The organism is Pseudonocardia sp. (genome assembly GCF_029263155.1).
In the GTDB taxonomy this organism is placed as follows: domain Bacteria; phylum Actinomycetota; class Actinomycetes; order Mycobacteriales; family Pseudonocardiaceae; genus Pseudonocardia.
In genome coordinates this window covers 1-55,931 of record NZ_JAJCYB010000040.1, presented here as the reverse complement: position 1 = coordinate 55,931, position 55,931 = coordinate 1, and the positions used below count along the sequence as shown (strand labels likewise).

The 55,931-nt window shown below is 74.1% G+C and carries 46 protein-coding genes and 1 pseudogene; 20 read left to right on the top strand and 27 right to left on the bottom strand.

The features are described 5' to 3' along the window. The first annotated feature begins 180 nt into the window (after positions 1-180). Together Q1K26_RS07110 and Q1K26_RS07105 are read left to right on the top strand one after the other, a co-directional pair. On the top strand, positions 181-1,725 hold the full coding sequence (locus Q1K26_RS07110) for an ATP-binding protein (protein WP_300008676.1): 1,545 nt from the start codon (positions 181-183) through the stop codon (positions 1,723-1,725). After that, positions 1,722-2,387: a response regulator transcription factor gene (locus tag Q1K26_RS07105; protein WP_300008675.1), complete on the top strand. Its 666-nt coding sequence runs from the start codon at positions 1,722-1,724 to the stop codon at positions 2,385-2,387. The genes Q1K26_RS07110 and Q1K26_RS07105 overlap by 4 nt, the downstream gene beginning before the upstream one ends. Before the next feature lie 14 nt (positions 2,388-2,401). Here the strand turns inward: Q1K26_RS07105 and Q1K26_RS07100 are convergent, their stop codons facing one another. Continuing rightward, positions 2,402-3,070, bottom strand: a complete 669-nt coding sequence (locus Q1K26_RS07100) for a hypothetical protein (RefSeq protein ID WP_300008673.1) — start codon at positions 3,068-3,070, stop codon at positions 2,402-2,404. Positions 3,071-3,181: 111 nt separating this feature from the next. Between Q1K26_RS07100 and Q1K26_RS07095 the strand changes: the two genes are divergently transcribed. The 8 genes from Q1K26_RS07095 to Q1K26_RS07060 all read left to right on the top strand — a co-directional run bounded on the left by Q1K26_RS07095 (position 3,182) and on the right by Q1K26_RS07060 (position 9,774). Next, positions 3,182-3,493, top strand: coding sequence for a transposase (locus tag Q1K26_RS07095; RefSeq protein ID WP_300008672.1), 312 nt, complete (start codon positions 3,182-3,184; stop codon positions 3,491-3,493). Further along, positions 3,490-4,458 carry an IS3 family transposase gene (locus tag Q1K26_RS07090; RefSeq protein WP_300008670.1) on the top strand — a complete coding sequence of 323 codons (969 nt, stop codon included), beginning with the start codon at positions 3,490-3,492 and terminating at the stop codon, positions 4,456-4,458. The genes Q1K26_RS07095 and Q1K26_RS07090 overlap by 4 nt, the downstream gene beginning before the upstream one ends. Further along, positions 4,401-5,435 (top strand): tyrosine-type recombinase/integrase, encoded by a 1,035-nt coding sequence (locus tag Q1K26_RS07085; protein ID WP_300008668.1) that lies wholly within the window; start codon positions 4,401-4,403, stop codon positions 5,433-5,435. The genes Q1K26_RS07090 and Q1K26_RS07085 overlap by 58 nt, the downstream gene beginning before the upstream one ends. Next, positions 5,435-7,261, top strand: a complete 1,827-nt coding sequence (locus Q1K26_RS07080; protein WP_300008667.1) for a tyrosine-type recombinase/integrase — start codon at positions 5,435-5,437, stop codon at positions 7,259-7,261. Before Q1K26_RS07085 ends, Q1K26_RS07080 begins: the two co-directional genes overlap by 1 nt. 181 nt (positions 7,262-7,442) lie before the next feature. Beyond that, a complete protein-coding gene (locus tag Q1K26_RS07075; RefSeq protein WP_300008665.1) occupies positions 7,443-8,090 on the top strand; it encodes a hypothetical protein in 648 nt (215 codons plus the stop codon). Further along, positions 8,087-8,914 carry a hypothetical protein gene (locus Q1K26_RS07070; RefSeq protein ID WP_300008663.1) on the top strand — a complete coding sequence of 276 codons (828 nt, stop codon included), beginning with the start codon at positions 8,087-8,089 and terminating at the stop codon, positions 8,912-8,914. The genes Q1K26_RS07075 and Q1K26_RS07070 overlap by 4 nt, the downstream gene beginning before the upstream one ends. Positions 8,915-9,133: 219 nt before the next feature. Then, positions 9,134-9,430, top strand: a complete 297-nt coding sequence (locus Q1K26_RS07065) for a hypothetical protein (protein ID WP_300008660.1) — start codon at positions 9,134-9,136, stop codon at positions 9,428-9,430. Continuing rightward, the gene (locus tag Q1K26_RS07060; protein ID WP_300008659.1) at positions 9,427-9,774 is read left to right on the top strand and encodes a hypothetical protein; all 348 of its coding nucleotides are present in this window, start codon (positions 9,427-9,429) and stop codon (positions 9,772-9,774) included. The genes Q1K26_RS07065 and Q1K26_RS07060 overlap by 4 nt, the downstream gene beginning before the upstream one ends. Positions 9,775-10,599: 825 nt before the next feature. On the opposite strand, the gene Q1K26_RS07055 is transcribed toward Q1K26_RS07060, so the two are convergent. The 7 genes from Q1K26_RS07055 to Q1K26_RS07025 all read right to left on the bottom strand — a co-directional run bounded on the left by Q1K26_RS07055 (position 10,600) and on the right by Q1K26_RS07025 (position 19,114). Then, a complete protein-coding gene (locus Q1K26_RS07055; protein ID WP_300008657.1) occupies positions 10,600-11,805 on the bottom strand; it encodes an MFS transporter in 1,206 nt (401 codons plus the stop codon). Further along, the gene (locus Q1K26_RS07050; protein ID WP_300008656.1) at positions 11,805-12,950 is read right to left on the bottom strand and encodes a VWA domain-containing protein; all 1,146 of its coding nucleotides are present in this window, start codon (positions 12,948-12,950) and stop codon (positions 11,805-11,807) included. The genes Q1K26_RS07055 and Q1K26_RS07050 overlap by 1 nt, the downstream gene beginning before the upstream one ends. Next, on the bottom strand, positions 12,947-13,810 hold the full coding sequence (locus Q1K26_RS07045; RefSeq protein ID WP_300008654.1) for a MoxR family ATPase: 864 nt from the start codon (positions 13,808-13,810) through the stop codon (positions 12,947-12,949). Before Q1K26_RS07045 ends, Q1K26_RS07050 begins: the two co-directional genes overlap by 4 nt. An 88-nt stretch (positions 13,811-13,898) precedes the next feature. Then, on the bottom strand, positions 13,899-16,331 hold the full coding sequence (locus tag Q1K26_RS07040) for a xanthine dehydrogenase family protein molybdopterin-binding subunit (protein WP_300008652.1): 2,433 nt from the start codon (positions 16,329-16,331) through the stop codon (positions 13,899-13,901). 2 nt (positions 16,332-16,333) lie between these two features. Continuing rightward, a complete protein-coding gene (locus Q1K26_RS07035) occupies positions 16,334-16,873 on the bottom strand; it encodes a (2Fe-2S)-binding protein (RefSeq protein WP_300008650.1) in 540 nt (179 codons plus the stop codon). After that, positions 16,870-17,757, bottom strand: a complete 888-nt coding sequence (locus Q1K26_RS07030; RefSeq protein ID WP_300008648.1) for an FAD binding domain-containing protein — start codon at positions 17,755-17,757, stop codon at positions 16,870-16,872. The genes Q1K26_RS07035 and Q1K26_RS07030 overlap by 4 nt, the downstream gene beginning before the upstream one ends. Positions 17,758-17,920: 163 nt before the next feature. Next, positions 17,921-19,114 (bottom strand): FAD binding domain-containing protein, encoded by a 1,194-nt coding sequence (locus tag Q1K26_RS07025; RefSeq protein WP_300008646.1) that lies wholly within the window; start codon positions 19,112-19,114, stop codon positions 17,921-17,923. 120 nt (positions 19,115-19,234) lie between these two features. On the opposite strand from Q1K26_RS07025, the gene Q1K26_RS07020 reads away from it, so the two are divergent. The 3 genes from Q1K26_RS07020 to Q1K26_RS07010 all read left to right on the top strand — a co-directional run bounded on the left by Q1K26_RS07020 (position 19,235) and on the right by Q1K26_RS07010 (position 22,407). After that, on the top strand, positions 19,235-21,172 hold the full coding sequence (locus Q1K26_RS07020; RefSeq protein ID WP_300008645.1) for a GAF domain-containing protein: 1,938 nt from the start codon (positions 19,235-19,237) through the stop codon (positions 21,170-21,172). A gap of 282 nt (positions 21,173-21,454) precedes the next feature. Continuing rightward, entirely contained in the window at positions 21,455-21,781 is a 327-nt protein-coding gene (locus tag Q1K26_RS07015; RefSeq protein WP_300008643.1) for a hypothetical protein, read from the top strand. Next, the gene (locus Q1K26_RS07010; protein WP_300008641.1) at positions 21,778-22,407 is read left to right on the top strand and encodes a hypothetical protein; all 630 of its coding nucleotides are present in this window, start codon (positions 21,778-21,780) and stop codon (positions 22,405-22,407) included. Before Q1K26_RS07015 ends, Q1K26_RS07010 begins: the two co-directional genes overlap by 4 nt. A 7-nt stretch (positions 22,408-22,414) precedes the next feature. On the opposite strand, the gene Q1K26_RS07005 is transcribed toward Q1K26_RS07010, so the two are convergent. The 5 genes from Q1K26_RS07005 to Q1K26_RS06985 form a co-directional block, all read right to left on the bottom strand. Continuing rightward, positions 22,415-22,672: a zf-HC2 domain-containing protein gene (locus Q1K26_RS07005; protein WP_300008639.1), complete on the bottom strand. Its 258-nt coding sequence runs from the start codon at positions 22,670-22,672 to the stop codon at positions 22,415-22,417. Between the two features lie 5 nt (positions 22,673-22,677). Continuing rightward, positions 22,678-23,250, bottom strand: coding sequence for a sigma-70 family RNA polymerase sigma factor (locus Q1K26_RS07000; protein ID WP_300008637.1), 573 nt, complete (start codon positions 23,248-23,250; stop codon positions 22,678-22,680). Further along, positions 23,247-23,759, bottom strand: a complete 513-nt coding sequence (locus tag Q1K26_RS06995) for a cyclic nucleotide-binding domain-containing protein (protein WP_300008635.1) — start codon at positions 23,757-23,759, stop codon at positions 23,247-23,249. Before Q1K26_RS06995 ends, Q1K26_RS07000 begins: the two co-directional genes overlap by 4 nt. 96 nt (positions 23,760-23,855) lie before the next feature. Further along, positions 23,856-25,643, bottom strand: coding sequence for a hypothetical protein (locus tag Q1K26_RS06990; RefSeq protein ID WP_300008633.1), 1,788 nt, complete (start codon positions 25,641-25,643; stop codon positions 23,856-23,858). Between the two features lie 200 nt (positions 25,644-25,843). Then, positions 25,844-26,317, bottom strand: a complete 474-nt coding sequence (locus Q1K26_RS06985; protein WP_300008632.1) for a hypothetical protein — start codon at positions 26,315-26,317, stop codon at positions 25,844-25,846. Between the two features lie 149 nt (positions 26,318-26,466). Between Q1K26_RS06985 and Q1K26_RS06980 the strand changes: the two genes are divergently transcribed. Together Q1K26_RS06980 and Q1K26_RS06975 are read left to right on the top strand one after the other, a co-directional pair. Next, positions 26,467-28,842 carry a phosphoketolase family protein gene (locus Q1K26_RS06980; protein WP_300008630.1) on the top strand — a complete coding sequence of 792 codons (2,376 nt, stop codon included), beginning with the start codon at positions 26,467-26,469 and terminating at the stop codon, positions 28,840-28,842. Further along, positions 28,839-29,933 (top strand): acetate/propionate family kinase, encoded by a 1,095-nt coding sequence (locus Q1K26_RS06975; RefSeq protein ID WP_300008629.1) that lies wholly within the window; start codon positions 28,839-28,841, stop codon positions 29,931-29,933. Before Q1K26_RS06980 ends, Q1K26_RS06975 begins: the two co-directional genes overlap by 4 nt. A gap of 46 nt (positions 29,934-29,979) precedes the next feature. Here the strand turns inward: Q1K26_RS06975 and Q1K26_RS06970 are convergent, their stop codons facing one another. Beyond that, the gene (locus Q1K26_RS06970; protein ID WP_300008627.1) at positions 29,980-31,044 is read right to left on the bottom strand and encodes an FUSC family protein; all 1,065 of its coding nucleotides are present in this window, start codon (positions 31,042-31,044) and stop codon (positions 29,980-29,982) included. Positions 31,045-31,271: 227 nt separating this feature from the next. On the opposite strand from Q1K26_RS06970, the gene Q1K26_RS06965 reads away from it, so the two are divergent. From Q1K26_RS06965 to Q1K26_RS06945, 5 genes are read left to right on the top strand one after another with little or no spacing between them, the layout of a single operon-like run. Beyond that, entirely contained in the window at positions 31,272-32,126 is an 855-nt protein-coding gene (locus Q1K26_RS06965) for an SDR family oxidoreductase (protein WP_300008625.1), read from the top strand. Between the two features lie 58 nt (positions 32,127-32,184). Continuing rightward, a complete protein-coding gene (locus Q1K26_RS06960; protein ID WP_300008623.1) occupies positions 32,185-32,655 on the top strand; it encodes a phage holin family protein in 471 nt (156 codons plus the stop codon). After that, on the top strand, positions 32,652-33,011 hold the full coding sequence (locus tag Q1K26_RS06955) for a DUF3618 domain-containing protein (protein ID WP_300008621.1): 360 nt from the start codon (positions 32,652-32,654) through the stop codon (positions 33,009-33,011). Before Q1K26_RS06960 ends, Q1K26_RS06955 begins: the two co-directional genes overlap by 4 nt. 2 nt (positions 33,012-33,013) lie before the next feature. Then, the gene (locus Q1K26_RS06950) at positions 33,014-33,223 is read left to right on the top strand and encodes a hypothetical protein (RefSeq protein WP_300008619.1); all 210 of its coding nucleotides are present in this window, start codon (positions 33,014-33,016) and stop codon (positions 33,221-33,223) included. Beyond that, entirely contained in the window at positions 33,220-33,417 is a 198-nt protein-coding gene (locus Q1K26_RS06945) for a hypothetical protein (protein WP_300008617.1), read from the top strand. Before Q1K26_RS06950 ends, Q1K26_RS06945 begins: the two co-directional genes overlap by 4 nt. An 18-nt stretch (positions 33,418-33,435) precedes the next feature. Here the strand turns inward: Q1K26_RS06945 and Q1K26_RS06940 are convergent, their stop codons facing one another. The 13 genes and pseudogenes from Q1K26_RS06940 to ctaD all read right to left on the bottom strand — a co-directional run bounded on the left by Q1K26_RS06940 (position 33,436) and on the right by ctaD (position 55,399). Continuing rightward, positions 33,436-33,828, bottom strand: coding sequence for an ATP-binding protein (locus Q1K26_RS06940; RefSeq protein ID WP_300008615.1), 393 nt, complete (start codon positions 33,826-33,828; stop codon positions 33,436-33,438). Then, positions 33,828-34,178, bottom strand: coding sequence for an STAS domain-containing protein (locus tag Q1K26_RS06935; RefSeq protein ID WP_300008613.1), 351 nt, complete (start codon positions 34,176-34,178; stop codon positions 33,828-33,830). Before Q1K26_RS06935 ends, Q1K26_RS06940 begins: the two co-directional genes overlap by 1 nt. Further along, the gene (locus Q1K26_RS06930; protein WP_300008611.1) at positions 34,175-36,010 is read right to left on the bottom strand and encodes a SpoIIE family protein phosphatase; all 1,836 of its coding nucleotides are present in this window, start codon (positions 36,008-36,010) and stop codon (positions 34,175-34,177) included. The genes Q1K26_RS06935 and Q1K26_RS06930 overlap by 4 nt, the downstream gene beginning before the upstream one ends. A gap of 9 nt (positions 36,011-36,019) precedes the next feature. Beyond that, positions 36,020-40,777 (bottom strand): SpoIIE family protein phosphatase, encoded by a 4,758-nt coding sequence (locus Q1K26_RS06925; protein WP_300008609.1) that lies wholly within the window; start codon positions 40,775-40,777, stop codon positions 36,020-36,022. Between the two features lie 120 nt (positions 40,778-40,897). Beyond that, positions 40,898-41,419, bottom strand: a complete 522-nt coding sequence (locus Q1K26_RS06920; RefSeq protein WP_300008607.1) for a DUF1990 family protein — start codon at positions 41,417-41,419, stop codon at positions 40,898-40,900. A 296-nt stretch (positions 41,420-41,715) separates the two neighbouring features. Then, on the bottom strand, positions 41,716-43,764 hold the full coding sequence (locus tag Q1K26_RS06915) for a thiamine pyrophosphate-requiring protein (RefSeq protein WP_300008606.1): 2,049 nt from the start codon (positions 43,762-43,764) through the stop codon (positions 41,716-41,718). A gap of 97 nt (positions 43,765-43,861) precedes the next feature. Next, positions 43,862-44,149: a hypothetical protein gene (locus Q1K26_RS06910; protein WP_300008604.1), complete on the bottom strand. Its 288-nt coding sequence runs from the start codon at positions 44,147-44,149 to the stop codon at positions 43,862-43,864. A gap of 99 nt (positions 44,150-44,248) precedes the next feature. Beyond that, positions 44,249-44,629, bottom strand: a complete 381-nt coding sequence (locus Q1K26_RS06905; protein WP_300008602.1) for an STAS domain-containing protein — start codon at positions 44,627-44,629, stop codon at positions 44,249-44,251. Between the two features lie 135 nt (positions 44,630-44,764). Continuing rightward, positions 44,765-45,514, bottom strand: a complete 750-nt coding sequence (locus Q1K26_RS06900; protein WP_300008678.1) for an ATP-binding protein — start codon at positions 45,512-45,514, stop codon at positions 44,765-44,767. Positions 45,515-45,621: 107 nt separating this feature from the next. Further along, positions 45,622-51,171 (bottom strand): annotated as a pseudogene (locus Q1K26_RS06895) (PAS domain S-box protein); the annotation flags it as partial. A 548-nt stretch (positions 51,172-51,719) separates the two neighbouring features. Next, the gene (locus Q1K26_RS06890) at positions 51,720-53,021 is read right to left on the bottom strand and encodes an NAD(P)/FAD-dependent oxidoreductase (protein ID WP_300008600.1); all 1,302 of its coding nucleotides are present in this window, start codon (positions 53,019-53,021) and stop codon (positions 51,720-51,722) included. 50 nt (positions 53,022-53,071) lie between these two features. After that, positions 53,072-53,572 (bottom strand): SRPBCC family protein, encoded by a 501-nt coding sequence (locus tag Q1K26_RS06885; protein WP_300008598.1) that lies wholly within the window; start codon positions 53,570-53,572, stop codon positions 53,072-53,074. Positions 53,573-53,641: 69 nt separating this feature from the next. Beyond that, complete coding sequence (ctaD, locus tag Q1K26_RS06880) at positions 53,642-55,399, bottom strand: cytochrome c oxidase subunit I (protein WP_300008596.1); 1,758 nt, start codon at positions 55,397-55,399, stop codon at positions 53,642-53,644. Positions 55,400-55,931: the final 532 nt, after the last annotated feature.

Genomic DNA, 55,931 nt, shown 5'->3' with positions numbered 1-55,931 from the left:
GAGCGCCCGCAGCGCAGCGAGGACGAACGACGTTGACACCGACCAGCGGCGGAAGACGATCTACCCGGGAGGGAGGCAGAACACCCGTCGCTCAACAGGAACGACCTTCATCCGCAGCTTGACATCCATAGGAGCATCCCGACCGCCGTCCCCACCGCCGGATCCCGGATGAGGTCACCCATGATCACCGCACAGGCGGAGCCGGCGGCGCGCGCCGCACCGTCCGGCCGGACCGCGGGCGGCCCGGACACGGCCGAGCTGCCGGTCGTCCCGCGGCGGCGTCGCCGGCACCTCCCGTCGACGGCGCGCACCCGCATCATCGGGTGGGTGCTGCTGCTCGTGCTGGCTGCACTGGGCGTGGTCACGTTCGTCACGTGGCGGCTGCTGCTCCAGAACACCGACGACCGGATGGAGCGCGCGCTGCGCAGCGAGATCGTCGACTTCGGCGAGATCACCCAGGACGGCATCAGCCCCCGCACGGGCGTCGGGTTCGCGTCCATGGCCGAGCTGATCGGCGAGGCCATCGCCTACAACCCGGCGCGACCCAACGAGAAGTTCCTCGGCTACGTCGACGGGACGTTCTCCAGCCAGAGCCGCCAGGTCGGCGGCGGATCGACGGTGTTGGAGGACGATCCCGCGTTCACCGCACTCGTCGCCACCGTGACCGAGCCCGTCAGCGACTCCTACGCCAGCGCCGAGGGCGAGGTGCTCTACCTCGCCGTGCCCGTGACGCTGGCCGGCCGTCCCGACCAGGGCGTCATCGTCGCGGCCTACCTCGCCGACGCCGAGCGCGAGGCCGCCCACGACACGGCGCGGGTCATGCTCGCCATCGGCGCCCTCACGTCCCTGGCCGCGGCGGGCGGCGCCTGGCTGGTGGCCGGGCGGATCCTGCGCCCGCTGCGCGACGTCGCCGCGACCGCCCGCTCCATCACCGAGACCGACCTGTCCCGCCGCATCCCGCTGGAGCCCGGCCCGGCCGATGAGCGCGACGAGCTGCGCGACCTCGTCCGCACCGTCAACGCCATGCTCGACCGCGTCGAGAACGGGGTGGCCGCGCAGCGTCGGTTCGTCGACGACGCGGGCCACGAGCTCCGCACGCCCATCACGATCGTCCGCGGGCACCTGGAGGTGCTCGACGCCACCGACCCGGCCGACGTGCGCACCACCGTCGAGCTGGTCGACGACGAGCTGGGGCGGATGAACCGGATGGTGGCGGACTTGCTGTTGCTGGCCCGCTCGGAGCAGCCCACGTTCCTGCACCCCGAGCTCACCGACGTCGGCGAGCTCACCGAGGACGTGTTCGGCAAGGTCGTCCGCCTCGGGGAGCGGGAGTGGGTGCTCGAGACCGCCGCGCGCGTCGACGCGGAGGTCGATCCGCAGCGCATCACGCAGGCGATCATCGCGCTGGCCGACAACGCGGTGCGCCACACCCGGCCCGGCGACCGGATCGCGATCGGCTCGCAGTTCGCCGGCGGCACGCTGCGGTTCTGGGTGTCCGACACCGGGCCGGGCATCGGCGAGGCCGACCGCACCCGCATCTTCGAACGCTTCGCCCGCGGCACGTCCACCGGCCCTCGCTCCGAGGGCGCGGGGCTCGGGCTCGCGATCATCCGGGCCATCGCGGTCGCGCACGGCGGCCAGGTCCTGCTCGACAGCGTGCCCGGGCGCGGCGCCACGTTCACCGTCGTCGTCCCGGCGGTCCTTCCCGAGGAGAACCTCTCATGAGCCGAGTGCTGATCGCCGAGGACGAGCCGCGGATCTCCGCCTTCGTCGAGAAGGGGCTGACGGCCAACGGGTTCACCGTCACGGTGGTCACCGACGGGCTGTCGGCGTTCGACTACGCGGTCACCGGCGGCTTCGACCTGCTCGTGCTCGACATCGGACTGCCCGGCATGGACGGCTTCGAGGTGCTGCGCAAGCTGCGGGCCGACAGGTGCCCGATCCCGGTGATCGTGCTGACGGCCCGCGACAGCGTGCAGGACACCGTCGCCGGGCTGGAGGGCGGCGCCGACGACTACATGCCCAAGCCCTTCCGGTTCGAGGAACTCCTCGCGCGGGTCCGGCTCCGCCTGGCCACCGACCGCTCCGCCGAGCTGACGGTGCTCGCCCACGGCGGCCTGCAGCTGGATCTGCGCACCCGGCGCGCGCACGTGCAGGGCCGCACGGTCGACCTGTCGGCGCGCGAGTTCGCGCTGGCCGAGACGTTCCTGCGGCACCCGGGCCAGGTCCTGTCCCGCGAGCAGCTGCTCTCGCACGTGTGGGGCTACGACTTCGACCCGGGCTCGAACGTCGTCGACGTCTACGTGCGCTACCTGCGGCGCAAGCTGGGTGCCGAGCGGATCGTCACCGTGCGCGGCATGGGGTACCGCCTCGACGAGCTGGACTGAGGCGCCGGGACGGCTCAGCCGCAGACCGTCCGGAGCAGGCCGCCGCAGGACACGCCCAGCGGCTCGGTCAGGCCCCCGAGCAGCGAGGGACGGTCGCGCGGGTCGCCGTCGGAGGCGTCGCGGCTGCTCGCGGGACCGTCCGCGACCTCTCGTTCGTCGGTGCCGCGCCGGACGGGCGGGTCGTCGGCCAGGGTCGGGGCGGGTGCGACGGACGGCGGGCCGGCGGCAGCGGGTTCGGCCGCCGAGGGTTCCCGCACCGTGGGCTCCTCCACCTCGGGTCGCTCGGCTGCCGGTCGCTCGGCTGCCGGTTGCCGGGCCGCCGGTTGCTCGACCGTCGGTTGCCGGGCCGATCGCTGGGCCGCCGGTAGTTCGGCGGGAGCCGGGGCGGATCGCTCCGCGGGCGCGGACCGGCGCACCCGCTCGACCGGATCGACGGCCGGGGGCGCGATCTGCGGGGCGGTCACCGGTTCGGGGACGGTCCGGGGCGCCGGGGGCGTGCGGGGCGTGGCCGGCGCGTCCGCGGCCGCGACGTCCGGCACGAGCCCGGGCCGCGGCTCGATCCGTGCCGCCGCGAGGTCCTCGCCGGCGAACGCGGGCTCGGACAGCCGCACCACGGTGGTACCGCTCGCGACGAGCGCCGCACCCGCCGCGGCCGCGAGCATCGTCCGGACGATCGATCGCACGAGCAGACCCCCAACTCTCGCCACACCCCGTGAGGCCGTCCTGAGGTTCCCCCGGTTCTCCGGAGTCTTTGAAGACTGGTCTGATCTTGAGGACCAGGAAGGAAGGCTCTGTTGCCAGCACCGAAGAAGTACCCCGATGAGCTGCGCGAGCGCGCGGTGCGGCTGTATCGGGAGTCGTCCCCGCGGCCGACGTTCCGGCGGTTGGGCGAGCAGCTCAACGTGCATCCCGAGGCCCTGCGGAACTGGGTCCGCCAGGCCGAGGCCGACGCCGGTGAGCGCGACGATCGCCCTACCACTGACATGCTCGCCGAGAACCGGCGGCTGGCGCGGGAGAACGCCGAGCTGCGGCGGGTCAACGAGGTCCTGCGCGCGGCGAGCGCGTATTTCGCCAGCGAGATCGGCCCGACCCGGAGGTGGTCATGAGCTTCATCGAGACGATGCAGGCCCGTGGCTTCCCGGCCGGTCTCGTACTGCGGGTCCTGAACATCGCCGAGTCGACCTACTACGACTGGCGGGCCCGCCAGGCCGCGCCGAGCCGCCGCGAGCTCGACGACGCCGCGCTGCTCGAGCAGATCTGCAAGGTGCGCAGCGTCAACGAGTACGCCGCCAGCTACGGCTCGCCGCGGGTCTGGCTGGAGCTGCGCCGCCAGGGCGTGCGCGTCGGGCGCAAGCGGGTGGAGCGGATCATGCGTGAGCACGGACTGCAGGGCGCGCACCTGCGGCGCGGCTGGCGCCACGGCTCGACCCGGCAGAACCCGAACCACACCGCCGCGCCGGACCTGGTCGACCGCGACTTCCGGGCCGCCACCCCGAACCGGTTGTGGGTGGCCGACCTGACGCGGCTGGTCACCGGCGAGGGCGTGCTGTGGTTGGCATCCGTGCGCGACGCGTTCGCCAACCGGATCGTCGGCTGGGCCACCGACCCGCGCGCGACGACCGCGCTGGTGCTCACCGCGCTCAACCACGCGCTGCGCTCGCGCGACGTGCGGCCCGGGCAGCTGATCTTCCACAGCGACAAGGGTGCGCAGGGCAGTACACCGCGCTGCGGTTCACCGGGCGCCTCGTCGACGCCGGGGTCGCGCCGTCGACGGGCAGCACCGGGGACAGCTTCGACAACGCCCTGGCTGAGAACCTGTGGTCCACGATCAAGACCGAGCTCGTGTACTGGCCGGGGACCACGTTCGCCACCCGCGCCGAGGCCGAGCACGCCCTGGTCCGCTACATCGACGGCTGGTCACGATATGCAGGTGATCTTCAGGCCTGCCGCGGAGTCGGGTGAGAGAGGCAGGCCCTCGCCGATGGGAGGCCTGCAGTGTCGTTCGTTCCTTGCTTGCTGGATGGACGTCCGGACCCGGGACGTGGTCCGGTCCGGCTCGGGCATCCGCTGATCGATGCCTATCTCGAGCTGGTCGCGGCGCGGGCCCGGCCGAACACGCTGATCGCGACCGCTTATGACCTGAAGGTGTTCTTCACCGTGGTGCGCCGCGAGCCGGCAGCGGTGACCACGGCCGACGTGCTGGCCTTCATCAAGGCCCAGCGCGCCCCGCGGCGCGGGCCGCGGGTCGTGCGGCTGGAGGACGGCGAGGCCGGGCTGTCCGCGCGGACGATCAAGCGGCGGCTGGCCAGCGTGTCCGGGTTGTTCGACTACCTGGTGGTCCGCGGGGACACCGCGATGACCGCCAACCCGGTGCCCCGCGGTCTCGCGGCGCGCCGGCCGGGACAGCGCCGGGTGCGCGCAGTGCCGCTGATCCGCACGGCGCGAACGCTGCCGCGGGTGCTCGAGCCGACCGAGGTGGACGCCTTCCTGGCCGCGCTGCGGACCCGCCGCGACCGGGCGATGGTCGAGGCGATGCTGCTGGGCGGGCTGCGCCGCTGCGAAGTCCTCGGGCTGCGCCTGGCCGACGTGCGGCCCGGCGAGCGGCGACTGTTCATCGCCGAGGGCAAGGGCGGCCACCAGCGGATCGTGCCGGTCTCAGCGCGATTCTTCACCACCCTGGCCGACTACCTGCACCAGGAACGCCCGACCGATGCGGTCGACGACCACCTGTTCGTGGCGCTCAAAGGCCCGCGGCGGGGACAACCGCTGTCCGCGGCCGGGCTGGACGAGATCGTGCGCGGCGCACGGCGGCGGGCCGGGATCGCCCAGCTGACCTGCCACCAACTGCGGCACACCTGCCTGACCCGGCTGCGCGAGGCCGGGATGGCGCTGGAGGCGCTGCAGGCTCAGGCCGGGCACCGCTCCATCGAGTCGACCCGGATCTATCTGCACCTGGCCAACGACTGGCTCGCCGACGAGTACCGCCGAGCCGCCGAGGCGATCGACGCTCAGACCGTCGCTGCGCCCACCGCCGCGGAGGTGGACTGATGCCGGCCGCCGCCCCGCTGACCGCGGCCGACGAGGACCTCGTCGCGAGGTTCCGCACCGAGCTGATCGCCGGCGGCGGTCGGGCGTGGCGCTCCACCTGCCAGGCCGCGGCGACGTTCTGCCGGCGCATCGCCCGCAGCGGCGGCTGGCAGCGGATGGACCTGGCCGACCAGCTGGCCGCGGCGAAGGCGGCGCACGCCGCGCCGTTCGTGTCCTGGCTGATCGTCACCGGCCGGCTGCCCGTCAGCGCGGCGTTCGTGACCGGCTGCGGGCTGCAGCTCGGGCACGCCGCGGCCCGCTACCAGCCGGCGGCCCGGCTGCGGTTCGAGCAGGCCGCCGAACGGCTCGACACCACGCACGCCGACACGCTCCTGCAGTGGCACGCGCTGGTCATGCTCACCGCCGCGGTCGGGCGCATCGTCACCGAGGTCAACACCGAGACCTTCCAGACCGGCCGGGACCTGCTCCTGGGCGGCTACCGAACTCGGGACCGACCCGCCTCTGGACGCGCGCTGGCCGCGGTACTGCACCGACTGCAGGCCACCCTGTTCCACGACAAGCAGGTCGACACCATCGCCCGCCCCGCGCCGACACCGATCCGGGTCGCCGGCTGGGCCGGCGTCGCGACGTCCTACCAAGACGCGGCGCAGCGCTACGTCGAGCAGGTGGCGCTGAGCCTGCGCCCGTCCACGGTCACCGCGATCGAACGCGACCTGCGGTTCTTCGGCCGCTGGCTGGCCGACCACCACCCCGACATCGTGACCCTGGCCCAGCTGACCCGCTGTCACCTCGAGGACTACAAGTCTCACCTGGCCACCGCTCCCAGCCACAGCGGGGCACCGCTCAAGCGGGTCAGCATCAAGAACATTCTGATCAACCTGCGCTGCTTCTTCACCCGCATCACCGAGTGGGGCTACCCCGACATCCCCGTCCGGCCGCTGCTGTTCGACGCCGACCTGCCGATCATCGACAAACCCCTGCCCCGGTTCCTCGACGACGCCGCCGCGACCAAGCTGCTACGCGCCGCTCGCACCGAGCCCGACCCGTTCACCCGGCTGGTCGTCGAGCTGCTGGCCCGCACCGGGATGCGCAAGGGCGAGCTGCTCGCCCTCACCGTCGACGCCGTCGTGCAGATCGGCTCGGCGTTCTGGCTACGCATCCCGATCGGCAAGCTGCACAACGACCGCTACATCCCGCTGCACCCCGAGCTCAAGACCCTGCTCGACGACTGGATCACCCACCACCGGCCCGCGGACCTGCGCTCGAACCTGCTGCTGGTCCACCGCGGCCGTCCCGTCCGCGCCGGCCGCGTCGACCGCGCCCTGGCCCGCCTCGCCAACACCGCCGGCATCGGCCACGTCACTGCTCACCAGCTACGGCACACCCTGGCCACCCAGGCGATCAACCGCGGCATGAGCCTGGACGCCATCGCCGCCCTACTCGGCCACAAGACCCTGGCCATGACCATGATCTACGCCCGGATCGCCGACCGCACCGTGGCCGAGGAGTACTTCGCCGTCACCGAGAAGGTCGAGGCCCTCTACGACCAACCCACCCAGCTCCCCGCCGACGACGAGGGACACGAGATGCGCCGCCTACGCGCCGAGATGCACCGCCGCATGCTCGGCAACGGCTACTGCGCCCGACCCGTCGACATGGACTGCCACTTCGAGTCGATCTGCGAATCCTGCACCTTCTTCGTCACCACCATCGAGTTCCGCCCGACGCTGCAGGCACAGCGCGACGACGCCCACGGCAAGGGCCAGATCGGGCGCCAGAAGGTCTTCGACGGCCTACTCCAACGACTGGACCAGACCGGGGCTTGACACGATCACCTGCATAAGTTCAACACGAGCCGGCTGCACTCCATGATCGGCAACCTCCCGCCGGTCGAGTACGAACAGAACTACTACGCTCACCAACCAGCCCGAGACAACGCGATCTCGGGAGAACCCAGCCTCCACTGAAGCCGGGGCGCTTCACAGTGCCTGGAGGTCCACGACGCAGTTGCTGGCCAAGAATACGTTGGTTGCTGAGCTGGACGACGTCGACAAGTCAGCCCTCGCGCTCGACGAACTGCGCCGCAGTGGAGATCCGGATGCTGTTCTGCTCGCTGGCCAGCAGATGTGGGAGGCGGGCCCGCTGGAGGCGCTGCAACGCGCCCTCGGGAGCGTCGGCGAGAACTCGTGGACCCGTACACCGGCGCGGGCGAACCTGTCCCTCATCCAGAGGGGCGGTGATCTCCTGGACGAGCGCGACGCCGATAGGCTCGCCCTCCGCATACTGGACATGGTCGCCAATCCCGAACCGTTTACTCGCCGCGTAAACCCCACGTTCGCCGTCCGGCACTACGCTGGCCGGGCACTCGTCGCGCTGCTGCCGGCCGCGAGTGGCCCGGTGCTGGACGCGGTCGCCGACCTGATCTCCTCCCAAGCACCAGTGGAGGAGACCGAGCCCGTGACCTGGGTCCGGCTGGCCGCCGGTCTCCCGCACGATCGTCTGTCCTCGCCCGCGGCCGAGAGACTCGCCGCTGCAGGTACGGCGTGCGGTCCTGGGGATCTGGCGGTCGTTCTGTTGGAGACCGCGCGTTCATCCCCGCTTGCTATGGACGAGATGAATCGGCGGGCGGCGACCGCGTCGCGGCCCGGACCATGAACGACCCGGTCCGGCTGCCTGCTGAGGTCGTCCGCTCGTGGGTGGAGGAGGATGCACAACTCATCCGCACCGAGATGGCCGAGGCCGAGCAGGGGTCCTACACCGACCGGCCGAACGCGGTCGAGTCCCTGGTGTGGTTGGGCGCGGCCCTTCCTGATCTCGTCGACTGGGAGCCGCTCCTGGATCTCCTGGCTCACCCACTGGTCCGTAGCCGCACCAAGCGGCGGCTGTGCTTCCGGCTCGCTCGCGCGGCTTCCGGCCTACCGAGCGCGGTGACCGAGCGACTTCGGGAACTCGTACCCTCGATCGTAGGATCTCCCGCGGACAGGCATCTGGTGGACACGATGGGTGGTGCCATTGCCCACCTTGCCATCACCCTCAATGTTGACGGGCTCTTTGACACCCAGAGCGAGTTGCTTGTTCTACTCGGGGCCGAAACGCAGTCACGCGTCGACGCCGCGATCATGATCGGTCTGCACCCGGCCGCCGCGCCGCTCGTACCTGTGCTGCTAGCGCTAGTTCATGATGATCGGCAGGAGATTCGCGCAGCTTCCGCAACAGGACTGGCGCATCACCTGATCCGTACGCCGGACAGCCCGCACCCGGCCGCGTTTCCCGCCCTGACTGCCGCAGTCGCGTCCGGTGGTGGACAACCCGCACTCGACGTGGTCAGTACCTTCGCAGGGTCGGCGCATGTGCCAGCGAGCTGCGGCGACCTCTTGGGCAGCCTCTCGGAGCATCCGTCAGCCCGCGTCCGCAACATTGTTGTGGGTCTGGTTGATGGAGAGGACGTAGCGAACCCACCTGACAGCAGCGCGCGATAGGCAACGGCGTGGAGTCCACCGGATTGTGTGCAGCCAGTCCGGGGCCCGCCTGCCTACCGGGGTGGGTCGCAGTCCAGTCCGGGAACCGCCGGGGGACCAGCGGTCGTCCGCAAGCTGGGTCCCGCACGGACCGGCGAGTACCGCGTGGGAGTCAAGCCCGAGCGAGCCCGGCACAGATTCTGAACCAGATCTGTGTGGCGTTGTGCGACGATGTCGGGCGTGCTGGACGGCCTGTGGTGGCGCGATGAGGATGCGGAGTACATCGGCCGCCGCAGTGATCGCTACCCCGGCGCGACGAACATCGAACCGGACTGGACGGTGGAGGCTGCCGTGGACCCGCGGGGAATCGTGCACGATCCCGACCCGAAGAGCAGGACGGGTGCGGTCCGGATCATCGGCTTCTCGCCGAGCGCGGGTTTCGTGATCACGGTCATCGCGACGGGCGGGACGCATGCCGGAGTGACGGCGTGGAAGAGCAGCGGCGCGGATCTACGGGACTACGAGGGGCAGGGATGACGGTGGGTGATCGCGACGAGACATTGAGGCGGCCGGCGCGGCACGATGACGCTGACGTCGCTGCCGAGGTGCGTGCCATCCGTGAGGAGTACGCGGACGAGGAGGCAGAGGCTGCCGAGGTGGAAGCGGCGGAGAACGCGGCGGCGCTGGAGGTGGCGTTGTCGTTGCGCATCGATCGGGGGCTCGATGGGGCGCTGAAGCGGCGGGCGGCCCAGGAGCAGATCTCCCCGTCGGCGCTGGTCCGTCGTCTGCTGCGGGATGCGCTGCGTGGTGGGAACGAGCCCGTCCTCACGGCGCGGCAGGTCGAGGAGATCGCCCGACGGGTGATGCGCGAGTCGGCCTGAGTTCTGTCGGACGAGCCTGCCCAGGCACGCGGCGCCACGGTCGCGCTTGGGACCCATCTGGGACCACACGCACCGACCATCCACTCGCCGACCTGCACGTCTTGGTCACCGATGCCCGTCCTGTACCGCGTCTGACGTGCAGGAACGTGCGCAGCGGTGTGCTGGGGGTCAAGGGGTCGCAGGTTCAAATCCTGTCGTCCCGACGGTCGAAACGGGCGGTTCCTCTCGACGGGAACCGCCCGTTTCGTGTTCCTGACCTGCATGAACGTGTCGTGGTGACGGTGCGGGTCGCGGACCGGCCGCCGGCTGTCCGATCAGCGGTCAGCTCCCGCGTCCGGGGGGGGTGAGTGACCAGCTGGGTGGCTATCTCCTGTGGAGTGCCCCGCATGCTCCGGGAAGATGTGGTCCATGGCTCGGGCGCCCTCGTCGAGTACGGCGTGGAGCTGGTGTCGGTAGACCGTCTCGGTGACGGCTGTGCCGCTGTGTCCGACCAGGCGTGAGATGTCCTCGATGCGGACGTCCGAGGCCGACAGCAGCGACACGAAGCTGTGGCGCAGCTCCAGTGGCGGATCCGAGGGGTACCGGTTCACCCCGACGGTGCCGCTGTCAATGCGCTCGGCGACGGCGGTTCGGGAGGTGGTTGTAGTGATCACTGTCGAAGGCCTTGCGCCAGAGGCCTCCCCCCGGTTCGTCGATCCGATGGTGGTGATCTGCGAGCACGACGTCGTCGGCAGCCGCGGTCCCGTGCTGTTCGGGCGACAGTGTCGCCAGCCAGGCCTCCGCCGCCGCGGCCATGCGCGCGGCCGCAGCACCACCACCGACCGATCAGGGCCGGGCGTGCCGCACCGGGCGCCCGGCCGCCACGGCGAGCAGCGCGGCCAGCCCCGCGTAGACCGTGAGGACCACCGGCGGTGACGCGTACTGAGTGGCCACGCCCAGCCCCAGCACCGGCAGGGTGAGCCCGAGGTAGGCGGTCAGGAACAGCCCGGCCACGGCCTCGGCCCGCTTCTCCGGCGCGGCGCCGGTGGCGACGACGCGCACCGCGCCGGAGAACATCAGCCCGACCCCGGCCCCGACGGCGACCTCACCGGCCAGGAACAGCGGCAACGACGGCCACCACGCGGCGGCCACCACGACCGCCAGCCCGACGGGGACGGCCGCGGTACCGAGCAGGCCCGCCCACCGTCCCGACGGGTCCCGCACCAGCGCCTGGACGATCGCGGCGGTGCCGAACGTGGCCGTCGTCGAGAGACCGCCGAGGGTGTGCGAGGTGGAGCCGAGCGTCGCCCCGACGAAGGCGGAACCGAGGGCGGCGAACAGCCCGAAGAGGGCGAAGGCCACGAACGCCGCCACCGCGGCCGCGGCGAACTGCCGCCGCAGCCCGGGGGGTACGGCGGCGCGCTGGGGCCGGTACGGGGGCCGCGGGTCGGGTCGGCGGACCGTCTCGGGCACCAGCGCCAGCAGCGCCGCCGCGACCAGCAGCGCCACCAGGTGCACCACGTAGGGCAGGTGCAGCGGCCACGGCGCGAGGTCGGCCAGCACCCCCGCGACGAGCGGCCCGAGGCCGAGCCCGCCCAGATTGGCGGCGGTGCCGACCACCGCGGCCCGCCGCCCGCCGCGGCCCGGCCGGGCCGCGGCGTCCAGCTCGGCGAGGGCGGCCACCCCGGTGGAGGTGATCATCCCGACCGCGACGCCGGAGAGCAGTCGCGCCAGAATCAGCCCCGGCAACTCCGGCCAGACGGTGAACACCGCGGCCGACGCCGCCGCGGTGACCAGCGCGGCGAGCAGCAGCCGGCGCCGGCCCAGCTGGTCGGACAGGTGCCCGACCATGAACAGGCTGCCGAGGACTCCCACCGCGTAGGCGGCGAACACGATCGTGACGGTGACGGAGGAGAACCCGTAGGCCTGCTGGTAGAGCGGGTAGAGCGGGGACGGCGCGGTGCCCAGCGACATCACCGCGGTGAAGGCGGCGGCGACGATCCAGAATCCCGCGGCGCTGCGCCGCAGGTCGAGTACCGGTCGCTCGAGCACTAGGCCACCCTGCGACGGGTCAGCGCCGTGCACATCGCCTCGAAGCTCACGAGGTTGTGCCCGGCGAGGAAGACGTCGACGTGCGGCAGCGCGGCCGCCATCCCCCGCTGCAGCGGCCGGTAGCGCGGATCGCCCTTGAGCGGGTTGAGCCAGACCACCCGGTGCGCGCGGCGGGAGAGGTCCCGCATCGCCGAGCCGAGCGTCTCGGGGTCGTCGCGGTCGAGCCCGTCGGAGCACATGACGACCATCGCGCCGCGGACCGCGGCGTGCCCGCCGAAGCGGTCGACGAGGTCGCGCACCGCGGTGCCGAGCAGCGTGCCGCCGTCCCAGTCGTCGACCTCCCGGCCGATGCGGCGCAGCGCGGCGTCGACCGAGGTGCGCCGCAGCGACCCGGTGATCCGCGTGAGCTGGACGCCGATGGTGAAGACCTCGACGCGGTGCCCGGCGTGCAGCATGGCGTGGCCGAAGCGCAGCAGCGCCAGCGCGTAGGGACCCATCGAACCGGACACGTCGATCACCAGCGTGAGGGGGCGCTCGCGGGAGGGCACGCGGCGGCGGGGCAGCCGCATCGGCTCGCCGTCGGTGCGCAGCGACGCGCGCAGCAGCCCCCGGACGTTCAGGTGCGGCCCGGTCGGGGCGGGGCGGCGGCGCCGGCCGCGGCGGCGCGGGAGCTCGGGGCGCAGGTCGCGGAGCAGGGCGGCGGCCCGGCGGCGTTCGTCGGCGTCCATGTGCGCGAAGGACTTGACCTTGAGCAGCCGGATGTCGCTCGGCACCACCCTGGCCTCGTCGGCCTCCTGCTCCGGCTCGCCGGGCCGCGCGGTCGGGGTGCCGGGGGCACCGGCCTCCCGGTCCACCGCGACCAGCGGCCGGTCGCGCGGCGGCGCCGGCAGGCCGTGGTCGTCGTCGGAGGGCGGGCCGAAGAACTCGGCGAACGCCGCCGTGTAGATCGGATACTGCTCGCGCTGGTTGGCCAGCACCACACGACCGGCCCAGTACAGCTCGCGCAGGCCGACCTGCCCGAGCAGGTGCAGCGCCCCGTAGAACGCGGTCGTCTGCTCGGGGCCGATCGCCAGGCCGCGGCGGCGCAGCAGCGCGGCGAACTCCACGCAGGTCCGCCCGGTGACCTCGATGGGCTCGGCGCTCACGAGGTCGAGGGGACCACGAGATCGATCTTCTCGGTCACCAGCTGCTGGTCGTCGACGTCCTTGATCAACGCGCTGAGGGTGGCGGCGGCGATCTCCCGGGAGAGCGTGGCGACCCCGACCATGTGCAGCGCGCCGGCCCAGTCGATCGACTCCCCGACACCGGGGGAGTTGCCCAGCCCCAGGCCGCGGATCCGGTGCACGGCCCCGGCCACCTGCCGGGCCAGCGCCTCGGGGACCTCCGGCGCGCGGACCCGCAGGATCTCGAACTCGCGCTCGGCGTCGGGATGCGACACCCAGTGGTAGAGGCAGCGCCGGCGCAGCGCGTTGTGCAGGTCGCGGGTGCGGTTGGACGTGAGCACCACCAGCGGCGGCGACGGCGCCACGATGCGCCCGACCTCGGGGATGGTCACGGCGAAGTCCGAGAGCAGCTCGAGCAGGAACGCCTCGAACTCGTCGTCGGCGCGGTCGAGCTCGTCGATGAGCAGCACGGCCCGGTCGCCCGCCTCGAGCGCCTCGAGCAGCGGCCGGGAGAGCAGGTAGTCGCGGGTGAAGACGTCGGCGGCCCTGGCGTCCTCCGACCCGCGGACGGCGAGCAGCTGGCGGCCGTAGTGCCAGTCGTAGAGCGCCTGGCTGGTGTCGATGCCCTCGTAGCACTGCAGCCGGATCAGGTCGCGGCCCAGCAGCGCGGCCAGCGCCTTGGCGATCTCGGTCTTGCCGACGCCGTTCTCGCCCTCGAGCAGCAGCGGGCGGTTCAACCCCAGCGCGAGGTGGGTCGCCATCGACAGGGCGTCGTCGGCGAGGTAGCCGACCTCACCGAGCCGCGTGCGGAGCTCGGCGGGCGAGGTGAACGGGTGCGCCATGAATGGTCCTCACTTGGTCCGACCCGGCCCCGGACGGGAAGGGGTCCGTCCGGGGCCGGGTCGCGATCGGTGCGCCCGGGGGCGCTTCTCAGCGGCGCGCGATGGAGTCCTGCACGGTGGCCACGATCTCCGACGGCTTCACCGGGAGCTCGCGGACGCGCATGCCGTACTCCCGCAGGGCGTCGTCGATGGCCGCGGACACCACCGACGGGGTGACCATGCGGCCGCCCTCGCCGCCGCCCTTGATGCCGTACTCGGTGAACGGAGACGGGGTCTCGACGTGCCCGATCCGGAACGGCGGGACCTCGTTGGCGGTCGGGACGAGGTAGTCCAGGAACGTGGAGGACGTGAACTGCCCCTCCTCGTCGTAGGCCAGCTCCTCGTACAGCGTGGAGCCCAGCCCCTGCGCCGCACCGCCCGTGACGTGCCCGCCCAGGCTCTTCGGGTTCACCACGGTGCCGGCGTCGTGCACCGCGACGTAGTCGAGGAACGAGGTCTGCCCGGTGTCCGGGTCGACCTCCATGACCGCGATGTGGCACGCGTGGCCCATGATCGGGTAGAAGACGCCGAGGTCCGTGCGGTCCGCCGAGGGCAGCGTCGTGTACGGGTGGTCGTAGGTGTAGGCCTCCTCCAGCCCGCTCGTCATGCCCGGGGGCAGGTTGAGTGCGAAGAAGTAGGCCGACGCCGCCAGCTCCGGCAGGCCGAGCGACCGCTCCGGCGCCCCCACGACCTGCACCCGCGCGTCGACGAGCTCCAGGTCCTCCGCCGACACCTCGAGCGTGTGCGCGGCGATGTCGATGAGCTTCTTCTTGAGCTTGCGCGCCGCACCGCGGACCGCGCCCGCGACCATCACGGTGTAGCGGCTGCCGCCGGGGCCGGTGCCCGGCAGGGCGCGGGCGGTGTCGGCGTAGCTGACGTTGACCGTGTTCGGCTCGATGCCGAACTCCTCGGCCACGATCGTCGTGCTCACCGTCTCGGGGCTGTTGCCCCACATGGCCTGGCAGTGCAGCAGCAGCTGGAACGCACCCGTGGGGTCGATCGTGATCGTCGCGCTCTCGGGGCTCGACGTGATCGGGAAGGCCGGCTCGTCGAACCAGAACCAGAACTCGGTGGAGGAGAAGACCGAGCGCTCCTGGGTGGTGGCCAGGCCGATCCCGATGTAGCGGCCCTCCTCCTCGCGCAAGCGCGCCTTCTCCTGGCGCCAGTACGCGAGGTCGATCATCCCGAGGGCCGTGTCCAGCACCTTCGGGTAGTCGCCGCTGTCGTACAGGTTCCCGCCGGGGATCTTGTACGGGAACTGCTCGGGCTGGATGAAGTTGCGCCGCCGGATCTCCTCCGGGAGCAGCCCCAGCTCCTGCGCCGCCTTGTCGATCAGCCGCTCCAGCACCCAGTTGTGCACCTCGGAGCCGAACCCGCGGTAGGCGCCCTGCTGGCACTTGTTGGTCAGCGCCGCGCGCAGCCGGTACCTCAGGTCCCGGAACGTGTACGGGCCCACGGCCTGGGAGAAGGCGTTGCCGTGCGTGCCGACCCCGAACTGCAGGTAGGCGCCGTAGTCGTCGACCACGTCGATGTCGAGGCCGGTGATGATGCCCTCGGACGTGAAGCCCATCTTCGCGTCGTAGTAGCGGTCCGACGCGTGGTGGTCGGAGTTCATCAGGTGGTCGAGACGGTCCTCGACATAGGACACCGGGCGGCCGGTGCGCAGCGCCAGGAAGCCCGCGAGCGTGGGCACCTTGTGCGCGGTGAACTTGCTGCCGAAGCTGCCGCCTGCCGGGACGGGCCGCATCGTCAGCTTGTTCGACGGGATCTTCAGCGCGGTGGCCACGAGGAACTGCAGGTAGCTGAAGTTCAGCGAGTTGCAGTGGATCTCCAGGACGCCGTTGAGACCGACCCGCGCGACCGCGCCGCTGGTCTCCATCGGCATGCCGGCCGAGCGGCCCCAGTGCAGCGTGTCCTCGACGACCAGGTCCGCGCGCCCCAGCGCCTCGGAGATGTCGCCGAACTCGAAGGTCCGCTCGTAGCCCAGGTTGGTGCCGTGCTCGTCGTGCAGCACGGCCGACCCCGGCTCCAGCGCCTTCATCGGGTCGGTGACCGCGGGCAGGTCCTCGAACTCGACGACGAGCGCCTCGACGCCGTCCTCGGCGATGTAGCGGTCCTCCGCGACGACGGCCGCGACGGCCTCGCCGACGTAGCGCACCTTGTCGACGGCGATCGGATACTGCGGGATCGTCGGCGGCCCGAAGTTCATGCACGGGTTCATGTGCTTCGTGACGTCCTCACCGGTGAGGACGGCGATCACGCCGGGGATCTTCAGCGCCTCGGTCGCGTCGACCGAGACGATCCTCGCGTGCGGCACCGGGCTGCGCAGGATCGCGGCGTGCGTCAGCCCCTGCATCTTCAGGTCGGCGATGTAGCCGCCGCGCCCGACCAGCAGCCGCGGGTCCTCGACCCGCTTGCGGTCCGAGCCGATGTAGGTGTACGCGGGCTTCTCGTTCGCCTCGCCGTCCGTGACAGCGGTCATGGTCAGGCCTCCTTCGCACACGTGCCGGAGTTGCCGCAGCGGAGCTTCCGGCCGGCGTTCTGGACCGCGTTGATGATGTTCTGGTAGCCCGTGCAGCGGCACAGGATCCCGGAGATCTCGTTGCGCACCTCGTCGTCGGAGCGCTCCACGCCGTCGGCGAGGATCTCCTTGGTGCGCAGCACCATCGCCGGGGTGCAGAACCCGCACTGCAGGCCCTGCTCCTCGGCGAACGCCTCCTGGATCGGGTGCAGGGCGTCCTGGTCCGCGGACAGGCTCTCCACGGTCTCGACCTCGTGGCCGACGGCCTGCACGGCGAGCATCAGGCAGGACCGCACGGAGCCGCCGTCGAGCAGCACCGTGCAGCAGCCGCACACGCCGTGCTCGCAGCCCAGGTGCACGCTGACCAGGTCGAGATCGTCGCGCAGGAAGTCGGCGAGCGTCTGGCGGGTCGGGACCACGCGGGTGACCTCGCGGCCGTTGACGCGCAGGGTCACCGCACGGGTGTCGGAGTCGTACGTGCTGTGGTTCTCGGTGGTCGTCACGACCCGTTCCTCTCGACGGCGGCGGCGTTGCCGACCGCGGCGGTGATCGCCCGCTTCACCACGGTGACGGCCAGGTGCCTGCGGTAGGTGCCGGTGGCGTGCATGTCGTCGGCGGCGCTGACGGTGTCGCCGACGGCCGCTGCGGCCGCGGCGACGGCCTCGGCGGTGGTCGGCCCGCCGACCAGCGCGTCCTGCACGGCGGTGGCGCGGACCGGGGTGCCGGAGATGCCGGCGACGCCGACGGCGGCCGAGGCGACGTGGCCCTGCGCGTCCAGCGTGACCACGGCCGCGGCGGCGGCGAGGGCGAAGTCGCCCTGCCGGCGTGCGTGCTCCACGAACGCGGAACCGGCCGCGGCGGGTGTGACCGGGAAGCGCACCGCGACGACGAGCTCGTCGGGCGCGCAGGAGTTGGTCATGAAGCCCTCGAAGAACTCGCGGGCGGGGACCTCGCGACGACCGGCGGTGCCCTGCACGACGACGGTGGCGTCGAGGGTGACCGCCGCGCACGGCAGCTCGGCGGCCGCGTCGGCGTGCGCGAGGCTGCCGCCGACCGTGCCGCGGTGGCGGTTCTCGATGTGGCCGATGTAGGGCACGACCAGGCCGAGCAGCGGGACGGCCGCGGCCACGGCCGGGTCGGTCTCCAGCACCGACTGCCGGACGCCGGCGCCGATCTCGAGGACGTCGCCGTCCCGGGTGATCTGCTGCAGACCGGTGATCCGGTTGATGTCGATGAGGACCTCGGGGTTGGCCAGCCGCATGTTGAGCATCGGCATCAGGCTCTGCCCACCGGCCAGTACCAGCGAGTCGTGGCCGTAGCGGCTCTTGAGCGCCACCGCCTCCTCGACCGAGTCGGGGTCGCAATACATGAACTTCGGAGGCTTCATCGCCCGTCCTGCCTGTCCGTGGGGGAGATCCTGGTGTTCCTGCCGGTCGAGGGAGCCGGCGGCCGCAGGGTCAGGCCGACCCTACGCCGTCGTACCGGCCCGTCTGTTGTGTGGAGACACAGTTGCGGTGCGTGTGGGTGTGGATCCACCCATGGAGCCGCGGTCACTGGTCCGGCCCGTAGAGGCCGAACCGCAGCGAGCGGTCCGCGGGGTCCGCCGTGCTGTCCACCTGGTACTTGCGGCCCATCTCCCGCACCCGCTCCAGCAGGCTGCGGCCCAGCTCCAGGCGGCCGGGCTCCCACGTCGCCAGCGCCGTCGTGACGTCGCCATCGGCCGCGCGCAGCGCATCGGCCAGGGCCCACGCGTCGGCCGCCGCCTTCGCCGTGCCGGCCGCGGCGTGCGGCCGCGCGGCGAACCCGGCGTCGCCCATGATCGCGACCCGGCCGAAGGCCATCCGCGGCACCTCGACGTCGAGCACCGGCTGGATGAACGGCTCGGCGGTCCGCGCCACGAGCTCGGCCGCGGCCGGGGGCAGCTGCTCCTGCGCGGCGGCACGCAGCTCGGTGACGTAGCGGTCCTGGACCTGGCCCGGGTGCACCGACACGGGCGAGGGGAAGCCGCGCTTGTCGGTGAGGAGCTCGTCGAGCCGGGGACCCTCGGGCACGTTGCGGTACCAGACGTAGTTGAGCTCACGCTCGCCCGCGGCCAGCGCGCCGCCCCTGCCCGGGATCGGGTACATGCAGATGTGCGTGTTCGGGGCGATCGCGTAGGCCAGCGAGTCGCTGAGCAGCGCGTGCGTGGCCGCGCTCACCTCGGTCTCGGGCACCGTGCCGCGCCAGCCCACGTACCCGGAGTACTGCGGAACCACCTCGGGCAGCAGCCGGCGCCGGCCCGTGGACGAGATGCCGTCCGCGAAGACCACCAGGTCGGCGCGCTCCTCGCGGCCGCTGACGAACCGCAGGTCCACACCGTCCGCGTCCTGGTCCAGGCCCGCGCAGTGCTCGCCGAGGTGGTAGTGGTCGGTGCCGAAGTCGGCCAGCAGCGCCGTGTAGGTCGTCGTCCACGACGTGAACCGCCAGCTGCTCGGCTCGTCGAAGACGATCTCGTCCCCGGCGCCGATGTAGCGCAGGTGCGACGACCCGGTGCTCACCTTGTCGACGGCGCCGGTGCCCCCGTGCTCGCGGAACCAGCGCACGGTGTCGGGCTGCAGCACGATCCCCGCGCCGCGGCCGTCGAGCAGCTCGGGGGACCGCTCGAACACGTCCACCCGCATACCGAGCTCGCGCAGCACGAGCGCGGCGGTGAGCCCGCCCATCGAGCCGCCGACCACGATCACCCGTGGCTGGTCGTCGGTCATGGCACGTCCTCTCGGTCCTGTTCTGCCGAGCGTTCCCCACGTGGACGGTCCGGAGCACTGTGTCAGTAGCCAGCCGGTGCGAATTCTGCTGTGGTTCCACACAGTGGCATGCTGCCAAGCATGACGACGGAAACCCGCCACGACGAGGTTCGCCGCTGGCTGGCCGGTGTCGGCACCATCGCCGCGGCGGTGAACGCGCCGGTGGAGCTGCCCGCGCTGCTGGACCTGATCGCGGCCACCGCGTGCGAGCTCACCGGGTACGAGGCCGGCGGCGTGCTCCTGGCCGACGACAACGAGCACGCGCTCTACATCTCCGGTTCGCACGGGCTCTCGGCCGAGTACGTCGCGCGGGTCAACGCCGAGCACACCATCAAGCTCGGCTCCGGGCCGCTGAGCGCGGGGCCCTCGAGCCGGGCGTTCCGCACGGCCGAGCCGGTCGCGATCTCCGACCTGTCCGAGGACCCGTCGTTCGCCCCGTGGGTTGCGGCCGCCCTCGAGTACGGCTACCGCGCGATCGTCGCCGTCCCGCTGCTGGTCGGCGGCAGGCCCGCGGGCACGCTGAACTGCTATCGCACCGGCGTGCACCCCTTCGGCACCGACGAGATCGACCTGCTCAAGACCCTCGCCAACCAGGCCGGCATCGCCCTGGAGACGGCCCGGCTGCGCGACCACGAACGCCGCACGATCGACGACCTCGAACGGCTCAACCGGTCACTGACCGCGCAGCACCGGCTCCTGGAGCAGGCCGAGCAGATCCACCACGAGCTCACCGCCGTCGCACTGCGGGCCGGCGGCGTGCAGGCCGTCGCCGACGCACTGGCCCGGCTGCTCGCCCGACCCGTCCTCGTAGCCGACCCTGCTGGTCAGCCGCTGGCCAACGCCCAGCACCGTGGCGTGCTGCTCGACCCGGCGCCGATCGCGGTGGCGGCGGCCGACGACGCGGCCGCGACGCTGCTGGACTCGCCCACCGGCGACCTGATGACGGCACCGGTCGTGCTCGGGGGCGAGCTCGTCGCCCGGCTCTGGCTGCCCGGCCCGGTGGCGGACCTGGGCCCGCTCGACCGGCGCGCGGTGGAGCACGCCGCCGTCGTCTGCGCGCTGGAGCTGCTGCGCCAGCGCACCGCGCTCGAGGTGGAGTGGAGGCTCCGCGGCGACGTGCTCAGCGACCTGCTGGCCGGCGGCGCCTCGGCGGCGCTCGGCGCGCGGGCCGAGTCGCTCGGGCACGACCTCACCCGCCCGCACTCGGTACTGGTGGTGAAGGCCGACCGCCCCGACGGGCCGATGCACCGGATGGGCGGGCCGAGCGGTGTCCGGCGCCTGCTGGGCGTCGCCCAGGTCACCGCGGACGGTCCGGGACCGCGGCCGCTCGTCACGAGCTGGGGTGACCACGTGGTGGTGCTGTGGCCGGAGGGCAGACCCGGGCCGCGGGCCGACCCGGTGGATGCGGCCGAGGCCATCCGGCAGGCGGCGCAGCGCGCGTTCGACGGCGCCACCGCGTCCGCCGTCGTGGGCCGCCGCTGCACCGCGCTGTCCGACTACGCCACCGCGTTCCGGATCGCACGGGGCGCGCTCGAGCTGGCGCAGCTGCGCGGCGGACTCAACCGGACGTTCACGGTGCCCGACCTCGGTGTGTACGGGCTGCTGCTGCAGCTGGAGGATCCGCACGAACTCGTCCGCTTCGCCGACGGGGTGCTCGCGCCCCTGCGCCGCCACGACGACCACCGGGACATGTCACTGGTCGCCACCCTGCGCACCTACCTGGAGCACGGCACGAGCACCAGCCGCACCGCGGCGGCGTTGTACCTGCACCCGAACACCGTCGGGTTGCGCCTGCGGCGCATCGAGGAGCTGATCGGTGTGCGCCTGGCCGACCCCGAGGCCCTGTTGCAGTTCACGGCGGCGTTCATGGCAGAGGACGTGACGGGATCCGCCTGGGGCTCGTCGTCACCCGCCCCCGACGGCGGGCCGCCGCCGGGCACCGCACGGGCATCGGCGTCGGGAGCCGGCCGGGCGCGTGGCAGGCGAGGCAGGAAGACCCGAGGGAACCGGTCGGTGTAGGCGGCGTCGACGCAGCGCTGCAGGAGCGGGTGGCGGTCGTGCCTGTCACCCGTGGCTGCGGCTGACGGGATCAAGGAGCGGTGCTCTCGCCACCACCGCTGGTGGGCGACATCGACCACTGCTGATGGATGGACGCGTGGTCCGTCGTGGTCTCCACGTGGTCGGTGGAGCGCGACTCGAAACGCCTCTCCGTACTCGGCCGTTTGCCGCCTCGGCGACGGCCGGTTGATGGCCGGCCCGGGCCGGCCGGCTGCACCACCCCGCCACCGGAGGACCGACGACGTGAGCCGGCTACCGGCGCCCCCGCCCACCGGCTTCGCCCGGGTCCGGGGTGCGCGTGAGAACAACCTGCGCGACGTGGACGTGGACGTGCCCCGTGACGCCCTGGTCGTGTTCACCGGGGTGTCGGGGTCGGGCAAGTCGTCGCTCGCGTTCGGGACGATCTACGCCGAGGCCCAGCGGCGCTACTTCGAGTCCGTCGCCCCCTACGCGCGGCGCCTGATCGCGCAGCTCGGGGCGCCGAAGGTCCCCGACGTCACCGGCCTCCGGCCGTCGCACTCCAGCAGCGGCACGGCGCCCCGACGTCGCGGTCGACCGTCGGCACGGTGACGACGCTGTCCAACTCCCTGCGGATGCTGTTCTCCCGGGTCGGGACCTACCCTCCGGGCACCACGCAGCGCCTGGACTCCGACGCGTTCTCGCCGAACACCGCCGCCAGTGCCTGCCCGGAGTGCCACTGGCTGGGCACGGTGTACCGGGTGAGCGAGTCCTCCCTGGTCCCGGACCCGTCGCTGTCCATCCGCGAGGGGGCGATCGCGGCCTGGCCGGGCCGGGTGGTCGAGCGGCTCTACGGCAACTCCGGCGAGCTCAACGACGCCGGGCAGTCGTCGTACTACGGCAAGGTCGGCGGGGTGATCGTCACCGGCAACGAGGACGGCATCAAGCACGTCGCGATGAACGTCCTCTACTCGCTGCAGCACCTGGGCTACACGATCCCGCCGCAGGCCGACGCCGGGTGGATCGGCGAGGCCGGGCCGGACCCGAGCTACCTCGACGAGGGCTCCGGCGGTCCGCAGAACGACTTCACCCGGCGCAACACCACGATCATGACGTGGAACCTGATGCACGTCGCCGCGATGCTGCGCGCGGCCGGCGGCATCCCGTCGCGCGGCAACGACCGGAACGCCTGGGCGGCCGGGGCCCGGTTCGACCACCCCAACCCGGAGTGCCGGTAGCTCGCGATCAGCCGGCATCGTCAGGGTCGGCCAGGGAGCGGCTGAAGATCCGCAGCCGGTGCAGGGCGAGGTCGTCGACGTCGCGGGAGCCGGAGCGCAGCGCCTGCTTGATGGCCTGGTAGGTCCGGGCCTGCAGGCCGCAGCGGCGGCACTCCTCGAGGTGCTCGGCGACCCGCGCGGCGGTGAGATCGTCGGCCTCGCCGTCGAGATAGCGCTGCAGCACGCGGGAGGTGCGCAGGCAGCGGGCCATCTCGGACAACGACATCATGGTCACGGTCGGCTCCGGTGGGGGACGAGCCCGGCGGCCACCAGGCGGGTGCGGATGCGGGCGCGGGCGCGGTGCAGTCGGCTCATCACGGTGCCCCGGGGGATTCCGAGGGTGAGGGCGGCCTCGGCGTAGGTGAGGCCGTCGACGTCGACGAGCTGGACCACCGTGCGGTGCATGGTGGGCAGCGCGGCGAGGGCGTCGGCGACGACGGCCTCGAACTGGGCGTCGACCACGATGTCCTCGGCGCTGCGGGCGTCACCGCCGCGGTCGAGGCGCCCGGTCTCCTGCTCGTCGTCGTGCAGGAGTGCCGGGATGCGGGTGCGGGCGCGGTTGCGGTGGGTGTTGCGCAGGATGGTCAGCAGCCAGGCGCGGGGATGGGCGCCGTCGAAGCGGTCGATGGCGCGGTAGGCGCGTACGAGGGTGTCCTGGACGAGGTCCTCGGCATCGGCGGGCTGGCCGGCCATCGTCAGGGCCACCCGGTAGAGGACCGGGACCTCGGGTTCGACGTAGCGGGCGAACGCGGTCGCGGACGAGCGACGGCCCGGGTCGGGCGTCGTGGCCGCGTGGTCGTTCACGGGGTCGGAACCCCGAGCGGCCCGCCGCGATTCCCCTCCCGGGAATCCGGCGCCGGACCACCGGTCCTCCTCAGATCGACTGTCCCGGTAGCACCCGGGAACGGGGTAGCCATGCGGCGAGTGCACGGTCTGGCCGTTGAACTCGGCGCGCACCCGGCGCGGGAACGGTTCGAAGAACAGCCGGCGCCCGGGCTGTCGAGGCGGTAGTTCACGGTGTCGGAAGCCGGTGACGGGGTCGCCTCCCGGGGCCGGTGCGGGTCGGTCAGGAGACGGCTGGAGAGCCACCGGCGGGCGATCGCGGGGTGTCGGGCGAGCAGGTCCTCGAAGTCCGGGGGGCTCAGCTGCAGGCAGGTGACGGCGTCGACGGCGCGGGCCGCGTAGGGCAGGGGCAGCCCGAGTAGTAGCGGGATGTCGCCCTCGACGTCGCCGGGGCGGAGCACCCCGACGACGACTCGGTTGCGGCTGGAGGTGACGCTGAGCTCGACGTGGCCCGATCGGATGATCCACACGCCCGGGGTCGCGGACGGTGGCGTCGGCGGTCACCGAGCCGGCGCGGACGGTCCGCAGCGCTCGGGTCAGCGGCCATCTGCACCACCGCACCGACCTCAGAACGGCGGGTCGTCGGGGAGTTCGGGGCGGGGCGCCGGGGGTGGCGGGCGGGGTGGCTCGACCCGGTGGTGGGGCTGCAGGATCGGGCCCTCGATGCGGCGGGTGGGAACGTCGAAGTGTGGTCCCAGGTCGACCGGCTGCGGGTCGGGCAGGTCGGGCAGCAGGAACTCCCCGCGTGTGGTGTATCTGCCGCCCAGTGGGCTGTGCCAGACGAACACGCCGGGTTCGGGTTGGGTGAGTGTCCAGCCGCCGCGGTGTTTGACGTCGTGGTCGTGGTTGCACAGCGGGCCGGTGTTGGTGGTGGTGGTGTCGCCGTCGGCGGCGTGTTCGTGGGTGTGGTCGGTGTCGGTGGCGTGGGCGCGGCGGCGGCATCCGGGGAACCGGCAGGTGCGGTCGCGGATCTCGGTGTGGCGGCGCAGTGCGGCGTGGGGGAGCCGGTCGCCGCGGCGGGCGTCGAGGTCGGTGAGGTGGGCGTCGCGGCGGGCGTGTTGGGCGGCGATGTCGGCGATCACGCCGGCCCATGCGCCGGACCCGTCCTCGGCCGGCTGTGCCAGGAGCGCCGCGGGGATGTGGATCTCCACGATGCCGCCGGTCGGCCCGTGGCGGTGGACGGGGTGTTCCCCGACCGTGTGGGGTCGGCGGCGGGTGATGCCCTCGGACAGCAGCCGGCCGGTGTCGTCGGTGACGGCGAAGCGCCACTGCGCCCGGCGTTGCAGCGCGACGCGGGCGCGGGTGGCGGGGGCGGGCAGCAGCCCGAGGCCGGGGATCTCGCCGGGGAGCTCGTCGTGGCCGAGCAGGGTGGACAGCGCCACCCGCACCTCGATACCGGTGGCCGCTGCTCCGGTCGCGGCCGCGTCCGTCCCGCCGGACGGTGCGGCAGCGGCTGCGGCGGTGCCTGGGCCGCCGGTCGGGGCGGGACCGGTGCCGGAGGCGGGTCGGTCGTCCCCGGTTGCGGCTGTGGGCCCGCCGTCGGGCCGGTACTGCTTGATCAGTGCGGCGACGACCTGGGCGGTGGTCATGGCGTGGAAGCGGCCGTCGAGCAGGCCGAGGAACAGGTCGCAGCGGATCTGCCCGATCAGGCCGGGGTGCCCGGCGCGTTTCGCGCTGGCGGCGAGGTCCTGGACGCGGGTGCAGGCGGCTTCGGCGTCGTCGGCGGGCAGGCCGTGGGCGGTCATGGCGACGGTGCCGTCGTGGTCTGTGATCGCGGTGACGTTGCGTTCGCGGATGCCCTTGCGGTACCAGCGTTCCGCGGCGGCGGGGTCGACGGCCAGGACCATGCGGCGCAGCAGCACGGCGAGCTGTCCGGTGGTGCGGGTCGGGGCCAGCGGGACGGCCTTGGCGCAGATCGCGGTGATCTGGTCGCGGGTGAGGCCGGTGAGGTAGCGGTCGAACACCAGCACCCGCGGCCGGTCCACGACTCCGGCGAGCCACGCCGCGTGCAGCTGGGGCATCGTGTGCACGACGGTCTCGGCGAGGTCGTGTTCCCACTCGGCGGACCGGCGGGTCCAGCGCAGGGCCGCGCGGGTCTCCTCCGGGGCGTAGCGCTGCGGGGCGGCGAGGCGCGCCACCTCGCCCGGCTCGGGGGAGCCGGTGCAGCGGCCGACCTCGGCCACGACGGCGGCCGTCCGGGCCTGTTCGTGGCACAGCTGGCGGTGCTGGGCGGCGAGGACCTCGAGCATCCGGTCGTTGGGCACCGCCGAGAGCTGCACGACCTCGAGCGCGGCGGCCAGCCCCGGACCGGGCGGCAGGGCCGCCAGGTCGGGAAGGTCGACCGTCGTGTGCATGGCTCGATCATACGTTCGATAACGGAGCGAATCAGCAGGTCAGCGGCGGATGGTCGCTCACCTTCGACGAACGGTACGGCGAGCGCGGCGCTACACCGACCCCACTGCTGGAGCCGTCCGCAGGATCGCCGCCACCGGCCCCCGCCGCGCCGGTGGCGGCGTGCTCTGGTCGAGCTCGCGTGCCGGCGAGGGCGCGGGCCTCACCGGCCGAGCGCGTCGGCGACCGCCACGGTGACCAGGCCGTACGCCAGGTGCGGCAGCAGGTCGCTCACCCAGGAGTCGGGGGTCCACTCCCGCACGTCGGTGACACCGGTCGCGGCCATCGGGCCGGTGGTGGCCACGTTGGCCGCCACCCCCACCAGCGCGCCCCGGGCCACCGCGGGCAACCCGCCGAGACCGGGCCGGGCCAGGCCGTAGACCGCTCCGGTCGCGAGCCCGGCGGCGATGCCCATCAGCGCGCCCAGGCCGGAGCGCCGGTTGCCGGCCGCGGCGCTGTCCGGGCCGTCCGCGGCGAGGGAGACCCCGGTGGCGTCCTCGGCCACGTGCACCGTGTCCTCGGGGGTGGTGCTGGACGGACGGGCTCGAACGACCATGTCCGCGAAGGTCACGGCGTTGAGCGCGGTGGTACCGGCCGCGCCGGCGGCGATTCCGGCGAGCAGTCTGGTCACGGCCATCGTGTCTCCCTCGTGTTCGGGCGGGTGCGGGTGTCGGCGGATCCTCCTGGTGGTTCCCGGCGTGGCGCGTCCCAATCACGGAGACGGGGGTAGATCACGGCCGTCGCCGGGTACCTGCGCGCATGGCTGCTCCGGAGCACACTCCACCCATGACCGAGCTCGCGAGGGTCGACGCCTGGTGGCGGGCGGCGAACTACCTGTCGGTCGGCCAGATCTACCTGATGGACAACCCGCTGTTGCGCGAGCCGCTGCGGGCCGAGCACGTCAAGCCCCGGCTGCTCGGGCACTGGGGCACCACACCCGGTCTGACGTTCGTGTGGGCCCACCTCAACCGCGTCATCGCCCGCGACGGGCGCGACGTGCTGTTCGTCGCGGGGCCGGGTCACGGCGGGCCCGCGGTCGTGGCCACCGCGTGGCTGGAGGGCACCTACTCGGAGCGGTTCGCCGACGTCCCCCGCGACGCCGAGGGCATGGAACGGCTGTTCCGGCAGTTCTCGTTCCCGGGCGGCATCCCCAGCCACGCCGCGCCGGAGACACCCGGCTCGATCCACGAGGGCGGTGAGCTCGGCTACGCCCTCGCCCACGCCTACGGGGCCGTGTTCGACAACCCGGACCTGCTGGTCGCGTGCGTGGTCGGCGACGGCGAGTTCGAGACCGGCGCGCTGGCCGGGAGCTGGCAGTCGAACAAGTTCGCCCACCCCGTGCACGACGGCACGGTGCTGCCCGTCGTGCACCTCAACGGCTACAAGATCGCGAACTCGACGGTGCCCGCCCGCATCCCGGAGCGGGAGCTGCTCGCGCAGCTGGAGGGCCACGGGCACCGGCCGTACGTGCTGGAGGGCGGGTTCCCCGACTCGGACGGCAGGGCCGAGGACCCGATGGCGGTGCACGCCCGGATGGCGCAGGTGCTCGACGAGATCACCGCCGAGATCGACCGCATCCGCACGCGGGCGGCGCGGCAGCTGGAGGCGGGACGGGACGTGGAGCGCCCGGCGTGGCCCGCGCTGGTGCTGCGCACGCCGAAGGGCTGGACCGGCCCGCGGGAGGTCGACGGCGCGCCGGTGGAGGGTACGTTCCGCGCGCACCAGGTGCCCCTGGCCGAGGTACGCACCGACGGCGGGCATCGCGCCCAGCTGGAGGAGTGGCTGCGCTCCTACCGCCCCGACGAGCTCTTCGACGACGGCGGGCGGCCGCGCCCCGAGATCGCCGCCGCGGCGCCTGCGGGGGACCGGCGGATGAGCGCCACCCCGCACGCCAACGGGGGCCTGCTGCTGCGCGACCTGCGGCTGCCCGCGTTCACCGACTTCGCCGTCGAGGTGCCGGCCCCGGGATCCGGCGCGGCGAGCGCCACCGGCACGCTCGGCGGCTGGCTGGCCGAGGTGGTGCGTCGCAACCCCGACAACTTCCGCGTCGTCGGCCCGGACGAGACCGCGTCCAACCGGCTGCAGGGGATCTTCGAGGCCACCGACCGCCAGTTCACCGGCGAGATCCGCGCGGGCGACGAGCACACCGCGCGGGCCGGTCGGGTGCTGGAGGTGCTCAACGAGCAGCTGTGCCAGGGCTGGCTGGAGGGCTACCTGCTCACCGGCCGGCACGGCCTGTTCAACTGCTACGAGGCGTTCGTGCACATCGTCGACTCGATGTTCAACCAGCACGCCAAGTGGATCGACGCCTGCCGGCACATCCCGTGGCGGCGCCCGATCGCGTCGCTGAACTACCTGCTCACCAGCCACGTGTGGCGCCAGGACCACAACGGCTTCTCCCACCAGGACCCCGGGTTCATCGACCACGTGCTCAACAAGAAGCCCGAGATCGTGCGGGTGTACCTGCCGCCGGACGCGAACACGCTGCTGTCGGTCTACGACCACTGCCTGCGCACCCGCGACTGCGTCAACGTCGTGGTGGCCGGCAAGAACCCCGCCCCGCAGTGGCTGACGGCGGACGAGGCGATCGCACACTGCGCGCGGGGGATCGGCGTGTGGGACTGGGCCTCGTCGGACCGGGGCACCGAGCCCGACGTGGTGCTCGGCTGCGCGGGCGACGTGCCGACCCTGGAGGTGCTCGCCGCGGTGACGCTGCTGCGCGAGCACCTGCCGCAGCTGCGGGTGCGGGTGGTCAACGTGGTGGACCTGATGCGGCTGCAGGACGAGCGCGAGCACCCGCACGGCCTGTCCGACCGCGACTTCGACGGCCTGTTCACCACGGACAAGCCGGTGATCTTCGCCTACCACGGCTACCCGTGGCTGATCCATCGCCTGACCTACCGCCGTACCAACCACCGCAACATCCACGTGCGCGGCTACAAGGAGGAGGGCACCACCACCACGCCGTTCGACATGGTGATGCTCAACGACCTCGACCGGTTCCACCTCGCCGTCGACGTGATCGACCGCGTTCCCGAGCTGGGGGTGCGGCACGCCGCGCTGCGCCAGTTCCTGCTCGACGAGCGGCTGCGCTGCCGCCGGCACACCCGCGATCACGGGCAGGACGCCCCGGACGTCCTGGGCTGGACGTGGTCGGCGTGAGGGTCCTGGTCGTCAACGCCGGGTCGTCGTCGGTGAAGCTGTCGCTGCTCGAGGGCGACACCACGGTGCACGCCGACTCGGTGGCGCCCGGCGACGCGCGCGATGCGCTCGCGACGCTGCTGGAGAGCGACCCCGCACCGGACGCGGTCGGCCACCGGGTGGTGCACGGGGGGCTCGACTTCACCGGTCCCACCGTGGTCGACGACGACGTGCTGGAACGCATCGCCGCTCTGCGCACCCTCGCGCCGCTGCACCAGGAGCCCTCGGTCGCGGCGTTGCGGCAGGCCCGGGAGACCCGCCCCGGCATCGCGCAGGTGGCGTGCTTCGACACCGCCTTCCACGCGACGCTGCCGGTGGCCGCACACACCTACGCGGTGCCCGAGCGCTGGCGCGACGAGCTCGGGGTGCGCCGCTACGGGTTCCACGGGCTCGCGCACGAGTGGGCGTCCCGCCGCGCGGCGGAGCTGGTGGACCGCCCGCTCGACGAGCTGCGCATCGTCACCGCCCACCTCGGGTCGGGCGCGTCGCTGTGCGCGGTGGAACGGGGCCGCTCGGTGGACACCACGATGGGGTTCACCCCGACCGCGGGGCTGGTGATGGGCAGCCGCTGCGGTGACCTGGACCCGGCCGTCCCGCTGTGGCTGGTGGCCCGCGGCATCGAGCCCGACGAGATCGCCGAGGCCCTGGACCGGCACAGCGGCCTGCTCGCCCTGGCCGGGGACGCCGACACCGCCGCGGTCGCCCGTACTGCGGCCGACGGGGACCGGCGGGCGGTTGCCGCACTGGACGTGTGGGCGCACCGCGCCCGCGCCCACGTCGCGGCCATGGCTACGGCGATGGGTGGGGTCGACGTGCTCGCCTTCAGCGGCGGCGTCGGGGAGCACCTGCCCGCGCTGCGGGCGCTGGCCGTGGAGCGGCTGTCGTTCCTCGGGCTCGCGCTGGACCCGGACCGCAACGGCGCCGCCCGGGGCGGGGACGCCGACATCGGCGCGGCCGCAGCGGCGGCGAGGGCGGTCGTCGTCGCGGCGCGGGAGGACCTCGTGATCGCCGAGCAGGTCCGGGCGGTGCTCGGGTCGCCGCCCGCCGCGTGATCGGCGCCCGGGCACGCCGAGCCGGCGGGGTTCGCAGCCGGCGGGTTCACAGCCGGCGGGTCAGGTCCCCGAGCGCGTCGTCGATCGTGACCAGGCAGGTGTTGCGGACGTCCGCGGGCTTGGTCCCGGCGTCGTCGCGCAGCTCGCGAACCCGCTCGGCGGGCCCGGCGACCTCGTCGCCGAGGTCGTCGCCCGCGCGTTCGTAGAGGGCGTCCACGGCGGCGGCCAGCCGGTTGAGCAGCTCGGCGAGCGCGGGGTCGGCCGGCTGGTCGCCGAGATCGGCGAGGTCGCCGAGCAGCACCGACACCTGCACCACCCGCTCGGCGAGTCGCCCCAGCCGGGTCACCGTGTCCGCATCGACCAGCGCGGAGTCGGAGCGGACGATGGCCCGCCGCCGCGGGTTCCACCGCACGCTCTCCCGACCGACCCACACCGTGTCGTGGACGCCGCGTACGGCCCCCCGCAGCCGCCGCGCCCGGGTCACCCACCCCGTGGCGTCGGACGAGGTCCAGCCCTCGCGCACGCCGGCGGCGACCCCGCGCAGTTCCTCGCTGATCTCGCCGGCCAGGGACCGCACCGCGTCGCGCGCGTCCCGCAGGTGCACCGGTGGGAGCACGAAGGTGTTGACCGCCGCGCCGACCACCGCCCCGACGACGCTGAACAGCGCCCATGCCGCCAGGTCCTGCGGTCGGCCCGCGCTGCCGTTGACCAGCAGGATCAGCGCGGTGACCGCGACCCAGTGCCCGTCGGGTCGCAGCCGCCGCCACCGTCCGATCAGCAGCCCGAGCACGACCACCAGCGCGAGTGCCGCCAGGGGCAGCGGGACCAGCGCCCCGACGGCGAAGGCGAGCAGCACCCCGAGCAGCGCCAGCACGGCCTGCCGGGCGGCGCCGGTCCACGAGCGGTGCACCGTCATCGTGACGGTCAGGACGGCGACGTAGGGTCCGAGGAACGCCTGTTCGTCCCCGACCCCGTAGGCGGCGGCCCCGCGGGTGACCAGCAGGGCCAGCACCGCGGCCAGCGCGGCCTTGAGGGCCTGGGTCGCGGCCTCCCGGTCCCGGCCGGTGCGCAGCACCGCCTCCCGGGCGCGGGTCACCACCCCGTCAGCCACAGTGGATCGACCCCTTCCCAGCCGTCCGCCGGCCCGTCCGGCAGGCGCTCGACGTCCGTAGGGACCGGGGCCCGCACGCCGCCCGGCCGGACGTCGGTGCTACCGGGGTCGGGCATCCCGTGGGGTGCCCGACCGGCCCCAGCTCACACATTCCCGCTCACACATTCCCGCTCACACATTCCTGCAGGAACCGTGCGTGACCGCTGTGCCTGCGGGTAGCCCGGGGGATGAACGAGAGCCCGCAGCCCCGCCAGCAACAGGACCCGCCCGGGAGCACGGCGGAGATGGCCCCCGAGCCCCGCGACGAGATGCGCGCCTACACCGGGCGCGACCTGCTGCGTGACCAGGTCGCGCTGGTCACCGGCGGCGACTCCGGGATCGGTCGCGCGGTCTGCGTCGCGTTCGCCAAGGAGGGCGCGGACGTGGTCGTCGCCTACCTCTGCGAGGACGACGACGCCGAGCACACCGCCGCGCTCGTGCGCGAGGAGGGCAGGCGCGCCGTGACCGTCCGCGGCGACCTGGGCGACGCCGCGCACTGCGTCGACGTGGTGGACCGCACCGTCGCCGAGTTCGGGCGGCTCGACGTGCTGGTCAACAACATCGCCACCCAGGAACCCGTCGACGCCCCCGAGGACATCGACGACGAGCGCTGGCTGCGGACCTTCGAGGTCAACGTGCACAGCTTCTTCCGGGTCACCCGCGCCGCGCTGGCCCACCTGCCGCGCGGCGGCGCGATCATCAACACCGGCTCGGTCAACGGGCTGCGCGGCAACAAGTCGTTGATCGACTACTCGGCGGCGAAGGGCGCGGTGAACGCGCTGACCTACTCGCTGGCCCAGGCGCTGGTGGATCGCGGCATCCGGGTCAACTGCGTCGCCCCCGGCCCGGTGTGGACCCCGCTGATCCCGGCGACGATGCCGCCGGGCAAGGTCGAGACGTTCGGCGGGCAGGTGCCCATGGGCCGTGCGGCCGATCCCGACGAGATCGCCCCGTCCTACGTCTTCTTCGCCGCCGAGACCCTGTCGTCCTACTACACGGGCGAGGTGCTCGCGCCCCTGGGCGGCGAGACCCTGCCCGGATGACCCGGTCGGACGACCGCCGGCAGGTGTGACCGGCCGGGCACCGGGTACCTCGCCTCCCATGAGCACCCACACCACGGACGGGCGGGCGAGCACCCCGCGGCACGCCGCGGACCCCGCCGAACCACAGACCTCCCGCCCGACCCCGGCCGAGCTGTCCACCGGGGAGCTGGCGACGCGGCTCTCCGGCCAGGTCACCGAGCTGGTCAGGGGCGAGCTGGAACTGGCCCGCGCCGAACTGGCGACGAAGGGAAAGCGCGCCGGGACCGGTGCCGGGCTGGCCGGCGCCGGTGGCGTCCTCGCCCTGTACGGGGGCGGTGCGCTCGTCGCGGCGGCCGTGGCCGGGCTCGCCTTCGTCCTGGACGTCTGGCTCGCCGCGGTCATCGTCGGGGTCGCGCTGCTGGTCGTCGCGGGTGTGCTCGCCCTGGCGGGTCGCTCGCAGATCCGGCGCGCCGCGCCGCCGGTACCCGAGCAGGCCGTGGACGGCGTCGGTCGCGACGTCGACACCGTCCGGACGGCGGTGCGTCGATGAGCGCTCCCGAGCCCGCGGCGGCGGGGCCCGTCGACGAGAGCCGTCCCGTCGTGGACGGGCGGCCCGACGACCGCAGCCCGGACGAACGCCGCGCCGACATGGAGGAGCTGCGCGGCGAGCTCGGCGAGACCGTGACCGAGCTCGCCCACCGGCTCGACGTGCCCGCGCAGATCCGGGCGCGGCGCGACGAGACGACCGCGCGGGCGCGCGACCGGCTCGACCGCGTGCAGACGGTACTGGAGGAGAAGGCACCCCCGGTGGGTCGCGCGGCACGCGAGCAGCCGACGCTCGTGGCGGCGGCCCTGCTGGTGCTGGTGGTGCTGGTGGTGAATCGGGCCCGACCGAGGAGGCGCTGAGGATGGAACGAGGCAGCGACAAGCACGGCTCGCGCACCGACGACGCGCTGGCCTCGCAGCTGGCGGGGCAGCTGGGCGGCCCGGGTGGATCCAACCGCGAGGAGTGGGCCGATCCGGAGCCGCCCGCCGACGACGACCACGAGCCGCCGCCGGCCCCGGGCGTTGGTGCCGGGGGTGGCCCGGTCGTCGACGACGACGGGGAGCAGCGGTGATCCGGTGGCGGCGGGTCGCGGCCGGAGCGCTCACCGCCACGGCCGTCCTCACCGTCGGTGCCGCCGCGTGCGAGGACGGGCTCGGGGTCCCCGAGCAGAGCGAGCAGAACGTCGGCTCCGGCAACGGGGGCGAGCGCGGCGAGGACGGCGCGCCCGGCCAGGGCGGCGCCGGCGACGGGATCGGCGGCGTCTGAACCCGGTCCCCCCGGTCGTCAGGACGCGGCGCGGGCCAGCTCGAACCACACGCGCTTGCCGTCGGCGTGCCGCTCGCTGCCCCACCGGTCGGCGATCGAGGCGACGAGCTGCAGGCCGTGCCCCCCGACCTCCTCGCCCGCCCGGTCGGCGACCCGTGGCTGCGCCGGGGAGTCGTCGACCACGGCGACGCGCAGGAGCAAGCCGGTCAGGTGGATCTCCAGGACCAGCTTGGTCCCGGACGTCACGTGCCGGACGACGTTGGTCACCAGCTCGCTGAGCAGCAGGTTCGCGTCGTCGCCGTAGTGATCGGCAGCCCAGGACCCGAGCAGCTCGGAGAGCAGGCGGCGAGCGGTGGGGACGCTGCGGTGCTCGGGCGGCAGGTCGATGATGGCGGTCAGCGGCGCGCGCATCAGGCCACCGGTCCGGGGCCGCCGCCGACCCCGTCGTCGGTGTCGGTGTCGAGCTTCTCGGCGATCCCCAACGCGTGGAACACCCGCAGGGCAGGACCGCTGCCCAGCCGCACCGCCACCCGCCGCCCGGCGTCGCGGGCGCGCCGGTCGGCCAGCAGGACCAGGCGGACCCCCGACGAGTCCACGAACGACAGCTCGGACAGGTCGATGACCAGGACGGCGGGCTCGTGCGCCTCGGCCGCCTCGACCCGGGCCGCGGCCTCGGCGAGCGTGGCGATGTCCAGCTCACCTCGCAGCACGACCACCTGGTGTTCCCGACGCCGGCCGCCGTCGGCGGCGGGCCGGGTCACGACCCCTCCTGCGGCGTCGCGCCCACGACGAGCAGGGCGATGTCGTCGCGCGGCGACCCCACCTGGAACGCGGTGACGTCGGCGACGATCGCCGCGGCGACGGCCTCGGCCCGCCGCCCGGCCTGCGCCGCGACGACGTCGCGGAGGCGCCGCGGCCCGTACCAGCCGTCCATCCCGCGTGCCTCCGTGACTCCGTCGGTGAGCAGGACCAGCAGCTCGTCGGGTTCCAGGACGATCTCCACCTCGGTCAGCGAGACCTCGGGGTAGACCCCGAGGAGCGTACCCGGGGCATCGACGGTCTCCACCCGGCCCGCCCGCACGGCGAGCGCGGGAACGTGCCCGGCGCTGACCAGCTGGGCCCGCACCCGGTCCGGGGCCACGTCCAGGTGGGCGTGCACCACCGTCGCGAACCGCGCCGGGTCGCCGACCGAGTCGTGCAGCATCGCGGCGTTCAGTCGCCGCAGCACCGCGGCCGGGCCGAGGCCGTGGCCGACGTCGGCGCGGACGGTGTGCCGGATCAGGGCGGTCAGCGCGGCGGCCTCCGCCCCCTTGCCGCACACGTCGGCGACGGTGACGGCCCAGCGTCCCGGCACCGTCCCCGCGACGACGTCGTAGAGGTCGCCGCCGACCCGCAGGTCGGCCTCGTCGGCGCCCTGCGGGAGGTACCGCACGGCCAGGTCGAGCCCGGGCGCGGCGGGCAGGGCGGCGGGCAGCAGGGCGGACTGCAGCGTGTGCGCGGTCCGTCGCTGCTGCTCGTAGAGGCGCGCGTTGTCCAGGGCCACGGCCGCGGTGGCGGCGAGCTGGTTCGCGAAGGCGAGATCGACCTCGCTGAACCGCTCGCCGGACTCGGCCTGGACCAGGGTGAGCGCCCCGAGGCTGCGCCCGCGCACCAGCAGCGGCACCACCAGCCCGGACCGCATGCCGATCGAGCGGATCAGCTCGAGGTGCTCGTCGTCGCGGGCGGCCGCGACGAGCAGGTCGTCGGGGATGTCGGGCAGGAACACCGGCTCGCCGGTGCGGGCGACCGCGATCGCGCCGGTGGGCGCATCCGGGTCGGGCGGGTAGCGCTGTTCGAGCCGGGCGACGAAGGCGACCTTGGCCGGGTCGGAGTGGGCCACCGCCACGCGGTCGACGCGCCCGTCGCCGACGAGGTGCACGGCGCACCAGTCCGCGGTGCCGGTGACGGCGAGGTCGGCGAGCTGCTGGAGGCGTTCCTGCACCGACAGGGGTGCCTCCATCAGTCCGGCGGCCTGGGCGAGGAAGGTCATCCGGGCCAGCTGGCGCTCGGCGTCGGCGCGGGCCGTGCGCTCGGCGACGAGCAGGCGGGCCCGGTCCAGCGCCTGCGCGCACAGGGCGGCCACGGCGAGCAGGTGGCTGCGCTCGGGCGGGAGGAACTCGCGCGGCCGGGAGAAGGTGAACACGATCGCCCCGAGGTCGCGGTCCTCCACCCGCAGCGGGACACATGCCGTGGCCTGGAAGCCCTCCGACGTGCCGACCGGGGCCATCTCCGGGTAGCGGCGGCGCCACTGTTCGGCGTCCTCCAGCCACACCGGTTCCCCGTCGAGCACCGCGTCCGACAGCGGGCCGCCACGCCGCACCGTGAGCCGCCGGTAGCGCCCCGACGTCTGCGCCGACCAGCCCGCGGAGTGCAGCGACTCCAGCTCGCCCGACTCCGTGGTGGCGTACACCCCGGCCGCGTCGGCCTCCAGCACCTGGGCCGCCGCGGTGACCGCGAGCCTGCCGATGTCCACCGGCGTGGCCGCCCGGGAGAGCTGCTCGGCCAGGTGCTGCAGGGCGAGACCGCGCGCCTGGGCCGGGTCGTCGGACGACATCCGCGGATGCTACCGGGGTCCGGAGCGGGCGTCGTTGCGCAACCACCACTGCGGCGTGGTCTCCCCGGCGGCCCGCCGGGCCAGCGGCTCGGTGGCGGCGGCCATGTCGACGGCGACCGTCGTGCCCTGCGGCGTGCCGTCGAGGTCGACGCGCTCGGCGAGGGCGTGGATGACGGCCAGGCCGCGGCCGCGGTAGCCGGGGTCCGCGGGCGGGGGTCGCCAGCGTCCGAAGTCCTGCACCCGGACCTGCACGCCGCCCCCGGCGGCCGGCCCGACCCGCCAGGCGATCTCGCCGGGCCCGTCGGGGTAGGCGTGTTCGACGCAGTTGCTGAGGCACTCGCTGAGCACCAGCGCCACGTCGGCGGTCGTGTCCTCGGACAGCCCCGCCGCGGCGCACCACCGCTGCAGCATCCGGCGCGTCGCAGGCAGCAGCGCCGGGTCGGCCGGGGACCGCACCTCGAGGGGGGCGGGCAGGAACCGGACCACGACCAGCGCCACGTCGTCGCCGGTGTCCGCGCCGTCCAGCGTCGCATCCAGCAGCTCCTCGGCGAGCGGGCCCGGTGCCAGCGGGTGCAGCCGCGCCGCCGCGGTCGAGAGGCGGTCGAGGCCGTCGTCGACGACCTCGCCGCGGCGCTCCACCAGGCCGTCGGTGTAGAGCGCGACCGAGGTTCCCGCAGTGATCGTCTCTCGGCCCTCGACGTACGGGGCTCGTCCGGCCAGGCCGAGGACGGCGCCTTCCCCGCCATGCCCGAACCGGGTGCCGCCAGGACCGGTGAACAGCGGAGGCAGGTGCCCGGCGGCCGACCAGCGGACCTCACCGGACGCGACGTCGAGGATCAGGCACAGCGCCGTGCTGCCTCGCGCCCCGGCGATCCGGTGGGTCGCCCGGTCGAGCCCGTCGAGCGCCGCGGCCGGGGGGAGGCCGTCGTGCAGGTAGGTGGCGAGCACGCTGCGCAACTGGCCCATCAGCGCCGCGGCGGCGGGTCCCTGGCCGACGACGTCGCCGACGACCACCGCGACGCGGTCGCCCTCGAGCGCGAAGACGTCGAACCAGTCGCCGCCTGCCTGCAGCTCCCGCACCGCGGGCTGGTAGCAGGCGGCCAGGCCGAGCCGCTCGAGCTCGGGCAGGGCGGACGGGAGCAGCGCGCGCTGCAACGTCTGCGCCAGCCGCCAGCGCTGGTCGGCCAGCGCCGCGCGCTCGAAGGCCTGCGCGGCCTGGCCGGCCAGCGCGGTCGTGAAGTCGCGCTCGTCGGCGGGGAACTCCCGGGTGGTGTCGAAGGCGACGACGACCACGCCGAGCGCGACGTCGCCGCTGAGCAGCGGGACCGCGGCCGACGCCCCGTCGGCGCCCGTCGCGGCGGGGAAGCGGGCCAGCCGCGACGCCGCGTCCGGCGACCACACCGGCTCGGCGGCGAGTGCGGCGTGCGCCTCCGGGGTGCTCCCGTCCAGGCGCACCGTCTCCGGCGGCTGCCCGGGACCCGCGTGGCGGACCAGTCGCAGCGTGCGCCCGTCGGTCTCGCCCGCGTAGACGGTCACCGCGCGGGCGGACAGCGCGTCGCGCACGCCGGCCGCCAGCGCACCGGCGGCCGCGGCCAGCGTTCCGGCCGAGGCCAGCGCGGCGGTGACGGCCTGCAGCTGGGCCTCCCGGGCGGCGACCCGGTCCGCGTCGACCGCCCCGGCGATCCGGTCCCCGAGCTCCTCGGCGAGCACGCCGTCGCGCCCGAGGGTGGCCGCGTCGCGTCCGCCCAGTTCGACCGTGCCGAGCAGCCGTCCGGCGACGACCAGCGGCACGAGCAGCGGGTCGGGGTCGCCGCCGGTGGCCGGGTCGCCGCGGCGCGGGGGAGCGGCGCGGTGCCAGCGGGTGAGCTCGGGAGGAAGGAGGTGCGGCGCCCGGGCGAGCCGCGCCGCCGCGACGTCGGGCCGGCGGGAGTGCGCCGCCGCGACCGGCGCCAGGCGGCCGTCGGGGCCGCGCAACGACACCACCACGAGCTCGGCCAGCGTTCCGCTCAGCAGCCGCGCGAACCGGTCGAGGCGCTCGCGTAGCGCCACCTGCTCGGCGAGCAGCGCGCCCACCTCGGCCAGCAGCGCGTCCCGCTCGGCGGCCCGGCGCTGCGCGGTGACGTCGCGCATGGTGGCGACGACGCAGGCCCGCTGCCCGTCGCGGGCCGGCAGGGCGCTGTAGGACACCGACACCCACACCCGTGCCCGCGTGTCGACGTGACGCAGCGGGACGACGACCTCGCCGTGGTCGCGGCCCAGTGCCGCGGCGTGCGCCGCCTGCAGCAGCGCGAGCTCGTCGGCGTCCTCCTCGGCGGTGGGGAAGATCGGGTACGGGGGGCCGCAGGGCAGGTGCTCGGGACGCAGGCCGAGCAGCTCGGTCGTCGCCGGGTTGATCTCGACGATGGCCGCGCTGTCGACGTCGATCACCGAGAAGCCGTCCTGCAGGGCGTCCACCACGGCGGTGCGCCACCTGGCCTCGTGCGAGCGCAGCCGGGCGAGCTCCAGGTTGGAGCGCACCCGCGCGACGAGGTCGTGCGAGGAGAAGGGCTTGGTGAGGTAGTCGTCGGCGCCGGCCCGCAGGCCCTCGATGGCCGCCTCCTCGCCCGCCCGGGCCGAGAGCAGTACCACCGGGACGCCGGCCGTGGTCGGATGTGCGCGCAGCGCCGCGAGCAGGCCGAAGCCGTCCAGCTCGGGCATCATCACGTCCGCGAGCACCAGGTCGACCGGGTGCTGTCGGGCGATCCGCAGCGCTTGCGCCCCGTCGGCCGCCTCGTACACGGCGTAGTGCGGGCGGAGCAGGCCCGCGACGTACCACCGCAGGTCCGGGTTGTCCTCGGCGACCAGCACGGTCGCGCCCGTGGTGCTGCCGGTGTCGATCCGCCCGGTCACGGTCGGGCCGGTGTCCGGACCCTCGGTCGGGCGCACCCACGACAGCGCCTCGTCGAGGAACAACCCCACCGACGACGACGTCCGGGCGCCGCTGGCCGGGAGGTCGGTGCGGGCCGTCGCCGGCAGCCGCACCGTGAACACCGACCCGGCACCCGGCCCGCTCGCGACGTCCACCCCGCCGCCGTGCAGCGCGACGAGCTCCGCGACCAGGGCCAGCCCGATGCCGGTGCCCTCGGCGCTGCGGGCCTGCGCGCCGCGGACCCGGTGGAACCGCTCGAACACCCGCCGCAGGTCGGGGGCCGGGATGCCCACGCCGGTGTCGGTGACGAGCAGCTCGGTCGCCCCGTCCGCACCCTGCCGCAGCCGCACCGTGACCGTGCCGTCCAGGGTGTACTTCACCGCGTTCGACAGCAGGTTGAGGACGATCTTCTCCCACATGTCGGGGTCCACGAGCACCCCGCTCGGCAGGTCCGGGCAGTCCAGCACGAACCCCAGCCCGGCGTGCTCCGCCGCCGGGGCGAAGGTGCCGGCGATGGCCCGGGTCAGGTGCGCGAGGTCGACCGGGACCAGGTCCGCGACCAGCCGCCCGCCTTCGAGGCGGGCGAAGTCGAGCAGGGTGTCGACGAGGCGCCGCAGCCGCCCGCTGTTGCGCCGGATCAGCTCCATCCGGTCGCGCTGGGCGGGCGGCAGGGGAGCGTCGACGTCGGCGAGACCGTCCTGGGCCGGTCCGGCGATCAGGGTCAGCGGGGTGCGCAGCTCGTGGCTGACGCCGGTGAAGAACTCGGTCTTGGCGCGGTCCAGCTCGGCGAGCGCGTCGATCCGGCGGCGTTCGGCCTCGTGGGCCTGCACGTCGGTGAGCGCGGTGGACACCTGGTCGGCGGCCAGGTCGAGGAAGCTGCGGTAGTCGGCGTCCACGGCGCGGTAGGGGCTGACCCCGAGCACCAGCACGCCGAAGGGGCGATCGCGGCCCGCGTCGGTGAGCGGGACCGCCCACGCGGTGTCCACGTCGGCGTCCCCGACCGGGTTGTGCCCGGGACCGGCCAGCCCGGGCAGGCGGCGCGCGAGTCCGGAGGACGCCACGGTCCGGCCCTGCGTCGCGGCCTGCCAGATCGATCGGCCGACCGGCCCGGCCGGGGGCAGTGCCTCGGGGAGCACGGCCCGGTCGAGGCCCTCGGTGGCCACCAGGCGGGCGCTCGCGCCGTCGGGGGCGAGCAGGTAGACCGCGGCGAACGGGATGTCGGCCCGGTTGGTCGCGAGCGCAGCCAGCGTGCGGGAGCAGGCCTGCTCCACGTCGGCGGCCTGGGCGACGTCACCCAGCTCCCGCAGGGTGCGCAGCCGCCGCTCGCCGAGCACCCGCCCGGTCGTCTCGGTCACCGCGGTGAAGACCCCGCCGACCTGGCCGTCGCCGGTCCGGATCGGGCTGTAGGAGTAGGTGAAGTACGCCTCCTCCAGGTAGCCGAACCGGTGTGCCGGCAGGAGCTGGTCGTCCGACCAGGTCGCCTCCCCGGTCCGCAGGACGCTGGTCAGCTGCCGGCCGATGATGTGCCACATCTCCGGCCACACCGCGCGGCCCGGCCGGCCCAGCGCGGGGTGCTTGGCCGGCCCGAGGATGGGGATCCACGCGTCGTTGTAGAGCAGCGCCAGCTGCGGGCCCCACCAGATCACCATGGGATGGCGGGAGGAGACGCAGATGCCCACCGCCGTGCGCAGCGTCGTCGACCAGGACGCGAGCGGCCCCAGCGGGGTGGCGGCGCCGTCCAGCTCGGCGATCCGCCTGCCCATCTCCCCCCCACCGGCGAGGAAGGCGGTGTCGGCGCGGTGCGCGGCGCCGTCGGGCGGCGCGTTCATCGGCGTGTCCGGGTCGGCACCCTCGTCCACCTCCCCACCGGGACTCGGTGGCGAAGTCTGGCATCCGGCGCGGCACGCAGCGACCGCAGACTCCGAGCGCCGCTCGCGGCGAGCGCGTCCGTCGCCCGGACGCGTCCGGCCCAGCCGGGTTCAGCCGGCCGCGACGACCTCGGTGGCCGACACGTGCCTGGTGTCCACGTGCACCCCGTCACGGACGTCCCCGCCGCTGCGGTGCGCGAGCCGGAGCAGGGTCTCGATCCACAGGTTGAGCTGCACCTCCCGGGCGAGCCCCACGATGTTGTAGAGCACGTGCGACAGCACGTCACCGGGCCGGGCCCAGGACTCGATCTCCAGCGCCACGGCGCCACCCTCGTCGCGGGCGCGGAACTCGATCTGTCCGGCCTCCAGGTGGCCGTCGAGGGTGGCCAGGCGCCAGGTCGTCGCGGTGGTGCCGATGACGCGGACCGGCCCGTTCCACGGGCCCGGCATCCGGATCGAGAACTCGTCGCCCACCGCCGCGGTGCCGTCCACCCCACGCGTCTTGACGAACGTGGCGACGTCGTCGGGCACGCCGTAGTTGGGGTGGGCGGAGAAGCGGCTCATCAGGGCCGCGGCGTCGCCGCCCACGCCGTCCACGACGACCGAGTAGCGCCGGTGCAGCAGCGGACCCACACCGCGGTCCGGCCCCTGGATCCGGCTGTCGTGCCAGGCGGCGGGACGGCGGCGGGCAGGTCCGCACCGTCCCCGGCCGACGCCGTGCGGTGTACCGGGACCGCCCGGGTCAGGTACTCCCACGTGGCGCGGGCGACGCCGACGGGCCAGCGCGCCACGGTCCGCACGCGACGGGGTAGGGACAGGTGATCGAGGAGGGGAACCACGACGGCGGGTTACCCACCACGGGCCCGACGATGCGCGCGGGTGTGCCCGATGCCGCCGGGGGCATGCGCCCGCACCTCGCGGCGCCGGGCTCAGCCGACCTCCTGGTCACGCTGCCGGTGCAGCTGGTCCGCGGCCGGGCCGCCGCCGGGCTCCTGGTCCAGTCCGGCGAGCATCTGCTCGACCTTGCCTGCGGGCTGGGCGGGTGCCAGCAGCGGCGTGTCCGGGTCGATGACGGCCTCGACGAGGAACGGCCGGTCCGCGGCGAGGGCGGCGCGCCAGGCCGGGGCGATCGCGTCGGCGGAGTCGATGCGGGCGGCACCGAGGTCGAGCAGCTCGGCGTAGCGGGCGTAGGGGAACGCCGGCACCTCCTGCGAGGTCGGGTAGCGGGGGTCGCCCTCGACCTCGCGCTGCTCCCAGGACACCTCCGAGAGGTCCCCGTTGTGCAGCACCAGCACCACGAACCGCGGGTCCTCCCACTCCCGCCAGTGCCGGGCCACGGTGATCAGCTCCGACAGCCCGTTCATCTGCATCGCGCCGTCCCCGGCCAGCACGACGACCGGGCGGTCGGTCCGGTCCAGCTTGCCGGCCAGCGCGGTCGGCATGGCGCACCCCATCGAGGCGAGGGTCCCGGACACGTGACCGCGCACCCCGGGCGGCAGCGCGACGAACCGGGCGTACCAGTAGGTGCACGACCCCACGTCCACGCTGACCAGTGCGTCGGCGGGCAGCTCCGCGGACAGGGCGTGCACGACCGCCTGCGGGTTCAGCACCCCCGCCGATCCGGCCGGCTCGGCCGCGCGCTGCTCGCGCACCTCCCGCCAGCCCCGCACCGCGCCCTCCACCTCGGCGCGCCACCGTCGACCGGGGGCGGTGCCGCGGTCGGCGAGCCGGTCCCGCAGGGCGGCCAGGGTGTCGCGCGCGTCGCCGGTCAGCCCCACCTCGACCGGGGCCTTCGTCCCGATGTTGCGCCCGGCGATGTCGATCTGGACGGTGCGGGCCTGCCCCGGAGCGGGATAGAACTCGGTCCACGGGTCGTTGCTGCCCACCACGAGCAGGGTGTCGCAGCGACCCATCAGCTCCGCGGACGCCGTGGTCCCCAGATGGCCCATCACCCCGCTGTGGAAGGGCAGGGACTCGTCGAGGACCGGCTTGCCCAGCAGCGACGCCGTCACCCCGGCCCCGAGCAGCTCGACGACCTCCAGGAGCTCGGCCTCCGCACCGTAGGCCCCCTGCCCGACCAGCACGGCGGGCCGCGACCCGGCGGTCAGCACCTCCACCGCGCGGTCCAGGTCGGCCCGGCGGGGCACGACGTGCGGACGCGACAGGGCCGTGCTGCTCGGCACCATCGCGTGCTCGTGCGGGGTGACGTCGGACGTGCGGGCCTGCTGCACGTCGTGGGGCACGATCAGGCAGGTCGGGGTCGCGGTGTCCAGCGCGGTCCGGAACGCGTTGTCCAGCGCGTGCGGGAGCTGCTCCGGGGACACCACGGTCTGCACGTACTGTCCGCAGGCGTCCTTGAACAGGGTGTGCAGATCGACCTCCTGCAGGTAGCCGCTGCCCAGCGCCGTCGACACGACCTGCCCGACGATCGCGACCACCGGCTTGCGGTCCAGCTTCGCGTCGTAGAGCCCGGCGAGCAGGTGGATCGCGCCCGGCCCCTGGGTGGACAGGCACACGCCGACCTCGCCGGTGACCTTGGCGTGCCCGCTCGCCATGAACGCGGTCATCTCCTCGTGGCGGGCGGTGACGAGCGCGGGATCGCCGCCCGCGCGGCGGAACGCCGCCAGCAGCGGGTCGATGCCGTCACCTGCGTAGCCGAAGACGCGGCGCACCCCCCAGTCGCGCAGCCTCGCGACGATCGCGTCGCTCACCAGGGTCGTGTCCGGGCTCGCCGTGCCCGCGGGTGAGGTGTGCGGGCCTCGGGTGTCTGCGCTGCGGTCGGTCATGCCCGTGCATACCCGCTCACGGCCGACCGACGCGTGCAGGACGCGCCGGACCGCGCACCGTCGCCGGTGCACCGCGACGAGCAGGGTCCACCGCAGCACCTGGGCCAGCACGGTGCCGACCGGCCCCAGGGCCAGCGCGTCGAGCAGCACCGGGACCACGGCGACCAGGGCGAGCGCCAGCAGCACGAACACGATGCGCGCCCAGCGTCAGCGCGGTCGCCGTGCCGCGCAGCCGGAGGAAGCCGCGCGTCTCGTCCTCGTCGTGCGCAGCCGGCACGCCCCGGTCCGATCACTGCGGCCGGGACCCCGACGCCCTTCCGCCGCGGTCGACGAAGCACTCGGACCGACGACGGCCGGGCAGCAGCACCCGGTACGGGGGGACCCGGACCGGCTCCCCGCAGACGATCTCCGGGCGGCCGGGACGCACCGTCCCGACGTCGGTCGTCCCGACGTCGGCCGCGTCGGCGGCGCCGGTCGGCCCGCCGCCGTTCCCGCCGGGTCCGGAGGCCTCCTCGGGCCGTACGGGAGGATCGGCCGCAGGACGGGTTCGGAGACGACGGGCTGCGGTGCCGGCCATGTGCGGTCCTCTCGGGTGGGGGACGGTCACGTCCTCCCTACCCGGCTGCGGCCCGGTCAACCGGCCCCGACGCAACCGCCGTGGCACGCCCTCGGGGGATCAGGGCCGGCGCGTGGCGCGGGCCTGGGCCAGGCAGGCGTGTGCGGCCGACTCCCGGTCCGGGTGGCAGGACGCCACGCTCGCCATGCCGCAGATCCGCAGGATCGTCTCGACCGCGCGGCCGGTCACGATGGTCATCGTGCGGTCGGCGTGCCCGGTCCGGGCGTCGAGCAGGGCCCGGATCCCGGCCGAGGCGAAGAAGGTGACCTCACCGAGGTCGACCACGAGGGAGGGCCAGCGCCGGAAGGCCTCCGCGAGCGCGGCCCGCAGCGTGTCGACGTTGCTGATGTCGATCTCACCACGCACGGAGCAGACCGCGGGGCTCGAGGCGGTCGCGGCGATGATCTCCACGTGCGCGAGGGAGTCGGTGCGCAGGCTCATGATCCTGTTCCGTCTCGTCCCGTCTGGTCTCGTTCCGCCCTGCTGTACACGGGCACGGGCCAGGTTACGCGGACGGCAACGGCGCGCAAGTCGGAACCCGATCTTGTGGCTCCCGTCGACGCGCCCGCAGGAGCCCTACGAGGTGGGCGTCGACCCCGGGTGCCCGGTCCGCGGGAGGTGCGACAGCCCGCTGACCTCCAGGACCCGCTCGACGAGCCCGCCCGCCGGGTACCGCAGCCGCACGGTCCAGCCGTGCCCGGCCGCGAGCTCGGCCACCTCCACCAGCAGCCGGAGGCCGGCGCTGGCGAGGAACGTCACGTCGGTGAGGTCGAGGACGAGTCGGCGGACCCCACCGGCGGCGGACGGCGTCGCGGTGACCTGCGCGAACACCTCCGGGCGCAGCGCGGTGACGGCGATCAGGTCGAGGTCCCCGCGCAGGGCGAGCCGTCGGGCGTCGGGGGACTCGTCGGCCAGGTGCCCGGTGCCCGGTCGGACGTCCCACTCGGCGGGGGCGCCCGCGGGGGCCGGCGGGTCGTCCCGCCCGGGCACGTCGAGGGTGACCCGCACGGTGGTGCCGCGGTCGTGGCGATCGACGGTCGCGGTGCTCGCCAGTGACCTGATCACCCGCAGGCCGTGGCCGCGGTGCCCGGCGTCGGCCGACCGTGGCCGCCACGTCCCGTGGTCGGCGACGGTGGCCTCGACGGTGGTGTCGTCGACGCGGCACACCGTGTAGTCGACCTCGCCGGTGGTGTCGCCGCCCCCGTAGGCGTGCTCGACGGCGTTGGCGATGGCCTCGCCGAGGACCAGCTGCAGGTCCTCGGTGAACCGTCCGGGCAGGGCGGACGCGTCCGCCCAGGCCTGGACGAGCCCACGGCTGCGGCGCAGCTCGGCGGGCCGCGCGGGCCGCCGGTGCTGGTGCAGGGGCGGGGGCAGTACCCGGGCGGTGACCAGCGCGATGTCGTCGTGGGCCCGCCCGTCTCGGGGACGGCCGCGGCGAGCAGGGAGGAGGCGAGGGCGGCGGGTCCGGCGGCCGCGGTGGTGCCGGCGGTCGTCCGGAGCCGCTCGAGCCCCTGGTCGACGATCTCGCCGCGGCGCTCGATCAGGCCGTCGGTGTAGAGCACGACGGTGTCGCCCGGAGCCACCGCGAGCTCCCCGTCGGTGTAGGGGCCGGGGATCGGGGCGTCCAGCCCGACGACGCCGAGCAGCGGCCCGGCTCCGGCGTCGAGGTAGCGGGTCCTGCCCTCGGCCGTGACCAGCAGCGGCGGGGGATGGCCTGCGCCCGCCCAGCACAGCCGCTCGGCGGCGGTGTCGAGGATCAGGCAGATCGCGGTCGACGCGCGGGCGCCCGGGGTGCGGGCGGCGACCAGGTTCAGGTGGGCCAGTGCCGCGGCGGGGGTGGTCGCGGCGTCGGCGAGCAGGAGGGTGGACAGCGCGGTGCGCAGCTGGCCCATCACGGCGGCCGCGGCCGCGCCCTGCCCTACCACGTCCCCGACGACGATCGCGGTGCGGTGGGCGTCGAGGGCGATGACGTCGTACCAGTCGCCGCCCGCCTGCACCCCCGCGGCGCCGGGCAGGTAGCGGGTGGCCACGGCGAGCCGGTCGACGATCGGTGGGCTGTCGGGCAGCAGGCTGTGCTGCAGCGCCTCGGCGACGGTGCGGCTGCGGTCGGCCTCCAGGGCGCGTTCGGCGGCCTGGGCGGCCGTGCCGGCCAGGGTGAGCGCGAACGCGCGCTCGGCGGGGGGGAAGGTGCGGGCGGTGTCGAAGCTGGCGGCGATCACCGCGACGGCCCGGCCGTCCCCGCCCCGCAGCGGCAGTACCAGCGCCGCACGGTAGCCGAACTCGTCGTGCTCGGCGCGCAGCTGCGGGTAGCGCTCGGTCCAGTCGTCGTGGTCGCGCAGCCAGACCGGCTCCCGGGTGCGGGCGGCGTCGCAGAGCGGCGTGTGGGCGTCGAGCGGGATCGTGGCGAACCGGTCGACGATCTCCGTGGCGTAGCCCTCGGCCCGCACCAGGGTGAGCACGCCCTTCTCCGCGTCCACGACGTAGGCGTTCTGCCCGACGGCACCGAACGTCTCGACCAGCGCCGTCATGAGCACGTCGGCGACGTCGGCGACGGTCGCCGCCGCGGCCAGGTCGGCGGTGATCTGGCGCAGCCGTTCCTCACGACGCAGGGCCTCGTGGGCCTGGACCATCGCGGTGACGCGCCGGCCGAGCTCCTCGGCCAGGGCGAGGTCGAAGCCGTCGGTCGTGCGGGACCGGCTGATCGACACGAACGTCAGCACCCCGAGCACCTGATCATCGCCGGTCAGCGGCACCACCAGCCGGTCGTGCAGGCCGACGGCCAGCCGGTCCCGCAGCTCCTGGGCGTCGGTGCAGACCTCGCGGAGCACCGCCTCGCCGGTCCCGGGCAGGACGAACGCCCGGCCGGTCTCCAGCCGGTCCGCCAGCGACGGCGGGATCGCGGCGGGTGGCAGGCGGCGCTGCGCGGCGGCGGCGTCGGGGTGCTCGGGGGCGGCGACGGCCACCGTGCGCAGCAGCCCGTCCGGGCCGAGCAGGGCCAGCACCGACAGCTCGCCGAGCAGCGGCGCGGCGGCCTCGACCAGTTCGGCGAGCTTCTCCCCGAACAACCGGTCGGCCACCTGCAGCGCACCGATCCGCACGAGCAGCGCGTTGGCCCGCTCCTGGCGCTCGCGCTCGGTCACGTCGACGAGCACGCCCTGCAGGCGCGCGGCGCGGCCGTGTTCGTCCGGCTCGACGTGCACGATGCTCTGCACCGACACCACGCGGCTGTCGGCGGAGATCATCCGGTAGGTCTGCTGCCAGTTCCGGCCCCGGGCGAGCGCGGTGTCGACGACGGCGACGACGCGCGCGCGGTCGTCGGGATGCACGCGCGCGATCCAGCGTTCGCGGCTGCCCAGCCAGGTCGCCAGCGGGTAGCCGAGCATCTCCACGATCCGGTCGGACATGAAGCCGATCTCGAGGGACCGGGCGTCGGCCTCCCACACGACGGCGTCGAGCCCGGAGACCAGGGTCTGCAACCGGTCGGCCGCGGCCTCGGTCGCGGCGTGGGCGGCCTGCTCGGCGGCGAGCCGGCGACGGTCCTCCGCGGCGTCGTGCAGCGCGGTGACGTCCACGCAGGTTCCGAGGTAGCCGGCGAACGCCCCCTCCGCGTCGTGCAGCGGCTGCGCGGACGAGGTGACGCGACGCACCTCGCCGGGGGCGGTCCGCACCCGGTACTCGTCGGTCCAGCTGCGGCGGGCCGCCGCAGCGGCCGCACCCGCGGCGGCCACCCGGTCGCGGTCGTCGGGGTGCACGCGCTCCAGCCACCGCCTGCCGGCCAGCTCGTCGGCCGAGCCGCCCATCAGGTGCCGGTACCGGTCGTTGACGAACACCAGCGAGCCGTCGGCCGCGGTCCGGTAGATGCCCACGTCGACCTGCTCGACCAGGGCCCGGTAGCGCTCGCGCTCGGCGTGGGTCTCGGCGGCGGCGCGCCGCTGCGCACGCAGGTCGCGGGCGATGGTGGAGACGTGGTCGAGCTCACCGCGCGGACCCCGGTGCGCGGTGACCACCTGCGACATCGGGATCGGAGTGCCGTCCCGGTGGACGAAGTCGGTCTCGCCGGACCACAACCCGTCCCGGGCGACCGTGGAGAGGGCCACGGCCACGACGGCGGGGTCGACGACGAAATCCGTCACCGGCATCGCGCCGACGTCGTCGTCGGGGCCGATACCGACCAGGGCGCGGCCTGCGGGGTTGACGTAGACGGCCAGTCCGGTGCGCGCGTCGGCGATTCCGACGAAGTCGCTGGTCCGCTCGGCGATGTCCCGGAACCGTGCGAGCTCCTCCTCGGCGAGTACCCGGGCGTGGATGTCGCGGGACACGGTCTGCAGCTCCACCGCACCGGTCTCGGGGTCGGTGACGGGCCGGCCCCGGGCCTCGACCCACAGGTACGTGCCGTCGGCGCGGCGGAACCGCAGCCGCACCTCGGCCGGCCCGTCGGCGACCCGGGTCAGCGCGACGCGGGTGGCGTCGAGGTCGTCGGGGTGGACGAGATCGAGGGGGTGGCGGCCGACGAGCTGTTCGGGCAGCCATCCGGTCATCCGGTGCACCGACGGGGAGACGTAGCGCCAGGTGCCGTCCGGGTCGTGGCGGCCGACGACGTCGTCGGAGTGCTCGGTCAGCAGCCGGAACGCCCGGTCGGCCTCCTGCAACTGCTCGTCGGCCAGCTCGCGCGCCCGCACGGCGGCGAGGCGGTCCTCGGTGACGTCGCGCAGGGTGCCCACCCGCATCCTGCGGCCGGTGGTCGGGTCGGTGAGCGTGGCGAACGTGATCGCCGCCCACACGAGGTGCCCGTCGCGGTGGCGCACCGGAAGGGTGAGCCGCCCGCTCGTGCCGGCCGCGAGTGACCGCTCGACCTCGCGACGCTCGGCGGGGTGAGTGTCGGGGTCGGGCCACCACGGGAACGGGGCCGGATAGGGCAGCCCGGCGCGGCCGTAGCCCAGGATCTCCTCGTAGGCGTCGTTGAGCTCGACGACCCGGGGCGGGTCGGCGTCGAGGTCCACGACGTAGAAGGCGTCCTGCATCGCGCCGATCAGCGTCGACCGCCAGACCGCCTCGCGGGATCGCCCGCGGGCCAGCTCGAGCTGGGATCCGACGCGGGCCAGCAGCTCGCCCGCCGTGAACGGCTTGGCCAGGTAGTCGTCCGCGCCGGCGGCCAGACCGTCGATCGTGGACTCCGGCCCGGCCCGGGCTGACAGCACGATCACCGGGACCGACCCGGTGGCCGGGTCGTCGCGCAGCGCGGCGAGCAGTCCGAACCCGTCGAGGCGGGGCATCATCACGTCGGTCACCACGAGGTCCGGCACCTCGGCGCGCACCACCTCCAGCGCGGCCCGGCCGTCGCCCGCGGTGCGTACCCGGTAGTGCGCCGCGAGGAGCCGGGTCAGGTACTCCCGCATGTCGGCGTTGTCGTCCACCACCAGCACCGTGGCGGGGCCGGAGCCGGTCGCGGGATCTCCTGCGGTGCCGTCGGCGGACGGCAGCCAGCGCAGTGCCTCGTCGATGTAGGGCCGGGCCACCGCCCCGGTGGCCGGGCGGTCGGGGTCGGACAGCGGCTCGGGGGGCAGGTGCTCGGGGGCCAGGTGCTCGGCGGGCAGGTGCTCGGCGGGCAGGTGGGCGGTGCCCAGCGGCAGGCGCACCGTGAACGTCGACCCGGCCCCGACGCGGGAGTCCACCTCCACGCTGCCGCCGTGCAGCTCGACCAGCTCGCGCACCAGCGCGAGGCCGATGCCGCTGCCCTCCGCGGAGCGGCCGCGGTCCCCGGCGACGCGGTGGAAGCGGTCGAACAACCGCGGCAGCTCCGCGGCGGGGATGCCGATCCCGGTGTCGCCGACGGTCAGCTCGACGTGCCGGCCCGCGGCGCGCACCGCCACCGTGATCCCGCCGGACTCGGTGAACTTCAGCGCGTTGGACAGCAGGTTGAGGACGATCTTCTCCCACATCTCCCGGTCCACCGCGACCGGCTCGCCGCCCGGCACGCAGTCCACGGCCAGGGTGAGCCCGGCCCGCTGGACCGCGGACCGGAACATGGAGGCGAGATCGGCGGTGACCACGGCCAGGTCGACCGGCTCGTAGCGGGCCCGGGCCCGGCCGGCCTGCGCCCGGAAGAAGTCGAGCAGGTCGTCGACCAGCCGGGCCAGCCGCCCGGCGTTGCGGTCGACCGAGGACAGCTCGGCCCGGACCCGCTCGACGTCGGGGGCGTCGTCGGCGAGCAGGTCCTGCACCGGACCGCGGATCAGCGTGAGCGGGGTGCGGAACTCGTGGCTGAGGTTGGCGAAGAACTCGGTCTTGGCCCGGTCGAGCTCGGCCAACGCCCGTACCCGGGCGCGCTCGTCCTCGTAGGCGCGGGCGTCGGTGATCGCGGCGGACAGCTGGCCGGCGACCAGCCGGAGGAACGAGCGGTAGTCCTCGTCCAGGGGCCGGTACGGGCTCACCCCGACCGCCAGCACGCCGCAGGGCGCTTCCGGTGTGCCCGGGCCCAGCGGCACGACCACCGCCGAGTCCGGGGCCGTGGACCCGACCGCGCCAGGATCGGGAACCACCCCGCCGGGGTAGCGGCCGGCGAGCCCGCTCGTGACGACCTCCTCGCCGGTGGTGGCGGCGCGCCACAGCGACCCGCCACCGGACGGGGCGGGCACCGCCGCAGGCGCGAGCGGATGACCGGCCTGCACCCCGAAGGTGGCGGCCTGCCGCAGCGCCGACCCGTCGGGTCCGGGCAGGTACACCGCGGCGAACGGGACGTCGGCCCGGTTGCGCGCCAGCACCTGCGTCGCGGTCTCGCAGACCTGCGTCGCGGTGTGCGCCGTCACGGCCGACACCTCGCCCAGCGCGCGCAGCGTGGCGAGCCGCCGCTCACCCACCACGCGGCCGGTGGTCTCGGTGCACGCGCAGAACAGCCCCGCCGCGGCGTCGCCGTCGTCGTCACCGGGGATCGGGCTGTAGGAGAAGGTGAAGTAGGTCTCCTCCTCGAACCCCGCCCGCTGCATCACCAGCAGGAGGTCCTCGGCGTAGGTGGAGCCACCGGCCAGCACGTCGGCGGCCAGCGGGCCCAGCACGTCCCAGATCTCGCCCCACACCCGCTGCGTCGGGGTGCCCAGCGCGCCGGGGTGCTTGCCGCCGAGGACCGGGATGTAGGCGTCGTTGTAGAACATGGTGAGCTGCGGACCCCAGCCCAGGAACATCGGGAACCGGGAGCGCAACATGATCGCGACCGCGGCACGCAGGCTCGGTGGCCAGCTCGCCACCGGCCCGACCGGGGTGCGCGACCAGTCCGTGGCCCGCAGCAGCTCGGCCATCTCGCCTCGACCGGCGAACCCCCACTCGTCGCCGCTCATCGCGGCGCGTGGCGGGTGGCGACCCGGACGGCGTCGGTCGGACCTGCTGCGGGGGACTCGCCGGTCAGCGGCACCTGTCGCACCTGCCGGGGCAGCACCGCCGTCCATGGACCACGGCCCGACCATAGCGTGCCACCTGCGACGGGGCACGGGGTGGACGAGCGCCACCGGGGCGCAGTGCCCACCGGGCCGCGGTCCGCCTACCGCCGTTCGGGAGTCTCCGGCGAGGCGGTGTCGAGCGGCACCGCGCCCGCCCGGACCAGGCCCAGCTGGACGGACTGGCGGCGCAGCACGGAGTCGGTGGCCCAGTCCAGCGCGGTGCGGACGCGGTTGCCCGGCATCGACAGCAGGTGGTAGCCACGGGTGACGGCCTTCGCCAGCGGCCCGGACAGCGGCACACCGAAAGGATTGGCCGCGGCCTGCGCCCCGGCGAGGTCGACGAGGAAGCCGAGGTCGTGGTGCTCGTAGGGACGGGGCTCGCCGTGCCCCAGCGCCGCCGCGAGGTTCGCTCCCGCGAGCCTGCCCTGTCGCTGGGCGTGCTGGGCGGTCATCGCGGTCGGGTGGCCGGGCCGGGTCAGGTCGGGAACCGCGGCCGCGTCCCCGCAGGCGAGGACCTCGGGATGGCCGGGCACGGCCAGGTACTCGTCGACGACCAGGCGGCCCTTCTCGGTGGGCAGGCCGAGGTCACCGACCAGCGGGTCGGGCCGCACCCCGACGCACCACACCAGGGTGCGGGTGCCGACCGTCCGGCCGTCGGTCAGTCGGACGCCGTCGGTCGTCGCCTCCTCGATCGAGGTCTCCGTCGCGACCTCGACCCCACGCCGGCGCAGTACCCGGTCCGTCGTGCGGGACAGGCGTTCGTCCAGCTCGGGAAGGACCCGGGGGGCGAGGTCGAGCAGCATCCACCGCATCGGTTGGCCCCGCAACGACGCGTGCCGCCTGGCCAGGGCCGCGGTGAACAGCTGCCCCTGGGCGGCCACCTCGCTGCCCGTGTAGCCGGCCCCGACCACGACGAAGGTGCAGCGGGCCGCCCGCTCGTCGGGATCGGCGGTGGTCGCGGCCTGCTCGACCTGCCGGGTGAGGTGATCGCGCAGGTACACCGCCTCGGGGACGCCCCGGAAGCCGTGGGCGTGCTCGGTGACCCCCGGGATCGGCAACAGCTTGTTGACGCTGCCGACCGCGAGGATCAGCCGGTCGTAGGACAGCGTCCCGGAGCCGTCCTCCGGCCCGTCGAAGGACACGGTACGGGCCTCCAGGTCCACGGCCCGCGCCTCGCCGAGCACGAGCTGCGCGCCGGGCAGGCTGTCCGGGAGGGACACGGTGATCCGCCGTGGCTCCACCACCCCGGCCGCCACCTCGGGCAGCAGCGGCACGTAGAGGAAGTAGTCGGTCGGGTTGAGCACGATCACCTCGGCGCTCGCGCCGAGGGTGCGGGTCAGGGCCCGGGCCGCGTGGAACCCGGCGAACCCGCCACCGACGATCACGATCCGCGGACGGGACATGTCCAACCTTCCTTCTTCTCCGGTTCGGCCGGGGTGGTGCGGTGAGAGGATCAGGGCCGGGTGGCCGTGCCCGTCGACGGGTCGGGGTCCTGGCCCGGGGCGCGGACGTCCCCTCGCCACGCGCCCTCCGCGGTCCCCCGCGACTCGATCAGGGCCCTGAAGTTGTCCAGGTCGCCCTTGACCCGGCGCTGCACGATCCCCATGGCGTCACCGGCCTTCTCGACGAGGCCCTGCGGGTCGTGGTCGAGCTGCAGGGTCACCCGGGTCGTGGTGTCGTCGATGCGGTGGAACGTCACCGCCCCCGCCTGGTGCGTGCCGTTCTCCGTGGTCCACGCGATGCGCTCGTCGGGATGCTGTTCGGTGATCTCGGCGTCGAACTCGCGCTCGACCCCGGCGATGCGGGTGACCCAGTGGGTGCGGGTGTCGGTGACCTGGTCGATCCGCTCGACCCCGTCCATGAACCTCGGGAAGGACTCGAACTGGGTCCACTGGTCGTACGCGGTGCGTACCGGGACGGCGACGTCGATGCTGTGGGTGACGTTGGTGGTCATGCGGACGGCGTGCCCGGCGTGGGCGAGTTGAAACACGCCGGCCAGGGACCCGGCGCCGTGACGGCACCCTCAGTGCGAGCCCGGGTCGGAGTCGGGTTGCTGTTCGCGGCCGACGCCCTGGGCCGCGCGTTCGGCCCCCGTGGCCCGGGTCAGGTGGGACTCGTCGCGGAACTGCTCGACCAGGTGCGGGTAGTGCAGCTCGAACGCCGGGCGCTCGGAGCGGATGCGGGGCAGCTCGGTGAAGTTGTGCCGCGGTGGCGGGCAGGAGGTGGCCCACTCCAGGGAGTTCCCGAAGCCCCACGGGTCGTCGACGGTGACCACGCGGCCGAAGCGGTAGCTCCTGAACACGTTCCAGATGAACGGCAGCGTCGAGGCGCCCAGGAGGAACGCCCCGACCGAGGAGATCGAGTTGAGCACGGTGAAGCCGTCCTGGACCTGGTAGTCGACGTAGCGGCGCGGGAACCCGGCGTTGCCCAGCCAGTGGTGGACCAGGAAGGTCAGGTGGAAGCCGACGAACATGGTCCAGAAGTGCACGCGGCCCAGCCGCTCGTCCATCATCCGGCCGGTCATCTTCGGGAACCAGAAGTAGACCCCGGCGAACACCGAGAACACGATCGTGCCGAACAGGACGTAGTGGAAGTGCCCGACGACGAAGTAGGTGCCGTTGAGGTGGAAGTCCAGCGGGGGCGACCCGAGCAGCACCCCGGTGAGCCCGCCGAACAGGAAGGTCGCGAGGAACCCGATCGCGAACAGCATCGGCGTCTCGAACGTGATCTTCCCGCGCCACATCGTGCCGATCCAGTTGACGAACTTGATGCCCGTGGGGATGGCGATGAGGAAGGTGGTGAAGGAGAAGAACGCCAGCAGCACCGCACCCGTGGCGAACATGTGGTGCGCCCACACCGCGGCGGACAGCACGGTGATCGAGATGGTCGCGAACACCATCGTCTTGTAGCCGAACAGCGGTTTGCGGCTGAACACCGGGATGATCTCGGTGATGATCCCGAAGAACGGCAGCGCGACGATGTAGACCTCGGGATGGCCGAAGAACCAGAACATGTGCTGCCACAGCACCGCGCCGCCGTTGGCGGGGTCGAACACGTGGGTGCCCAGGTGGTGGTCGGCGAGCATGCCGAACAGGGCGGCGGTGAGGATCGGGAACGCGACCAGGATGAGGATCGAGGTCACCAGGATGTTCCAGGTGAAGATCGGCATGCGGAACATGACCATCCCGGGCGCGCGCAGGCAGATGATGGTGGTGATCATGTTGACCGCGCCGAGGATGGTGCCCAGGCCCGACACGATCAGGCCGGTGGCCCACAGCGTGGCCCCCGGTCCGGGTGAGTAGGTGGGACCGGAGAGCGGGGCGTAGGCGTACCAGCCGAAGTCGGCGGCGCCGCCGGGGGTCACGAAGCCGCCGAGGACGATCAGGCCGCCGAAGAGGAACAGCCAGAACGACAGCGCGTTGAGCCGCGGGAACGCGACGTCGGGCGAACCGATCTGCAGCGGCAGGATGTAGTTGGCGAACCCGAACAGGATGGGCGTGGCGTAGAGCAGCAGCATCACCGTGCCGTGCATCGTCAGCAGCTGGTTGTACTGCTCGCCCGCGAGGAACTGCTGCCCGGGCACGGCCAGCTCGGCACGCATCAGCAGGGCCATCGCCCCACCGGCGAGGAAGAACCCGAACGCGGCGACCAGGTAGAGGATCCCGATGTCCTTCGGGTCGGTCGTGTTCAGGTACCGCAGCAGCACCGAGCCGCGTTCGGGTCGCGGCGGGGCGGTGGTCGTCGGCCGGGACGGCGCGGCGCGCAGCGAGCCCGAGGTCATGATGGCCGGCCTCGGCCGCGCCTCGTGCTCATCGTGGCTCCACGGTCGGACGCGGCGGTCGTGGACCGCCTCCGCGTCGGCGCCCACCGAGCGGTGCCGCCGCCCATCGGCCCCCCGAGCGCCGGTGCGGGCTGGTGTGTTCGTGGGCGCCCGGGGCACGCCGATCGCGGGATGGGGTCCGACTCATGGGGGCGGTGTACCCGGCGATCCCCGCCCCTACCCTCGGCAGGGGCCGCTCGGAGCACGGCGACGCGACGGTCGCGTGCCTCGCCGGCTGCCGCCCTCGCCAGGCCGCGCAGGGCCTGCGCGGCGGAGACGCGAGCTCAAGTCTGTCTCCCGCCTCCGCCGCTTCGGGGCCGCCGCCTGTCAGGCCGGGGCGGCGGGGGCTCGTGGTCAGACCCGGTTCCGCAGGTAGTTCATGGGATGATCTCCAGTGGTGACCGTTGATCTTCGTGGGCGGTTGAGGAGTCGGCGCGCAGGTCGAGGGCCCGGATGTCGCGTCCGGGTGGGCGGAGTTCCAGGGCTCGGGGGT

Bases quoted from the DNA above. Each gene is read 5' to 3' on its own strand.
- Q1K26_RS07105 (WP_300008675.1), top strand. From the start codon at position 1,722: ATGAGCCGAGTGCTGATCGCCGAGGACGAGCCGCGGATCTCCGCCTTC.
- Q1K26_RS07090 (WP_300008670.1), top strand. From the start codon at position 3,490: ATGAGCTTCATCGAGACGATGCAGGCCCGTGGCTTCCCGGCCGGTCTC.
- Q1K26_RS07080 (WP_300008667.1), top strand. From the start codon at position 5,435: ATGCCGGCCGCCGCCCCGCTGACCGCGGCCGACGAGGACCTCGTCGCG.
- Q1K26_RS06890 (WP_300008600.1), bottom strand. From the start codon at position 53,021: ATGTCCCGTCCGCGGATCGTGATCGTCGGTGGCGGGTTCGCCGGGTTC.
- Q1K26_RS06965 (WP_300008625.1), top strand. From the start codon at position 31,272: ATGAACGAGAGCCCGCAGCCCCGCCAGCAACAGGACCCGCCCGGGAGC.
- Q1K26_RS07005 (WP_300008639.1), bottom strand. From the start codon at position 22,672: ATGTCGTTGTCCGAGATGGCCCGCTGCCTGCGCACCTCCCGCGTGCTG.
- Q1K26_RS07025 (WP_300008646.1), bottom strand. From the start codon at position 19,114: ATGACCGACGACCAGCCACGGGTGATCGTGGTCGGCGGCTCGATGGGC.
- Q1K26_RS06930 (WP_300008611.1), bottom strand. From the start codon at position 36,010: ATGTCGTCCGACGACCCGGCCCAGGCGCGCGGTCTCGCCCTGCAGCAC.
- Q1K26_RS06950 (WP_300008619.1), top strand. From the start codon at position 33,014: ATGGAACGAGGCAGCGACAAGCACGGCTCGCGCACCGACGACGCGCTG.
- Q1K26_RS06940 (WP_300008615.1), bottom strand. From the start codon at position 33,828: ATGCGCGCGCCGCTGACCGCCATCATCGACCTGCCGCCCGAGCACCGC.
- Q1K26_RS07070 (WP_300008663.1), top strand. From the start codon at position 8,087: ATGAACGACCCGGTCCGGCTGCCTGCTGAGGTCGTCCGCTCGTGGGTG.
- Q1K26_RS06910 (WP_300008604.1), bottom strand. From the start codon at position 44,149: ATGGCCGGCACCGCAGCCCGTCGTCTCCGAACCCGTCCTGCGGCCGAT.
- Q1K26_RS06955 (WP_300008621.1), top strand. From the start codon at position 32,652: ATGAGCGCTCCCGAGCCCGCGGCGGCGGGGCCCGTCGACGAGAGCCGT.
- Q1K26_RS06885 (WP_300008598.1), bottom strand. From the start codon at position 53,572: ATGACCACCAACGTCACCCACAGCATCGACGTCGCCGTCCCGGTACGC.
- Q1K26_RS07060 (WP_300008659.1), top strand. From the start codon at position 9,427: ATGACGGTGGGTGATCGCGACGAGACATTGAGGCGGCCGGCGCGGCAC.
- Q1K26_RS07110 (WP_300008676.1), top strand. From the start codon at position 181: ATGATCACCGCACAGGCGGAGCCGGCGGCGCGCGCCGCACCGTCCGGC.
- Q1K26_RS06990 (WP_300008633.1), bottom strand. From the start codon at position 25,643: ATGCACACGACGGTCGACCTTCCCGACCTGGCGGCCCTGCCGCCCGGT.
- Q1K26_RS07020 (WP_300008645.1), top strand. From the start codon at position 19,235: ATGACGACGGAAACCCGCCACGACGAGGTTCGCCGCTGGCTGGCCGGT.
- Q1K26_RS07040 (WP_300008652.1), bottom strand. From the start codon at position 16,331: ATGACCGCTGTCACGGACGGCGAGGCGAACGAGAAGCCCGCGTACACC.
- Q1K26_RS06905 (WP_300008602.1), bottom strand. From the start codon at position 44,629: ATGAGCCTGCGCACCGACTCCCTCGCGCACGTGGAGATCATCGCCGCG.
- Q1K26_RS06960 (WP_300008623.1), top strand. From the start codon at position 32,185: ATGAGCACCCACACCACGGACGGGCGGGCGAGCACCCCGCGGCACGCC.
- ctaD (WP_300008596.1), bottom strand. From the start codon at position 55,399: ATGACCTCGGGCTCGCTGCGCGCCGCGCCGTCCCGGCCGACGACCACC.
- Q1K26_RS06980 (WP_300008630.1), top strand. From the start codon at position 26,467: ATGACCGAGCTCGCGAGGGTCGACGCCTGGTGGCGGGCGGCGAACTAC.
- Q1K26_RS07030 (WP_300008648.1), bottom strand. From the start codon at position 17,757: ATGAAGCCTCCGAAGTTCATGTATTGCGACCCCGACTCGGTCGAGGAG.
- Q1K26_RS06985 (WP_300008632.1), bottom strand. From the start codon at position 26,317: ATGGCCGTGACCAGACTGCTCGCCGGAATCGCCGCCGGCGCGGCCGGT.
- Q1K26_RS07045 (WP_300008654.1), bottom strand. From the start codon at position 13,810: ATGGCGCACCCGTTCACCTCGCCCGCCGAGCTCCGCACGCGGCTCGGT.